46 protein-coding genes and 3 pseudogenes (2 of these 49 running past the window's edge) are annotated in these 57,671 nt (G+C 53.1%); 18 read left to right on the top strand and 31 right to left on the bottom strand.

The features are described from left to right. The 7 genes from JK231_RS02540 to JK231_RS02510 all read left to right on the top strand — a co-directional run. A protein-coding gene (locus JK231_RS02540; RefSeq protein WP_211727919.1) for a 4-oxalomesaconate tautomerase crosses the window boundary here: on the top strand, window positions 1-582 show its 3' portion. It extends 489 nt beyond the left edge of the window; 582 of the gene's 1,071 nt are visible here — the last part of the coding sequence; the start codon falls outside the window, past its left edge; the stop codon is at window positions 580-582. A gap of 973 nt (window positions 583-1,555) precedes the next feature. Further along, window positions 1,556-2,998, top strand: a complete 1,443-nt coding sequence (locus JK231_RS02535) for a cytochrome ubiquinol oxidase subunit I (RefSeq protein WP_211727918.1) — start codon at window positions 1,556-1,558, stop codon at window positions 2,996-2,998. A gap of 15 nt (window positions 2,999-3,013) precedes the next feature. Beyond that, window positions 3,014-4,063, top strand: coding sequence for a cytochrome d ubiquinol oxidase subunit II (locus tag JK231_RS02530; protein ID WP_034823522.1), 1,050 nt, complete (start codon window positions 3,014-3,016; stop codon window positions 4,061-4,063). 6 nt (window positions 4,064-4,069) lie between these two features. Further along, a complete protein-coding gene (gene cydD / locus JK231_RS02525; RefSeq protein ID WP_249221590.1) occupies window positions 4,070-5,830 on the top strand; it encodes a thiol reductant ABC exporter subunit CydD in 1,761 nt (586 codons plus the stop codon). After that, the gene (gene cydC / locus JK231_RS02520) at window positions 5,827-7,473 is read left to right on the top strand and encodes a thiol reductant ABC exporter subunit CydC (protein ID WP_211727917.1); all 1,647 of its coding nucleotides are present in this window, start codon (window positions 5,827-5,829) and stop codon (window positions 7,471-7,473) included. The genes cydD and cydC overlap by 4 nt, the downstream gene beginning before the upstream one ends. A gap of 109 nt (window positions 7,474-7,582) precedes the next feature. After that, window positions 7,583-7,738, top strand: coding sequence for a DUF3950 domain-containing protein (locus JK231_RS02515; RefSeq protein ID WP_211727916.1), 156 nt, complete (start codon window positions 7,583-7,585; stop codon window positions 7,736-7,738). A 774-nt stretch (window positions 7,739-8,512) separates the two neighbouring features. Continuing rightward, on the top strand, window positions 8,513-9,172 hold the full coding sequence (locus JK231_RS02510; RefSeq protein WP_097117142.1) for a DUF1345 domain-containing protein: 660 nt from the start codon (window positions 8,513-8,515) through the stop codon (window positions 9,170-9,172). 3 nt (window positions 9,173-9,175) lie between these two features. Here the strand turns inward: JK231_RS02510 and JK231_RS02505 are convergent, their stop codons facing one another. Further along, window positions 9,176-9,484 (bottom strand): hypothetical protein, encoded by a 309-nt coding sequence (locus JK231_RS02505; protein WP_034823530.1) that lies wholly within the window; start codon window positions 9,482-9,484, stop codon window positions 9,176-9,178. A gap of 109 nt (window positions 9,485-9,593) precedes the next feature. Between JK231_RS02505 and JK231_RS02500 the strand changes: the two genes are divergently transcribed. After that, entirely contained in the window at window positions 9,594-9,869 is a 276-nt protein-coding gene (locus tag JK231_RS02500) for a VF530 family protein (RefSeq protein ID WP_211727915.1), read from the top strand. Window positions 9,870-10,078: 209 nt separating this feature from the next. Next, complete coding sequence (locus JK231_RS02495; RefSeq protein WP_058960550.1) at window positions 10,079-11,509, top strand: cytosine permease; 1,431 nt, start codon at window positions 10,079-10,081, stop codon at window positions 11,507-11,509. 36 nt (window positions 11,510-11,545) lie between these two features. Here JK231_RS02495 and JK231_RS02490 read toward each other — a convergent pair whose 3' ends face one another. Beyond that, window positions 11,546-12,094, bottom strand: a complete 549-nt coding sequence (locus JK231_RS02490) for a YbhB/YbcL family Raf kinase inhibitor-like protein (protein WP_249221607.1) — start codon at window positions 12,092-12,094, stop codon at window positions 11,546-11,548. Between the two features lie 116 nt (window positions 12,095-12,210). On the opposite strand from JK231_RS02490, the gene JK231_RS02485 reads away from it, so the two are divergent. Further along, the gene (locus JK231_RS02485; protein ID WP_211727913.1) at window positions 12,211-16,800 is read left to right on the top strand and encodes an ATP-dependent helicase; all 4,590 of its coding nucleotides are present in this window, start codon (window positions 12,211-12,213) and stop codon (window positions 16,798-16,800) included. On the opposite strand, the gene JK231_RS02480 is transcribed toward JK231_RS02485, so the two are convergent. From JK231_RS02480 to JK231_RS02455, 6 genes are all read right to left on the bottom strand, one after another. Beyond that, the gene (locus JK231_RS02480) at window positions 16,797-18,896 is read right to left on the bottom strand and encodes an FUSC family protein (RefSeq protein ID WP_097117273.1); all 2,100 of its coding nucleotides are present in this window, start codon (window positions 18,894-18,896) and stop codon (window positions 16,797-16,799) included. The two genes, JK231_RS02485 and JK231_RS02480, sit on opposite strands and share 4 nt — an antisense overlap. Before the next feature lie 348 nt (window positions 18,897-19,244). Further along, window positions 19,245-20,360 carry a beta-propeller fold lactonase family protein gene (locus JK231_RS02475; protein ID WP_211727912.1) on the bottom strand — a complete coding sequence of 372 codons (1,116 nt, stop codon included), beginning with the start codon at window positions 20,358-20,360 and terminating at the stop codon, window positions 19,245-19,247. 9 nt (window positions 20,361-20,369) lie between these two features. Further along, window positions 20,370-21,713, bottom strand: a complete 1,344-nt coding sequence (locus JK231_RS02470) for an enolase C-terminal domain-like protein (protein ID WP_097117146.1) — start codon at window positions 21,711-21,713, stop codon at window positions 20,370-20,372. Then, window positions 21,691-23,046, bottom strand: a complete 1,356-nt coding sequence (locus tag JK231_RS02465; RefSeq protein WP_097117147.1) for an MFS transporter — start codon at window positions 23,044-23,046, stop codon at window positions 21,691-21,693. The genes JK231_RS02470 and JK231_RS02465 overlap by 23 nt, the downstream gene beginning before the upstream one ends. 197 nt (window positions 23,047-23,243) lie before the next feature. Beyond that, a complete protein-coding gene (locus tag JK231_RS02460) occupies window positions 23,244-24,476 on the bottom strand; it encodes a type II toxin-antitoxin system HipA family toxin (RefSeq protein ID WP_097117148.1) in 1,233 nt (410 codons plus the stop codon). Further along, the gene (locus JK231_RS02455; RefSeq protein WP_058960556.1) at window positions 24,469-24,720 is read right to left on the bottom strand and encodes a helix-turn-helix transcriptional regulator; all 252 of its coding nucleotides are present in this window, start codon (window positions 24,718-24,720) and stop codon (window positions 24,469-24,471) included. The genes JK231_RS02460 and JK231_RS02455 overlap by 8 nt, the downstream gene beginning before the upstream one ends. 141 nt (window positions 24,721-24,861) lie before the next feature. Here JK231_RS02455 and JK231_RS02450 point away from each other — a divergent pair. Further along, window positions 24,862-25,898: pseudogene (locus JK231_RS02450) on the top strand (NADP-dependent oxidoreductase). 47 nt (window positions 25,899-25,945) lie between these two features. Here the strand turns inward: JK231_RS02450 and JK231_RS02445 are convergent. Beyond that, complete coding sequence (locus tag JK231_RS02445) at window positions 25,946-26,095, bottom strand: hypothetical protein (RefSeq protein ID WP_160832916.1); 150 nt, start codon at window positions 26,093-26,095, stop codon at window positions 25,946-25,948. Window positions 26,096-26,205: 110 nt separating this feature from the next. Further along, window positions 26,206-27,087 (bottom strand): 23S rRNA pseudouridine(2604) synthase RluF, encoded by an 882-nt coding sequence (gene rluF / locus JK231_RS02440; RefSeq protein WP_034823556.1) that lies wholly within the window; start codon window positions 27,085-27,087, stop codon window positions 26,206-26,208. Between the two features lie 189 nt (window positions 27,088-27,276). Here rluF and JK231_RS02435 point away from each other — a divergent pair, with 189 nt between their 5' ends. Continuing rightward, window positions 27,277-28,023, top strand: a complete 747-nt coding sequence (locus JK231_RS02435; RefSeq protein WP_211727982.1) for an HPP family protein — start codon at window positions 27,277-27,279, stop codon at window positions 28,021-28,023. Between the two features lie 35 nt (window positions 28,024-28,058). Here the strand turns inward: JK231_RS02435 and JK231_RS02430 are convergent, their stop codons facing one another. From JK231_RS02430 to JK231_RS02410, 5 genes are read right to left on the bottom strand one after another with little or no spacing between them, the layout of a single operon-like run. Continuing rightward, window positions 28,059-28,970, bottom strand: coding sequence for a metallophosphoesterase (locus JK231_RS02430; RefSeq protein WP_211727911.1), 912 nt, complete (start codon window positions 28,968-28,970; stop codon window positions 28,059-28,061). A gap of 12 nt (window positions 28,971-28,982) precedes the next feature. After that, window positions 28,983-29,801: a carbohydrate ABC transporter permease gene (locus tag JK231_RS02425; RefSeq protein ID WP_058960559.1), complete on the bottom strand. Its 819-nt coding sequence runs from the start codon at window positions 29,799-29,801 to the stop codon at window positions 28,983-28,985. After that, entirely contained in the window at window positions 29,798-30,709 is a 912-nt protein-coding gene (locus JK231_RS02420; protein ID WP_058960560.1) for a sugar ABC transporter permease, read from the bottom strand. Before JK231_RS02420 ends, JK231_RS02425 begins: the two co-directional genes overlap by 4 nt. A gap of 10 nt (window positions 30,710-30,719) precedes the next feature. Then, on the bottom strand, window positions 30,720-31,997 hold the full coding sequence (locus JK231_RS02415; RefSeq protein WP_211727910.1) for an ABC transporter substrate-binding protein: 1,278 nt from the start codon (window positions 31,995-31,997) through the stop codon (window positions 30,720-30,722). A gap of 27 nt (window positions 31,998-32,024) precedes the next feature. Then, window positions 32,025-33,128 (bottom strand): ABC transporter ATP-binding protein, encoded by a 1,104-nt coding sequence (locus JK231_RS02410; RefSeq protein WP_211727909.1) that lies wholly within the window; start codon window positions 33,126-33,128, stop codon window positions 32,025-32,027. A gap of 272 nt (window positions 33,129-33,400) precedes the next feature. Between JK231_RS02410 and JK231_RS02405 the strand changes: the two genes are divergently transcribed. Further along, the gene (locus JK231_RS02405; RefSeq protein WP_211727908.1) at window positions 33,401-34,177 is read left to right on the top strand and encodes a type IV toxin-antitoxin system AbiEi family antitoxin domain-containing protein; all 777 of its coding nucleotides are present in this window, start codon (window positions 33,401-33,403) and stop codon (window positions 34,175-34,177) included. Window positions 34,178-34,327: 150 nt separating this feature from the next. On the opposite strand, the gene JK231_RS02400 is transcribed toward JK231_RS02405, so the two are convergent. From JK231_RS02400 to JK231_RS02375, 6 genes are all read right to left on the bottom strand, one after another. Beyond that, the gene (locus JK231_RS02400; RefSeq protein WP_097117155.1) at window positions 34,328-35,293 is read right to left on the bottom strand and encodes a sugar-binding transcriptional regulator; all 966 of its coding nucleotides are present in this window, start codon (window positions 35,291-35,293) and stop codon (window positions 34,328-34,330) included. A 107-nt stretch (window positions 35,294-35,400) separates the two neighbouring features. Next, on the bottom strand, window positions 35,401-36,258 hold the full coding sequence (locus JK231_RS02395) for a phosphogluconate dehydrogenase C-terminal domain-containing protein (protein WP_211727907.1): 858 nt from the start codon (window positions 36,256-36,258) through the stop codon (window positions 35,401-35,403). Beyond that, window positions 36,255-37,073: a TIM barrel protein gene (locus JK231_RS02390; RefSeq protein ID WP_097117156.1), complete on the bottom strand. Its 819-nt coding sequence runs from the start codon at window positions 37,071-37,073 to the stop codon at window positions 36,255-36,257. The genes JK231_RS02395 and JK231_RS02390 overlap by 4 nt, the downstream gene beginning before the upstream one ends. Beyond that, entirely contained in the window at window positions 37,073-37,846 is a 774-nt protein-coding gene (locus JK231_RS02385) for a triose-phosphate isomerase family protein (protein WP_211727906.1), read from the bottom strand. The genes JK231_RS02390 and JK231_RS02385 overlap by 1 nt, the downstream gene beginning before the upstream one ends. A gap of 2 nt (window positions 37,847-37,848) precedes the next feature. After that, complete coding sequence (locus tag JK231_RS02380; protein ID WP_211727905.1) at window positions 37,849-39,594, bottom strand: dihydroxyacetone kinase family protein; 1,746 nt, start codon at window positions 39,592-39,594, stop codon at window positions 37,849-37,851. A 1-nt stretch (window position 39,595) separates the two neighbouring features. After that, complete coding sequence (locus JK231_RS02375) at window positions 39,596-40,930, bottom strand: MFS transporter (RefSeq protein WP_034823583.1); 1,335 nt, start codon at window positions 40,928-40,930, stop codon at window positions 39,596-39,598. Between the two features lie 444 nt (window positions 40,931-41,374). Here JK231_RS02375 and JK231_RS02370 point away from each other — a divergent pair, with 444 nt between their 5' ends. The 3 genes from JK231_RS02370 (at window position 41,375) to JK231_RS02360 (ending at window position 45,124) form a co-directional block, all read left to right on the top strand. Next, window positions 41,375-41,833 (top strand): RpiB/LacA/LacB family sugar-phosphate isomerase, encoded by a 459-nt coding sequence (locus tag JK231_RS02370; protein ID WP_039328632.1) that lies wholly within the window; start codon window positions 41,375-41,377, stop codon window positions 41,831-41,833. 29 nt (window positions 41,834-41,862) lie between these two features. Further along, window positions 41,863-43,854 carry a transketolase gene (tkt, locus tag JK231_RS02365; protein WP_211727904.1) on the top strand — a complete coding sequence of 664 codons (1,992 nt, stop codon included), beginning with the start codon at window positions 41,863-41,865 and terminating at the stop codon, window positions 43,852-43,854. 253 nt (window positions 43,855-44,107) lie between these two features. After that, window positions 44,108-45,124, top strand: a complete 1,017-nt coding sequence (locus JK231_RS02360; protein ID WP_058959936.1) for a lipoate--protein ligase A — start codon at window positions 44,108-44,110, stop codon at window positions 45,122-45,124. Here JK231_RS02360 and JK231_RS02355 read toward each other — a convergent pair. From JK231_RS02355 to JK231_RS02345, 3 genes are all read right to left on the bottom strand, one after another. After that, window positions 45,117-45,695: a TetR/AcrR family transcriptional regulator gene (locus tag JK231_RS02355; protein WP_097117160.1), complete on the bottom strand. Its 579-nt coding sequence runs from the start codon at window positions 45,693-45,695 to the stop codon at window positions 45,117-45,119. The genes JK231_RS02360 and JK231_RS02355 overlap by 8 nt on opposite strands. Further along, entirely contained in the window at window positions 45,692-46,288 is a 597-nt protein-coding gene (locus tag JK231_RS02350) for an NAD(P)H-dependent oxidoreductase (protein ID WP_211727903.1), read from the bottom strand. Before JK231_RS02350 ends, JK231_RS02355 begins: the two co-directional genes overlap by 4 nt. A 437-nt stretch (window positions 46,289-46,725) precedes the next feature. Beyond that, window positions 46,726-47,406 (bottom strand): pirin family protein, encoded by a 681-nt coding sequence (locus JK231_RS02345; protein WP_211727902.1) that lies wholly within the window; start codon window positions 47,404-47,406, stop codon window positions 46,726-46,728. 222 nt (window positions 47,407-47,628) lie between these two features. Between JK231_RS02345 and JK231_RS02340 the strand changes: the two genes are divergently transcribed. Beyond that, a complete protein-coding gene (locus JK231_RS02340) occupies window positions 47,629-48,192 on the top strand; it encodes a TetR/AcrR family transcriptional regulator (RefSeq protein WP_058959940.1) in 564 nt (187 codons plus the stop codon). 2 nt (window positions 48,193-48,194) lie between these two features. On the opposite strand, the gene JK231_RS02335 is transcribed toward JK231_RS02340, so the two are convergent. From JK231_RS02335 to JK231_RS02310, 6 genes and pseudogenes are all read right to left on the bottom strand, one after another. Next, on the bottom strand, window positions 48,195-48,779 hold the full coding sequence (locus tag JK231_RS02335; protein ID WP_249221589.1) for a TetR/AcrR family transcriptional regulator: 585 nt from the start codon (window positions 48,777-48,779) through the stop codon (window positions 48,195-48,197). 133 nt (window positions 48,780-48,912) lie between these two features. Next, a complete protein-coding gene (locus tag JK231_RS02330; RefSeq protein WP_211727900.1) occupies window positions 48,913-50,337 on the bottom strand; it encodes an efflux transporter outer membrane subunit in 1,425 nt (474 codons plus the stop codon). A 1-nt stretch (window position 50,338) separates the two neighbouring features. After that, complete coding sequence (locus tag JK231_RS02325) at window positions 50,339-53,500, bottom strand: efflux RND transporter permease subunit (RefSeq protein WP_211727899.1); 3,162 nt, start codon at window positions 53,498-53,500, stop codon at window positions 50,339-50,341. A gap of 1 nt (window position 53,501) precedes the next feature. Continuing rightward, entirely contained in the window at window positions 53,502-54,650 is a 1,149-nt protein-coding gene (locus tag JK231_RS02320; protein ID WP_097117165.1) for an efflux RND transporter periplasmic adaptor subunit, read from the bottom strand. 205 nt (window positions 54,651-54,855) lie between these two features. Continuing rightward, window positions 54,856-55,317, bottom strand: a pseudogene (locus JK231_RS02315) (hypothetical protein); the annotation flags it as partial. Next, window positions 55,303-56,007: pseudogene (locus JK231_RS02310) on the bottom strand (TonB-dependent receptor plug domain-containing protein); the annotation flags it as partial. The pseudogenes JK231_RS02315 and JK231_RS02310, both read right to left, overlap by 15 nt. A gap of 468 nt (window positions 56,008-56,475) precedes the next feature. On the opposite strand from JK231_RS02310, the gene JK231_RS25445 reads away from it, so the two are divergent. Beyond that, complete coding sequence (locus JK231_RS25445; protein ID WP_237448744.1) at window positions 56,476-56,991, top strand: DUF6622 family protein; 516 nt, start codon at window positions 56,476-56,478, stop codon at window positions 56,989-56,991. 47 nt (window positions 56,992-57,038) lie between these two features. Here JK231_RS25445 and JK231_RS02300 read toward each other — a convergent pair whose 3' ends face one another. Continuing rightward, window positions 57,039-57,671 carry the 3' portion of a glutamate racemase gene (locus tag JK231_RS02300; RefSeq protein WP_211727898.1) on the bottom strand. The gene runs 9 nt beyond the window's last position, so only the last 633 of its 642 coding nucleotides appear in the window; its start codon lies off the right edge, out of view; it ends in the stop codon at window positions 57,039-57,041.

The following is a 57,671-nucleotide window of genomic DNA, read 5'->3' as shown; positions in this document are numbered from 1 at the left end:
CAATTCGAGGATATTGCAGGCTCCAGCTGCGGATCGCTGTTACCGACCGGAGAGGCGCTTAATCGGTTTGACGGGATTGAGGTGACCTGCATCGATAACGGTATGCCCGTGGTGATCCTGCGTGCTGAGGATGTGGGATGCACTGGACAGGAAACCCGTGAACAGCTGGAGAGTAACGCTGAGTTAAAAGCGCGTCTGGAGTCCATCCGCTTACAAGCGGGTCTGTTGATGAATCTCGGGGATGTGACGAAACGAACCGTGCCGAAAATGACCCTGATCGCGCCGCCCGCTAATGGCGGTGCGCTATCCACGCGAACATTTATTCCCCATCGCTGTCACGCCTCTATAGGCGTACTGGGCGCGGTGAGTGTGGCTACAGCCTGCCTGATCCCCGGTTCCGTGACGCAGGGCATCGCGCAGATTACCGATGCCAGGCAGCAGCGTCTGGCGGTAGAGCATCCCAGCGGCGAGTTTAGCGTGATGCTGACCCGTGATGAGGCAGGGAAGGTGACGCAAAGCGGCCTGATACGTACGGCACGTTTGTTATTCGACGGGCGGGTCGCCATTCCAGGCTCACACTAAAACACGAATTACCCTGCACGCTGACGTTCTCCTGTGCTGACAACCTTATGGGTTGTCGGCATTCTTCATTCGCTCTGCAAAATCTTCGTTTCCACGCGTGACTGCGTGCTCCTACTCACACTGCCTGGCCAGACTCCTTATTTTCCTTAAATAAATGTCGCCTGATTCATTATTAATGTGACAAGTGTGCGCACGGTGTGTCTTTAATGTTACGAGTCAGTATATTTAATAGCGAGGTTTTTAAAGATTTAATGGCGCAGGAATTAAGTGTTCTGAAAGTGATAATTGTTTTTGGTTTGTTAAATTAAATCATTCCGGCTGTTATTAAAATACAATAACTCAATGCTTGTTAAAATTACGTATTATTGATGTTGAGCTTATGTCTACGGTAATTGTAACCCTGCTAAATAATAAGATAATCGCATCATTACGGGCTGCACGCCGATTCTTTCACTCTTCAGTGCATCATAATTAACGCTCAAAACCACGCTAAAACCTTGAATTAGGTTGATTAAAATCAAAAATTCCTCATAAATTAACGCTCTCATTACATTTAATTCACATGAAAATCATTCATTTATACAGCGAATTTTTTCTTTTTGTTACAAGTTACCCCTTTAATTTGGATGCCTTTGTGTAAACGAAAATATAGAATAATTTACAGAAAAATTCTTATTACGAGCCGTGTCGATACCTACGCCTGCAAGTGTTATCGACAGACATTTCGTTAACAATCGTGATTTATTTTCCCCGTTCTTTCTCCGGAACGAACGCCGAAGTGAATATCCTATTTCCCAGACGTCACCTGTCTGGAAAATAAACTGTGGTTGTTGCTCGTGGTTAAGAGAAAGACGACAGTGCGGCACCGATTTCAACTTGTTATGCACGAGCTTGCTTCATCTCACTTCATAACATGTGAAACGGCGCTGGATTGCCGTTAACTCATTCGGTCACTCAAAAAAAGAAGATAGTCATGCTAAGTAACGATCTTACATCGCTGATCACGCGTATTGACTTCGCGCTAATTTCATCCATTCACATCATTTTTCCCCCGCTAACCATTGGACTGGCTGCACTGTTGTTCATCTCTGAACTGATGTGGGTCAGGAAGCAAGATGAGCAGTGGTATCGCCTGTGTCGCTTCTTTGAAAAGTTGTTTATCGTTAACTTCGGTGCTGGCGTGGCAACCGGTGTCACCATGGAAATGGCCTTCGGTATTCTTTATGGTCGCTTCTCGCAGGCTGCCGGGCCGTTCTTTGGTCAGGTGCTCGGCTATGAGACCATCACCGCCTTTATGTACGAAGCCGGCTTTATCGGACTGATGATTTTTGGCTGGGGCAAGATCAGCAAAGGGATGCACCTGTTTGCGACCTTTAACGTGGCGCTCTCTTCTACGCTTTCTGCGATGTGGATCCTGGTGGCTAACTCCTGGATGCAAACGCCAACCGGTGTTGAACTGCATAACGGTATTTTCATCGTAACTGACTGGCTGGCCGCGCTGTTAAATCCTAATGCGCGCAGTGCTTTCCCGCACATGCTGCTGGCAAGCTTCGAGCTCTCGCTCTGCTTCGTGGTGGCGACCTGCGCCTGGTATGTGCTGAAACAGCGTCATGTTGATCTGTTCCTGAAACCCCTGAAGTATTCACTGATGGCGCTGGCCGTGGTCGCCGCCGTTCAGATCTATATGGGTGACGTGCTGGGTGAAGCCACGCTGGAACATAAACCGGCGGCGCTGGCAGCAATGGAAGGGCACTACGATACTTATGATTCTGCGGGTAACGTCAACAGTGCCTGGCACATCCTCGGTTGGCCAAACAAAGAAGGCACCGGCCTCGCATGGTCAATCGATATTCCGCACGGTTTAAGCCTGATTGAAACCAAAACCTGGAACGGTACGGTAACGGGCCTGAACAGCTTCCCGAAAGATCAGCAACCGCCTGTGGTGTTGCCGTTCTACGCTTTCCGCGCCATGTCAGGTGCTGCGGGTGCCATGCTGCTGGTTAGCCTCTGGGGCGTCTGGCTGATTGCACGTCGTCGCATGACCGCTGAGCTGGCTCCGCGCAATAAGCTGTTCCTGGCGCTGGCCGTTATTATGGTGATCCTGCCTTATATCGCAGTGATTGCGGGCTGGTGGACGCGCGAAATTGGCCGTCAGCCGTGGATCGTGTATGGCCTGATGCGCACCGAAGACGGTATGAGTCCAATGACCCTGGGTCTGGCGATCTTCTGGCTGGTGGGCTTCGCTATCTTTGAAACCGCTGTGGTGGCGGGCACCATCTGGTTCCTCGCTAAAGTGGTGCGTATGGGTCCTGATTTGACCAGCAAAATCCCGGGCGAGGGGCATGAGCATTTGGGTCACCTTGAAATGCCTGCCAGTGGTCATGCTGACCATCCTGAATATATCCGTCCGGTTTGATGGGAGATTAAATCCATGGACATGCTTAATTCGACTCAGCACTTCCTGATCATCGCCTGGTGGTTAGCATTTGGTATCAGCGTTCTTTTATATATCGCGCTGGATGGCGCCGACCTGGGGGCGGGGATCTTCTCGCTCTTCGTTCGCGACCATGATGAACGTGGCGCGATCATGTCGGCAATGGCTGGCACCTGGGATGCCAACGAAACCTGGCTGATCGTCGCCGGTGGTATTATGTTCGGCACCTTCCCGTTTGTGTACGGTTCGGCATTTAGCTACCTGATGGTGCCAATGGCGCTGGTGTTGTGGGGCATTATGTCCCGCGCGGTGGCACTGGAGTTTCGTCATCTGGCCTCGCCATTCTGGCAGAAGTTTTCTGACGGCATCTTCGGTGTCGCCAGTCTCGCGGTGACTTTCTTTGGTGGGATGAGCGTTGGTGCGTTGCTGCAAGGTTTCCAGATGGATTCGCCAGCTCAAGGGGTTCCAACCTATGTGGGCGGCGCATTTAACTTTATTTCAGCGTTCTCCATCTGGACCGGCGTGGCTTCCTGCGTGGCAATGACGCTGGCAGGCGTGCTGTTCGTACGTGCTCGCTTCGAGAAAAATGAACCGATTCGTCAGGATGCAGCACGTTGGACGGCGGTGATCTTCTGGTTAGCTATCGCTGCCGTGGTGATTACCTGGGTGTGGAGTGCGGTGATCTTCGACTGGGCACGTGCGAAATGGTTTGGTCCGCATTTCTGGATCTGGGGCCTGTTTGGCTTGATCGCTCTGGTCTGTATTGATCAGGTGCGTCGTGACACCCTGAAGGACAAAGATTTTGCAGCGGTGATGTGGTTCAATGGCGCGGCATTTATTCTGGGCTTCGGTATGTTACTGACCATGTTCCCGTGGATCGTGCCAGGCACCTGGACCATCTGGGCGGGCGCAAGCCCTCAGGTTTCGCTGATTACCTTCACCATGACCATGGGCGGTTTTGTTCCGGTAATGCTGATGTACAACTGGTATCAGATCTGGGTATTCCGCGGCCGTATCTCCAAGCTGGTTGGTCACGGGGGACACTAAGACATCATGTCTGCTAGTTCCCCTCCAAGTGGAATGGCAGCCCGCCTGGCGGAGCGTTGGCTTTCGAGCCTGCGCCGCCAGGCAGGCGGTTTATTTTCACTGTCGATCAGTATGGCGGCGCTCAATGCCATACTGATGATTGCACAGTGTTGGCTGTTAGCCTGGCTAATCAGCAACGCCGTCCTCGGTGGTAAAACCTTCACCGCGCTATTGCCTTATCTCTTATTGCTGCCGGTTGTGATGTTGCTGCGCGCGGGTATCGATATCCTGCGCCAGGGTTTTGCGTTTGAAGCCTCAGCACGTATCCGTCAGGGATTGCGCGGGATGTTGTTAGACCGCATCGCCACACTGGGTCCCGCCTGGAGCCAGCATCAACGTACGGGCAGTATCGCCAGCTCCCTTGGCGAAGGCGTCGAAGCTATCGAAGCCTATTTTTCCGGTTTTCTCCCGCAAAGAATCATCATCGGCATTGTGCCGCTAGCCATTCTGGTGGCGCTTTTTCCTTTTGACTGGGTCTCCGGCTTGATCATGCTGATCACCGCGCCGCTGGTGCCGTTGTTCATGATCGTGGTAGGAAAGGGCGCGGAGAAAATGAGCCTCAAGCAGTGGCACAAACTCAGCCTGATGAGTGCGCACTTCTTTGATGTGATTGCTGGCCTGACAACGTTACGCCAGACCCATGCTGCACGCCGACAAGCGAACATCATCGCAGCGATCTCGGACAGCTATCGTCAGACCACCATGAAGGTGTTGCGGCTGGCATTCCTTTCATCATTGGTGCTGGAATTTTTTGCCACCATCAGCACCGCGATGGTAGCGGTGTATGTTGGATTCCGTCTGTTCTATGGCGAAATGGGCTTCCTGCCGGGGCTGTTTGCCTTGTTGCTGGCACCGGAATTTTTCCGTCCGCTGCGCGATTTGGGCACGCACTATCATGCCCGAATGGATGCAATTGGCGCGACGGAAGGTCTACTGGCGATCCTCAATGCTGAAGCGCCGGAATCGTCACAGGGTAATGACGCGCTCCCGGCGAAACCTCGTGAAATCAACGTCGAAGGCGTGAGCTATCAGTATGAAGAGGGCGGCGGCGTTACCGATGTTTCCTTTACTTTACGCAGCGGGGAAACACTGGCGATCGTCGGCACCAGCGGTGCCGGTAAAACCACCTTATCGCGAATGCTACTGGGCTTTATCGCGCCGAACTCAGGACGCATCGTCATTGATGGCAAGGATCTTTCTTCATTAGATCTTCCTGCATGGCAGCAACAGATTGGTTGGCTCCCGCAGCGACCCACTATGTTTGCCGGTTCGATTGCGGAAAATATTCTGTTGTCGCGTTCGGGTATCAGCCAGGCAGAGGTTGAAGCAGCGGCACAGCTGGCTCAGGCTGACACTTTTATCCATTCGTTGCCGGCGCAATATGATTACCGCCTGGGTGATGGTGGAAAAGGGCTGTCCGGTGGGCAGATTCAGCGTATTGCAATGGCCCGCGCCGTATTGATTTCGCCACCGGTGGTGATACTTGATGAACCTACGGTCGCGCTGGATCGCCAGACGGCACAGCAGATGATTGCCGCCTTGGGTAATGCATTACCGGATAGCGCACGCTTGATCATCACCCACGATACGGAGATTGCCGCCACGGCCGACCGCGTTATCGTGCTGGAGAAAGGGCGTGTGGTTGAAGCAGGGACGCCGCAGGCATTGCGCGATCAGGCTGGCGTCTTCGCTGAACTCGAGCGTCTGCAAACAGGAGACCTCGCATGAAGGATCTTTGCCATCTCTTGCGCCTGGCGCGTCCGTGGCGTTTCCGCATGGCGGTGGGAATATTGCTCTCTGTGATTGTGATTCTCTCCAACGTGGCACTGCTTGCCTTGTCAGGCTGGTTTATTACGTCCATGGCGCTGGCTGGCGTGGGCTCACTGGCACTGGAGTTTTTCACTCCGGCTGCAGCGATTCGTGGGCTCGCGGTATTGCGTACCTTCGCGCGTTATCTGGAAAGATTGGTGACGCACGATGCAACTTTGCGCTTGTTGTCGGTTTTACGTGTCTGGTTCTATCAGCAGTTAGCCCATCTTGCGCCTGCGCGACTGCAGGATTTTCGCGATGGGGATGTGCTGGCGCGTTTTCGCGCTGATATAGATAGCCTCGACAATTTCTATCTGCGTATTCTGACGCCGGCCATTGCAGGGCTGATCTCGTCGCTCATCATTTTGGCAGGAATTTGCTGGTTCTCACCTTCAGTGGCCTTGATTGATGCGGTGGTGCTGATACTTGCGGGCGTGGTCGTGCCGTGGATTGTGGCCTCACTGACGCAAGCCTGTGGCAACCAGATCGCTACCGTGCGCTCATCCGTTCAGGCCGCATCCACCGATTTGGTGCGTGGATTAGCAGAGTTACAGATGGTCGGAGCCGTTAGTCATCAAACCGATCATCTGCGCCAGCTTTCTCAGCAACTGATCAGCGCACAGCGTCGGCAAGCCTGGATCAGCGCCAGCGGCGGGGCGATCTGCGCCTTAATGGGACAGCTCGGGTTATTTTTCGCCTTTATCCTGTTATTTAATACTGACCATGCAACCGGCATTTCTGCCAGTGAAATCGTGATGTTGCTGTTCACCATACTGGCGAGTACTGAAGCGGTGGCTGGGTTGCCCGCTGCCTTTGCCGCCCTTGGCACTACGCGCGCAGCGGCACGCCGTCTGTTCTCCATGACGGAGCTAACACCGGCGATTGTCCTGCCTGAAACCAGCCCGATGCCGGAGAGCAGCGAATTGTCATTTGCGGCCGTGACAATGCGTTACACGCCTGATGCGCCTAATGTACTGGATAAGCTGAGCTTTACCGTGCCGGTCGGCCATTGTCTGGCGATTTTAGGTCCCAGCGGAGCAGGAAAAACCACCGTACTGAATCTGGTGCAAGGATTCTGGGAAACGACAGCAGGGGATGTGTCTATCGGCGGTCGTCCGGTCAGGGCGCTTTCTGAAGATACACTGCGTCAGATGATCTCGGTGGTTGGCCAGAAAACCTATCTCTTCAACGCATCGATTCGAGACAACCTGCGCCTGGTTGCACCGGATGCGGATGACGAGGCTTTATGGGATGCACTGGCGCGCGCCGCTTTAGACGACGAAGTCCGCGCATTTCCGCTGGGGCTCGACACCCTGGTGGGAGAGTTAGGAGGGCGTCTGTCTGGTGGTCAGGCCCGCAGGATTGGGATTGCTCGCGCGTTTCTTTCCCATGCGCCGATCGTGTTGCTGGACGAGCCCACTGAAGGGCTAGACGCAGTAAATACCGAATTAGTACTTAACTGCTTGAAAGAACTCATTAAGGGTAAAACCACGCTGCTGGTGACCCATCAGATCCAGCCACTTTCCCTCGCGGACAGTCGGTTACTGCTCGATAAACAATAACAAGAGCAGGGATCTGTTTTTTGTTTTATTTACATCTGCTTAGGGGCAATCTGAGCAGATGCTTAATCAATACAAAAATAAACTTGTGAGACAACTGACAGGGATCACCATGGATAAAATGACAAACTCCAAAACCCGACGAAAACATATTCGTTTCCCACATCTGCTGATTGATCAAATCGAAGAGAGTATGAAGAGCGAAAACATTCAAAACTTCTCAGCCTGTCGTCTGAAAGCGCGGGAAGCTGGCAACGGAAAGAAGTAATTCATCATTTCCCGTTGGTGGCAGGTCATCATCGCTGACGTGTTGCGGACGGGAAACCTCATCTGATTTGACTCTTCAAATTCTCATTTCAGGCCTGTGGCCGATGCCAGAAACCGTCGCATTAGTGGAACGCTACAGAGCACATCCAGCTCAGCAAAACGCACGCATTTCCCAGGAGGTCACTTTAACTTAGCCAGATAATAAAAGTACGGGTAATGTATATTATGTTAAATAAGATATCGAATTGCGCACGCCAGACTGCACTGGGCTATTTCCTAATGATATTTGATTGCATTGCTGTGAATGGCCAGCGCCCCATGCTGAAGTAAACGACTTCCGTTCCTGACTTGTCATCGACCCCTCCACTCTGCTCAGCCGTTCATATCGTAAATGGCTCAACATGGGGCATGCCGCTTAACTCATGAAAACTGCTCGCTCGTATGAGACAAGTCCACATGAAGGCACCCTGTATGTGGTCTTCAATGTAGAGTTATCTTCACTCTCATCCTGATAGGCGTGGCTAAGTTATCAATACCCCCTTCATTAATCGTTTAAAATGCCGCCAAATTAAGGCGTCGCTACGCCAATCTTTGGCAATAATCCCTCACATAAAATCTCAGAATTCACGTAGCGACGTCAGAGAATGCAGCGTTCAGCCAGTGTCCTAAACCGACAATCATTCAAATCCCGATATGATTCTTAACCGCTATCTCAGGCGTTTTTCCTGCCATCAACTACAGTTAACTTATTCAAACCCCAGCAAAAAAAAACATCATGCCCTTTTCGCTCACCACACATCTGTTCGCGCGACTACGTCTGTTGATATCGATTGTTGCAGGGGTCGTCTGCTATTTCTTACTGCCTGCAAAACTGGGAGAACTGCAGCGCGTGCTGATTGGCTGGAATGTGCTAGCGTGGCTTTATCTGTGGTTTATCTGGTTTCGCATGCTGCGTACCGATGCTGGCGAGATCAAACGTATCGCTCAGATGCAAGATCAGAGCGCTGCGTTAGTTTTGGGTATGGTCATTGTGGCCTGCATGATCAGCATCGTGGCAATCATGAGCGAACTGCCGGCGCTCAAACATCTCACCGGCACGCCACGCGTGTTACATCTGCTGCTGACGGCCATGACATTGATTGTCTCATGGGCATTACTGCCAAGTTCGTTTGGCATGCATTATGCGCATCAACACTATTTGCATCGCAGTCAAAATGTCACGCCCATGATATTCCCGGAAAAACCGGACGAACCGGCATACTGGGATTTTCTCTATTTCTCATTCACCATCGCGGTTGCATCACAGACCGCTGATGTGGCAACGGGCACCACCGAAATGCGCAAACTGGCGCTGCTGCAATCGGTGATCTCATTTATTTTCAATCTGGCCATTCTGGGATTGTCGGTGAATGTGGGCGCCGGATTGCTGAGTTAACGCTTAACGACGCCCTTTATTAATTGAGGCAGACCAGTTGAAGTCACTGACTTCGCTGGCAGATTGCGCTTCAGGTTTCTTGCGGCGCGCAGGTGTTTTCTTTGCTTTGTCCGCTTTGGCTTTTTCTTTGGCTAGCTTGCTGGTCATGACTTGCTGACGCGCATCTGCGGTATATTCTTTCTCTTTTTTCGCATCAGGCTCTTTACCACTGCGCTGGCGATGTTTTTCCATTAACCCTTTGAAGATTTCATCCACTTCACTTCGCTCAGCTTCATTGAACTGGTCGATTGAAATCATTTTCTTATCGCTCATCGCGTTATTTCCTCAGTAAATGGCTAAGCTCAAGTCTACACCATTGCTGCCGGCACGGCTTTCTTGTAATCTTGCCCGCCAATCATCCGCCTGCAAATTAGGACGTAATATGACCCCTCACTCTTCTAAAGATCCCATGCACGGCGTGACGCTGGAAATGATTGTTAATGCGTTAGTGGCGCGTTATGGCTGGGTTGAACTCAGTAAACTCATCAATATCAACTGCTTTAAAAACGATCCCAGCGTAAAATCCAGCCTCAAATTCCTGCGTCGTACTCCATGGGCGCGTGCTGAAGTGGAAGCGCTGTACCTGGATTCTCTGGATGAACCCGACAAACAAGATTCAGCTGACAGCAATTTTAATCCCTGGACCCAGGGCCACTAATAATCACAGCGGCTTACCCTCTCTTCACCCTTTCCTTTTGATGACAACCTTGCCAGCGTCATCACATTTTCCAATGACAGGCTGCCTTGTAACTTCTTTTCTCGCGTGACAATATCGATACATGTATATACATGTATCGCCTATTGCAAACACAACTGATAAACAAAAATAACATAACGCACCGCGTTCATTGTTTCAGCGAGGAAACTATGTCAGCCGAATCACCTGCAGCCGATTATTCAGGCAGAGAAAACCAGCGCCTGTCTGAAACCCGCTCCATCGATTACATTCCGCTCCGCGAACGCCATGGCCACCCTTTCAGCCAGTTCACTCTCTGGTTTGGCGGTAACCTGCAGATCACCGCCATTGTCACCGGAGCGCTCGCCGTGGTGTTGGGCGGCGATGTGGTGTGGTCGCTTGTGGGTCTGTTGGTGGGCCAGATTATTGGTGCCGCCATTATGTCGTTGCATGCCATTCAGGGCCCACGTCTTGGCTTACCGCAGATGATCACCAGTCGCATGCAGTTTGGCGTGTTTGGTGCGGTGATCCCGCTGCTGCTGGTATGCATTATGTATGTTGGATTTTCGGCAAGTGGCACCGTGCTGGCCGGTCAGGCACTGGCAAAGCTGATTAATGTGAGCAACGCGACGGGTATGATCCTGTTCAGCGCCATCATTGTGGTGATTGCGGTGCTCGGTTATCGGGTGATTCACAAGCTGGGTAAAGTGGCGAGTGTGATCGGTGTGCTGGCCTTCGCTTATCTGTTCATCACCCTGCTTTCCACGCATGATTTGTCGGCCGTGTGGCAAAATCAGCACTTCACGATTGCCAACTTCCTGCTGGCCGTTTCACTCTCATCCTCCTGGCAGATAGCCTTTTGCCCGTATGTGTCTGATTACTCACGCTACCTGCCGGCTAACGTCTCGGCGAAAAAGCTGTTCAGTTCGGTGTTTTTCGGCACCGTTTTAGGCACCCAAGCCTCAATGACGTTGGGCGTGATTGTGGCGGCGATTGCCGGAAAAGCGTTTTCCGGTAATGAAGTGGGATATATCGTGGGTCTGGGCAGTAGCGCGACCATGGCAATGGTGATCTACTTTGCTATCTGTTTTGGCAAGATTACCTTCACTACCCTGAATGCTTACGGCAGCTTTATGTCACTCACCACCATCGTGTCAGGCTTCCGGCAGCAAACGTCCCTCAGCCGTGGCGGTCGGGTTCTGTTTGTGGTGTTGATGGTCACGATCGCCTGCATCATCGCCCTGATCAGTGAACCGGCCTTCCTTAAGTCGTTTACCCATTTCCTGTTGTTCCTGCTGGCCTTCTTTGTTCCGTGGAGCGCAATCAGCCTTACCGATTTTTATCTCATCACCAAAGGGCGCGTGGATATTCCGGCACTTTCACAGCCTGATGGTCGTTATGGGCGCTGGAACTGGGCAGGGATTGTGGTCTATTTCCTGGGTGTGATGGTGCAACTGCCGTTTATTGATAATCCGCTGCACCATGGCTCATTGACCTGGATATTTGCAGGCAATGATGTGTCGTGGATTATTGGCTGGTTTGTCACCGCATTGCTGTGGTTAGCCGCACGCCGACTGGATCGTCGGGGCGCGTTGGCAGAGTCTATCTATCCTGTAGAGTGACGTTGTCACGGCCGCCAGTTCAGGCGGCCGTATGACTTACTTATCGTTGGTAAACCGTCCCACAATGGTGGCAGCCCCCAAGGTATGGCCTTTCAATTTGGCGATCAACTCATCATGTGTCAGTCCGCCAGGTAATTGATTTACCGGCAAATCTGTTGCCACCATCACGAAGTTATAATGATGTATGCCACTTCCCACTGGTGGGCATGGACCGTAATAATTTGTGGTGCCCGGCGAATTCTTACCTCCAGTGTATCCTTCGCCTTTACTTAATTCGCCCTGCGCAAACTGCGTGCGATCCGCCGCGATGTTATAGGCCACCATATGTGTCACGCCTAAGCCTTTTCCTCCTACGGGATCGGTCAGCATCAGCGCAAAGCTACGGGTGCCGGCCGGTGCATTTGACCAGCTTAGAGCGGGAGATACATTGTCGCCGGTGCATGACGGGTTACTTTTGTTGTTGCCTGCAAAGGTTTTATCCAGCATGGCACTGTCGTTAAAATCCGATGATTGCAGCGTAAATATCGGGGCAGCCAGCACGGTTCCCGGAAGCAACGCCAATAATAGTGCGCGTTTGAACATCATCATTTCTCACTCCTGTTGATGAAAAAATCAGCCAAAACATCAAGTATATAACCTGCTCACAATCATGCTGCAGGCTACACTGCTGAAAGTCCTCTTTGAAACCCCAGGAGCATCGGATGCCAGCCTCTTCACTCGCGTTGTTTACCGCCGCCACGCAGCAATGGTTTCGCGACACCTTTAAAGCGGCGACGCCCGCACAACATGAAGCCTGGCAGGCCATTTCGAGCGGTAAGAACTGTTTGGTGATTGCGCCCACCGGTTCTGGTAAAACGCTGGCGGCATTTCTCTATGCGATTGATGCCCTGTTTCGTGAACGCAGCGCCGAAGATCTCCCCGAACGAAGTCACAGAACACGCATTCTTTACCTCTCTCCGGTGAAAGCGCTGGCGGCGGATGTTCAGCGCAATCTGCAACGGCCTTTAGCGGGGGTGGCTGAAGAGCGGCGCAAACGCGGTGAAGCCGAGATCACCCTGGAGGTGGGCATGCGATCGGGCGATACGCTCAGCAGCGAGCGGGCAAAATTACAGCGGCGCCCACCGGATATTTTGATCACCACGCCCGAATCTTTATTTCTGATGCTGACATCAAAAGCCCGCGACACGCTGCGTGGCATCTCTACGGTGATTGTTGATGAAGTACATGCCATCGCGGGCAGCAAACGCGGCGCGCATCTGGCGCTCAGCCTTGAACGGCTGGATACGCTGCTAACGCACCCTGCGCAGCGTATCGGCCTCTCAGCCACGGTGAAACCGCCGGAGGCCGTCGCACAGTTTCTAGGGGGGAGTCGCGAAACGCTGATCGTGAATCCTACAGCTCAGCGCCCGTTAGCATTAACTATCCGGGTGCCTGTTGAAGATATGACGGATATTCAGCAACGCCCCGATAGCCGTTCAGTGCAGGATGCCACACCGTCCGCAGGATCCATCTGGCCACACATTGAAGCCGGGATTTTGGATGAGGTGTTACGCCATCGCGCCACTTTGGTGTTTACCAATTCCCGCGGATTGGCTGAAAAACTTACCGCGAGGCTGAATGAGCTCTACACGCGTCGCCTCGGAGAAAAGCCCACTGCGCCAGAAGAGTCCTTTGCCTACGGTTCCTTTACCGGCGGTACAGAGAAACGCACCGTCACACCGAATGACTTATTGGCCCGATCCCACCACGGTTCTGTTTCTAAAGAACAACGGCTGGAAATTGAAAACGCGCTCAAAGCGGGCGAGCTGCGTTGCGTGGTCGCCACATCAAGCCTGGAGCTGGGTATTGATATGGGCGATATCGATCTGGTGATTCAGGTTGGTGCGCCCCCTTCGGTTGCCAGTGCGCTCCAGCGCGTCGGGCGCGCGGGTCATCAGGTCGGCGGTACGCCGAAAGGCATCATCTGGCCGCGCACCCGACGCGATTTGGTGGATGCGGCTGTCATTGTTGAGTCGATGTTGGCGGGTGAACTCGATGCGATTACCCTGCCACACAATCCGCTGGACCTGCTGGCTCAGCACACGGTCGCCGCCGCCTCAATGGACACGCTGGAAATCGACAGCTGGTTTGAGCTGGTACGGCGTGCAGAACCGTTTAAAACGTTACCACGTCACGCATTTGAAGCGGTGCTAAACATGTTAGCCGGGCGCTATCCTTCCGATGAGTTCGCCAACCTGCAACCCCGCCTAATTTGGGACCGACATAATAATACCCTGACTGGACGGCCTGGCGCGCAGCATCTGGCTGTCACCAGCGGCGGCACCATCCCGGATCGCGGGATGTTCAGCGTTATGCTGCCCGAAGGTGAAGAACAGACGGGCGCACGACGCGTCGGGGAACTGGATGAAGAGATGGTTTATGAGTCGCGGATTAACGACATCATTACCCTTGGCGCAACATCATGGCGTATTCAGCAAATCACCCATGACCAGGTTGTGGTGGTGCCTGCGCCGGGCCGTTCAGCGCGTCTGCCATTCTGGCATGGCGACAGTCTCGGCCGTTCAGCGACACTGGGTGAAGCGATTGGTGGTTATTTACGACAGGCCCATAGTGAAACGTCACTGCCCGGCGACAGTCTTGACGCCAATGCCCGACACAATATTAAAAGCCTGATCGCCGAACAAATTCAGGCAACTGGCGAGTTGCCCACCGACCGCAGCTTGTTGATTGAGCGTTGTCGGGATGAAACCGGCGACTGGCGCGTGATCCTGCACTCCCCTTATGGTCAACGCGTGCACGCGCCCTGGGCGCTGGCGGTGGCAGAACGCATTGGCCGCATCATGGGGATCGATCCGGCTGTGGTCGCCAGCGACGACGGTATCGTGGCACGCTTCCCCGATAGTGACGGTCGGGTGCCGGGTGCCGAGCTCTTTTTATTCGAACCTGATGAACTACAACGTATCGTCATGGCATCAGTCGGGCATTCGGCGCTGTTCGCCGCACGTTTTCGCGAATGTGCTGCCCGCGCCCTGCTATTACCACGCCGCAATCCCGGCAAACGTTCTCCTCTCTGGCAACAACGTTTACGCGCGAGCCAGTTGCTGGAAGTGGCGCGTCAGTTTACAGACTTCCCGATCCTGATTGAGACGGCACGCGAATGTTTGCAGGATGTATACGACCTACCCGCGCTGCATCACCTGATGGCGCGATTACATCAGGGTGATGTGCGGTTGACAGAAGTCACCACCGAAACGCCCTCGCCGTTTGCCGCACCGCTGCTGTTTGGCTACGTCGCCGAGTTCATGTATGCCAGTGATGCACCGCAGGCTGAACGACGCGCTTCAATGCTGGCGCTCGACAGCAATCTGCTGAGTGATCTCCTGGGTCAGGCGGAGATGCGTGAGTTACTGGAACCCGCCGTGATTGCACGTGTTGAACAGGAGTTACAGCGCTGCGTGGCTGAGTATCAGGCGCGCACTATTGAGGCTCTGGTGGATATGCTGCGCGAACTGGGTCCGTTATCAACCGAAGAACTTGTTGCACGCTTCAATGGCGATGAGCCCCTTGAGCCCGGCTTACACGCGCTGCAACAGGCGCAGCGGATCGTCAGTGTGAAAATCGCGGGTATCGCACGCTGGGCAGTGGCTGAAGATGCGGTACGTCTGCACGATGCGCTGGGTTGCGTGTTGCCGACAGGCCTCCCGGCTGCACTGCTCGAACCGGTCGTCCGACCATTGCAGGATCTATTGGGGCGCTACGCCCGCACCCACGCCGTGTTTACCAGTTTGCAAGTGGCTCAACGCTTTGGCCTCGGTCGCGCCGTTGTGGATGAAGCTTTGGATCAGCTTCGCCAGCAAAATAAATTACTTAAAGGCGATTTTCTCGCTTCAGGATCTGATGAGTCCACGCAGTGGGCAGCAGAAAGCGTCTTTCGCCGCTTACGTGTGCGATCGTTACAGTCCGCGCGCGACGCCACTCAACCGGTTGCACCAGCCGCCTATGTGACGTTTCTGCTTGAGCGTCAGGGGCTGTTGAGTGATGCAAACGCGCGACAGCCACAAGGCGCTTTCTCCGGTCTGAATGGCGTAATGAGAGTCGTTGAACAACTGGCAGGCGTGGTGCTGCCGGTATCACTGTGGGAATCGCAAATCTTCCCTGCACGCATTCGGGATTATCAGCCAGCCATGCTGGATGAATTGCTCTCATCGGGAGAGGTCATTTGGGTTGGTCATCCCTCATCAAACATGCAGGACGGCTTGGTTTCCCTGCATTTAAGTGAATTCGCCAGCGAAACCTTGCCTGCACTGGATAACAAAGTGACATTGTCACCCATTGAGTCATCTTTACTGGCGTTGATGCAGGATGGCGCGGGTTGGTTCGTCAAACAACTGATCCCGCGCATAACCGAAATCCGGGACAACGGAGAAATAATCGATCCGACGGAGATTTATCAGGCTCTTTGGCAACTAGCCTGGCGCGGCGTCCTCACCATTGATACCTGGTCGGCGTTGCGTAATCTCAGCCAAATGACCATCACACCCAAACCACGCCCTGTTCGTGCACGTCACGGACGGCACAGTCGATCCAGTTTTAGCGCCAGTCGCCCGGTCGAATCACGACTCTTACTTCACGCTATGGCTGGTCGCTGGTCGTTGATTCCTCGCCAGCCGATTGCGGACACCGAACGCGCGCTGTCAATGGCAGAAAATATGCTGGATCGATTTGGTGTCATCACGCGTGGTGCCGCAATCGCCGAACAGATTCCCGGCGGCTTTCCGGCGTTGCAACCGGTGTTGCGCGGGATGGAAGATGCCGGGCGACTGTTGCGTGGGCGTTTTATTGCAGGCATGGGCGCGGCACAGTTTGCCGATAACCCTGCTATCGATCGTCTGCGTCAACTCGACGCTGGCAAGTCAGTGCGACATCCCCCTGTCGTATTATCCGCAGTTGACCCCGCGAACCCCTTCGGTTTAACACTACCATGGCCGCTCAGCCTCACAGGAGCCAAACCCACGCGCCGTGCGGGTGCTTTTACGGTCATCGCCAGTGGTCGTGTCCTGCTTTACCTTCCCCCTGGAGGTAAAGAGCTGATGACCTTTGATGCGCAGGATGGCGACGAAGATCTTCATGCCGCACTGGTTGCGCTGGGCCAGGCGTTAAGCCGCGAAAAGCATCTTAATTTCACGCTGGAACGGGTTAACGATCGACCCGTCGGACAATCCAACCTGCTCGCAGCGTTGAAAGAGGCGGGTTTCTCACGTGTCCCCAAAGGTTACAGTTGGTACGGTTAATAAGCGCGCTGACGATAATCCTGCAGTTGCACTCTTTCCAACTGGCGCGGCGTGGCAATGGGCCACGCTTGCTCAGGAAACAGGTAAAGACGAATGCTAAACAGATGAAACAGCGGTGTGAGTAACCCGTCATCCTGCTTTGCCAGCCGCTCCAGCAGCAGCAACAGCCAGTCGAGTTCGTCCAGCAAATCCTGGTGTGGTCGTGTTTGCAGCGATTTCAGACGCCGTTTCAGAAACAAGGCAAGCTCGTGAAACATCTGTCCACTGTCCAGCTGATGTTTTGCCAGCAGATCTTTGTGTCGCGCGTAGTAATCAAAGCTGTTCACGCCCAGCCACACCTCCGTTAACAACATCCCGGCGGTCGACATATCCGGCTGTGGATCGAGTCGTAAACGTGGTAACACCACGTTGACCTTATCCAGCATCAAACTGATGAAACGCTGTCTGCCCAGCAGCGATGAACCGGTACGTTCAAGTTCCTTGATAAAGCGTAATAGCTCACGTAACCCCTGACGAACCGCACGACGCGCCGTCCATGAAGGCCGTTTATTACGCATCAATACAGTCATAATGACGGCAAATAGCACGCCAGCCAACGAAGCAATCGCGTTGTTAATCAACAACACCAGATCGGGCTTAAGATGATGGCCTAAACCAATAAAGCCGGGAATCTGGATAGCCACGCTGATGCCAATCATATTGGTTGAGGGGCGTGCAATCATCAGGCCGAGTATCAGCAAGCCCGGCACCAGACAAATAATCAACGCTTCAAATGAGGTGGCCTGCGGTAACAGCAACGCCACATAAATCACGCTGATGAAGATGGCCACAATTACACCGCGCACAAACAATTTCATTGAGGTCAGTGGCGTATCCATACTGGCAAAGAGCGAGCTCAGGATGGCAGCCATTACGGGTGCTGAGGCACCGTCGTGCCAACCCGTGCCAATCCACAGTAAACAGGAACCAAAAATCGCGCAGAATGCGGTTAAGGCCGACAGCCTGATCAACCCTTTGTCATAGAAACGATGGGTACGTTTGCCGCGTGCGGGTGTGGTGTCACCCGAGAGATCGCTGACCAACCCGCCGACGCTTTGATAAGCGCCCGCAATGCGGACAAAGTCCGCCATGCGCTCCAGCAAACCGGTAAACAGCAGGCAGTGTTCAATCGGTAGCTCCCCGCTACGCCAGGCCTGGTTGATATCACTCTGACAACGGCTTAATTCCAGCTGGATACCGCTGGTTTCACCCACGGCTTCGCCATCGTTGAGCCAATGCAAAAACAGGCGGAATGCTACCGCGACGTTGTCCGGGAAGGTAATCTGCAATGCCGATAATCGCTGCAGGCGTAGTTCAATCGCAGTGAGCGTGGGGATTAAATAAGAGAGATGTTGATACTGCACGCTGACCAGACGAATCAAACGGCGCGCGGCATCACCCTCGTAAACACAGTGCGTGATCAAAATTTCCACTTGCTGCGGATTGGTCGCCATACGCGTCAGTATTTCATCGCGTTCGGGAGACTTATCCCCCGGAATACCGGACAGCAAATCGTGGCAAAGTTTGCGCGCATTCAAATACCACTGGCTGACACTCTGTTCCAGCAAACTACGCATCGAGACCGGAAACAATAGCGCATGTACCAGGCTGCTACACACAGTGCCAACAGCGATCTCTTCAATGCGGGATAACACGGTATTGGTGATAGACAGCGGCGTCATCACCTCAGGAAATCCCATGATGGCAGCGCTGTAACCTGCCAGCATGAATACATAGCTTTTTGGCGTGCGATCGTGCAGGGAAAGGTACAGGCACACACTCACCCACAGTGAGATAATGAAGCTAAAAAGTAAGGGGTGTTCAACAGTGACGGGAAAAACAAAGAAGATAAACACGCCGCCTAACAAGGTGCCGAGCATGCGAAACAGTGATTTCGAAATGGTGGACGCCGAGTAAAGCTGAGAGGCAATGAAAACCGTGGTAATGGCCCAGGCGGGTTTATCCAGGTTGAGTTCCAGTGAGAAGTACAATGCCAAAAAGGCAGCCAGACAGGTTTTTACAGCAAAAAAAACGGCGTTTTTTGAAAACCACTGCATGACAGTATTGAGACCAGACGGCACTAAGTGCGGCGTATCCTGCCAGAATATTCAATCTACTCACGGCGATAAATATGTCAGGTTGTTACAGCATCAAAATTGGTGATATTGGCAGGCAATCAATATCAGGGTAATTATTAAGGGTTACTAATGGACTAAATGCAAATTCAGCTTCTATTTACAGAATCTCTCTGATTTATAAGCCTATTGCTTCACAACCTGTCATCAGTCGTATAAATGTGTCCTGGATCACACTTTTCTAAACAACCTCAATGATTACAACGGCTCCATAAAAACATTTCGCGCAATCTGGCGCAGAGCATTGCGCCAGATCATCGCAAGGGGGACTCAGTCACTTAGCACCGTTACCCAGTTCGCATCTTTACCAGCAGGCGCTTCACCCACACGCTTTAACGAACCACTTTTGGCATCAATGGCGTAGCTGCCTGTCACTGCGCTTTTTTCACCGCTGGCGATCAGCCATTTGCCGTCCGGTGTTATGGCAATACTGCGCGGCTGCTTCTCTACTGGCCAACTACCTATCAGCGTCAGTTTGCCACTGTGTTGATCAACGCGGTATCCGCTCACTGTGCTGCTGGTGCGTTCGGTCACAAACAGGAAATGACCGTTTGGCGTCAGATGAATATCGGCTGACCAGTTGCGTGGCGTGGTATCGCTGTAACCTGCCGGTCGCTCACGTCCATGCTGCAACTTATACTCTGTGGCTACGGCGTTGGGGGTTTCGCTGACTTTGACCAGTTCGCCACTCGGCTCGCGACGGAACTGGGTGATGATGCCGCCCATCTCACCGACGTTATACAGAAAGCGTTGATCCGGTGATAACACCGAATGACGCGGGCCATTTTCGTCGGCGGTTTTGACATAACCGTTGCCCAGCGCGCTGAGTTCCCCCTCCTCGCTCAGCTTCAACTGCAATACGCGGTCAGTACCGAGATTGCCGACGTAGGCGGTTTTACCGGCATTATCAACAATCACCGAATGTGCCGCATGGCCAGTCTTGTAGCTGCCCACCGGCGGTGCTATCACCTTGCCATCTTTGGCTAGCCGATAGACATGCACCACATCGCCATCGTAGGAGGCGCCCAGCAGGAATCGCCCCTGTTTATCGGTGCTGATATAGGGATAACTGGCCATGGCAGGCACTGCAATCCTCTGATTAAGGTCGCCCGTCGCGCGATCGATGTGCCAGCTCACCAGTTGCAGTGGTTTACTGCGAATGGCCGCGTATAAATGCTGGTGGTCAGCACTCAACGCCAGCGGCATCACTTTTCCGCCTGCCTGAGTGCGCCCCATCAACTGCAATGCGCCGGTTTGTTCGTTCAGCGTGTAGCGGGCGATGGTGCCATCATCCGCTTCTGATACGTAGACAAAAGTTTTTGCCAGCAATGGTGCGCTGAGCGCCATCGCCGTAAGTAATGTGGCTATGTGAAAGGTTTTCTTCATTTAATGTCCTCAGCGAACCAGAGCCGGACGTTTTGCGTCAAAACGCCAGTTATCAATCAAAAACTGCATGCCCAATGCATCGTTGCGGTTCTTATCGGGCAGTGCGTTATAGAGCGCATGCGCCTGCTCGACGCGTTCCATATTCAGTTCAATGCCCAAACCTGGCCCCGGCGGCAGCTCCAGATAACCATCACGAATTTGCGGTGGCTGGTGGCTGAGTGGCTGGCCATCCTGCCATATCCAGTGCGTATCGAAGGCGGTCTGACGATTGCCAGGTGCTGCAGCACCAAGATGGGCCACCATCGCCAGTGAAACATCAAAGTGATTATTGGAGTGGCAACCGGTGGTAAGGCCCCATTCGTTACACAGTTGCGCGACGACGTTGGCGTTGCGCATTGTCCAGAAATGGGGATCGGCGAGCGGGATGTCGATGGCGTTGAGCTGCAGAGCGTGCTGCAGCTGCCGCCAGTCATTGGCGATCATATTAGTGGCCACCGGCACGCCAGTGGCGCGACGGAACTCGGCCAGGGTCTCGCGCCCGGAATATCCCTGCTCTGCGCCACAAGGATCTTCCAGGTATGGCACCTTACCTGCCAGCTGTTTACCAAAGCGAATCGCTTCATCCAGCGACCAACTGGCATTCGGATCCACGGTGACGCGAGATTGTGGAAACCGCGACAGCAAGGCTTCCACGGTTTCGACTTCCTGCTCGCCATGCAAGACGCCGCCTTTTAGCTTGAAGTCCCGAAAACCGTATTGTTCTACTGCGGCTTCTGCGAGCCGTACCACTGCTGCACTGTCCATTGCCGGTTGATGACGTAACCGGAACCAGCCATCCGCTTCGTCATCACCCGAACGGTAGTGCATGTTCGTGCGTTGACGATCGGCGATATAAAACAGATAGCCCAACACCGGAATACGCTCTCGTTGCTTACCGCTGGCGAGCAGATCCGCTACCGGTAAATCGAGGAATTTACCCTGCAAATCGAGCAACGCAGCCTCAATAGCCGCCGCCGCGTTGTAAAACTTCTCTGGATTCATCTGCGGAATATGAATGTCATTGGTGTGCGAGGTGTGTTGCTGCCGCGCGTCGCTGGCGAACAGTTGGCTCAACGTGGCGTTAGCACGCATCAGTGAGCTACCGATAATCAGCGGGCGAAAATGTTCCAGCAGTTGCAAAGTTGAAGCGTGGCACGGCGTTTCCCCCACGCCGCTGTTGCCTGCTGAATCGGTAAGGATCACCAGAATGCGCGTGAAACAGCAGTTATGCGCCCCGCCGATGTTCAGCAGCATGCTGTCGTATCCGGCAACCGGAACGATACGCATCGATTTAATGACTGGTGTGTCGGACATGGTTTCTCTCCGTGTGACCGAATGCAGGGGGAACAGGTTTGCGTCGCAGCAGCAGCCAGACACCGGTGATTACCGACACGCTGGTCAGCGCATACAGCCCGCCGGTGGTGCTGCCGGTATGAAGTTCAAGATAGCCAAACACGGTGGGTGCAAAGAACCCGCCGAGGTTGCCGATGGAGTTGATGAGAGCAATACCAGGCGCGGCGATTGAAGCAGGTAATTCGCTTTGCGGCATTGGCCAGAAGAATGCCGCGCTGACTTTCGAGCCAATGCAAGCGACGATCATCGCGACAAAGCCAAACCAGGGTGTGCCGGTGGTGGCCATAAAGGTGCCGCACGCGGCAATCAGCATCGCAAGCCCCAGCCCTTTATCCAGCTTATCGCGGTAGCGGTCGGTGGTTTTACCCAGCAGGAACAAGGCAACAATGGCACATAACCACGGAACGGCGGTCAGCAAACCTATTTCAAAGCTGTTGTAACCCTGAATACGCTGGATGATTTGCGGCAGCCAGAAGACCAGGGTGTAACCGGTCATGGTCATGGTGAAAAAAATCAGACAATAGAACAGTAAGCTGCGATCGCGCAATAAACCCCAGCGGCCGTGCTCTTTAGCATGTACGTCACGAGCGGCATCCTCTAACGCTAACTGTGCTTGCAACGCACGTTGCTCTGCTGGGTTAAGCCATTTGGCATCCTGCGGTTTAGAGACCAGCACTAGCGCGGCCAGCAAACCAATCACAATCGATCCGCCCCCTTCCAGGAACATCACCCATTTCCACCCGGCTAGCCCGTTCACCTCATGCAGCATCAGAATGGCGCCAGTTAAGGGGCCGGAAAACAGAAAGGCGCTGGCGGTGGCACTCAGCACCATCGCGGTGGCACGACCGCGCCATGCGTTCGGCACCCATTGGCGAAAGTAGAATAAGACGCCAGGGAAAAATCCCGCCTCTGCCACACCCAACAAGAAGCGCAGGACATAGAAATGCAGCGGCGTGCTCACAAAACCGGTTAACACCACCACGATGCCCCAGGTAATCATGATGCGCGTCAGCCACACGCGTGCCCCGAGTTTTTTCAGCATCATATTGCTGGGCACTTCGAACAGCGCATAACCAATAAAGAACAATCCTGCGCCCAGACCAAAGGCTGCGGCACTGATCCCCGCATCCGTCTGTAATTCGGCTTTGACGAATCCAATGTTGGCTCGGTCAATCTGGTTAACAATCAGCATCAGCGCCAGCATCGGGATGATGCGACGGAAAAACTTAGCGATTGCGGAGGCGATATGCGCGTCGTGATCTGCTGCTAAATCATAAGATTGTTGAACCGTCATGCGTCACCTATTGGGTTAATTGCACCGCTATAGGTATACGCAGTCGATTAAAGAGCAGTTATGTGAGAATGCCCGAGACCGTTTGTGCAGATGTTGAAGGGGCTTTTATGTTCAATGCGTTAGCGGTTTTCCCAGCGTAAAGTTTTGTGTGGGTTTGTGCGCTGGCTCACTGGGAAGATAGATACCTCCCAGCGCTATTAGAGCAATGAGTCAGTTTTTCGTTTTTTAGGTCGTTTGACGTCAGTGGTTAAAAATACATTGTTAGTCGCCACGCTGCGAGTCAGAGACTGGGCGATTGATTCCTTAAGCGCAGGGAAATCATCGAAAATCGGGTTGTTATTTATTTGGTCACTTATGATATCTGCGAATTGCTCAATGATATCAGCAGGCTTGATGATTTTAAGCTCACGCGCAAACTTCAGCAGATTATCTCGATTGGGGAATAGTTTGCTTTTATTTAATTTAAGCGCCAACTCTTTATCAGTAGTTGGATAAATGTCTGTATTGACCACGTCATAGAGTGGGGATAACTTGGGTGATCCATTATTTTCACTTGCATACAGTAATGAAAAATTCTTCAAATGCGCGTCACCGTTGCCTACCATGCAGCTAAAAAGAACATAGCGCCAATACAACTCAACCTGGGACTGATCGCGCGTAAATAAACTCACAATTTTCCCACCGGTTTCATAAGAACCACTGTATTTATGGTCTGATGTTTTCCCTGATAGCACACAGAAGTCCTCCATTGCCAGACGTCTATTATGCTGAATATCAAAGCGTTCCATAATAAAAAGTTCTTTATTATCAGAAAGCCAAAAATCGGCAACTGGCAAGCCACAAAGCTTCGCCAGGGACATACAGATAAATTCATTTTCCGCTAATCGTGGGTACTCTTCATCACCCGTTTTCGCTATAAGATTTGGGTACAACACGGTACCACGATTCTCAGTGCTGATCATTACCTTAGGCTGCACACCCGAAATGGAGGTTTGTAGCAGGTATTTATTTAGCAAATATTGAAAAGCGCTTTCTTTATGATCCCAGCGAAGCAAATCATCCAGTTTTTCCGGTGAAGGCCGCGGAAAATCGATCTCACTTTTATACGATAATGCGCCTATTCCAGTGTCCTGCTGTAATGCGAGGAAAAGCATATCACTCACGTTCCCCACATAACGGCGTAAACGTTCAGCGATGTGGTAGCGAACATAGCCTTCAGGTATGTTCATCTCAAAAATATTAAATAATCGACTACCGTTATAACTGATCCGATTTTCCGCCAACATGGTAAGCGATACGGGGCGTGCCATTTCAGAGAAATAACTGAAATTGTAACTCCCCCGTTCATGCAACAATCTTCCGCTGTACTCACCCCCGCTAAACACGTCAATGTAACGCAGTGGCTTTGCCAATTGGTTGAAATCAGTCATCGTTAAACAATTCCTCCAGTTCATCCAGTTGCGGTATGCCCGCAGACTGCACGGAAAGTTTTAGTTCGAGCGTATTGAGATACAACGTCAATACTTTGAGTGACCCAGAATAAAGGCCGTTCTCAATCTGCGAGATCACGGTGCGGTGAACACCCGAATGCAAGGCTGCTTTGGCTTGCGTCCACCTTTTCGCTTTACGTTTTTCCTGGCACTTTCTGCCGATATCTTGCATGCCTGGCAGCATACGCCTCCAAATGTTGTTATATAGCAACATATATGTAAAAAACACCTAATTGTTATTATATAGCAACATTTCAAGATTGCGACAAACTCTTAAATAGGTTTCTACTACACTTGCCTGATTCAAATGAGTAAAGAGGTTTACATGACGCAATCCCCTGACAGCAATCAAGCCTGGCTATTGGCATCGCGCCCCGATGGCGAACCGGTTAAAGAGAATTTCCGGCTTGTTGAACGACCTATTCCCTCCATCAAAACAGGTGAAATGCTGCTCCGCACGGTTTACCTCTCACTGGATCCTTATATGCGCGGGCGCATGGATGACAGTAAATCCTATGCGCCTCCGGCACAACTTGATCAGCCAATGGTCGGCGGTACAGTTTCACAGGTGGTTGAATCGCAGCATCCCGATTATAAAACCGGTGACTGGGTACTGGCAGGCAGCGGATGGCAACGTTATGCCGTCTCGGATGGCACTGGCGTAGCGAAAATCGGCGATCTGCCCCACCCATCCTGGGCGCTGGGCATTCTGGGGATGCCCGGCTTCACCGCTTACATGGGCCTGATGGACATTGGGCAGCCAAAAGCAGGCGAAACCCTGGTGGTCGCCGCCGCGACGGGCCCGGTGGGAGCCACCGTCGGGCAACTGGGTAAGCTCAAAGGCTGTCATGTGGTTGGCGTTGCCGGTGGTGAAGAGAAATGCCGCTACGCGATTAAAAACTCGGGTTCTCAGCCTGTCTCGATCACTATCGCGAGGATTTTGCTGAACAGTTGGCGAACGCCTGCCCGGACGGGATCGATATCTATTTCGAGAACGTTGGTGGCAAAGTGTTTGATGCCGTGTTCCCGCTGTTGAACACCGCCGCTCGCGTACCGGTTTGTGGACTGGTCTCAACCTATAACAGTGGCAAAACCCTACCCGCTGGTCCTGACCGTACGCCACAAATCCTGAGTGGGATATTGAAGCGCCGAATCCGTATGCAGGGGTTTATTATTTTCCAGGATTACGGTGATCGATATCCGGAATTTCTGCAGGCGATGACGCCATTGGTTGAACAGCAGAAAATTCACTATCGTGAACACATGATCGATGGATTAGAAAATGCACCACAGGCGTTCTTCGATATGTTGAAGGGTAATAACTTTGGTAAAACCGTGGTCAAAGTGGCTGAAGAAGAGTGATAAGGGCCGGTTATTCTTAACATTAAATAACCGGCTAAATAGCAGCGTTATCTCTGTTTGGCCTGCGGCAGCAAGAGTTCCGTCAAAATTTTATTACGCTGTTTTTTGGTCAGCCAAAACATGCGTGGAACCCACGCCGGACGCGGCTGCGCGGCATAGAAATGCTGCATTTCATCTAACCAGGTTGCGTTGTTCATTGTTCCCTCCTTTGTTAAAAAAAGTATGAAGGGAAAAAACCGGAACAAATAGTGAGAGGATTATAAAATTTGTTCCGGGTTTAAACAGTCATGGCAAATCCAGGGAAAATTTAACGCCCTTTCTTTTTACGACCAGGTTGAGCAAAGCGCTGACGTCCTGCTGGTTTGGCCGCAGCTTTCTCTGGAATCTTTGCACCGTTCGATGCGACTTTTTTCGCCGCTGCTGCTGGTTTCTTTTTCGCCTGGCTTTGCTGCGTTTTTTTGTCTTCGGATGAAGAATCCTCGATCAAGTTAAACAACTCAATCAATTCGTCATCAGTAAAATCACGCCATTCCCCCAGCGGGATGCCTTTCAGACTGACATTCATGATACGCGTACGTTCAAGCTTGGTGACTTCGAAGCCAAAATGCTTGGTCATTCGGCGAATCTGGCGGTTAAGACCCTGAACCAGGATGATACGAAACACAAAGGTCGACTCTTTCTTCACTTTGCATTTTTTGGTCACAGTACCCAGCATCGGCACACCCGCCGCCATCCCGGCAATAAACTCGTCGGTGATGGGCTTATCTACGGTCACCACGTACTCTTTCTCGTGGTTGTTACCGGCGCGCAGGATCTTATTGACCAGGTCACCGTGGTTGGTGAGGAAAATCAGACCCTGTGAGTCTTTATCCAGACGGCCGATCGGGAACACGCGTTTACTGTGGTTAACAAAATCACCGATGTTATCGCGTTCACCCTCTTCCATAGTGGTAATAATGCCCACCGGCTTGTTGAGCGCAATCAGCACTAAATCTTCTTCGTTACGCGGCTCGATCAACTGCCCATTCACTTTCACTTCATCCCCGGCAAAGACCTGTGCGCCAACGGTCGCGCGCTTGCCGTTAATAAAAACGTTGCCTTGCTCTATGTAACGATCGGCATCACGTCGTGAGCAGATTCCGCTCTCGCTAATGTATTTGTTCAGGCGCGTGGATGAGTTGGGCAGCATGGTTCCTCCGAAAAAAACGGACTATACAACAACCTTAGACGTTGTGTAAGACACGGTTAAACATCATTGTTCTAGCTTGTAACCTCATCACCGTTTGGTAACAGCACACTAACATTGTGGTTGTTCCTCAGGAATCGATCAGCGACAATCGCCATCCATCGCGTTTTCTTATGACAGAGTATGACCTTCATGATACACCTGCGTCGCGCCAGCTGGATAACATCGCTGCGGACTTTCCTTGCCCGTCTTTGGCCGCATCCGTTACCGGTCGCCAAAAAACAGAGAGTGATGGCCAGCATCGGTGCGGGCCTCGGCCTGATGATCACCAGCCTGACCAGCCACTGGCTGCTTGGTGAGGTCAACTTATGGTTTGTGGCACCGATGGGGGCGTCTGCAGTGCTGCTTTTCGGCTTACCGAATAGTCCGTTGGCGCAACCCTGGTCGATTGTTGGCGGGAATCTGGTCGCAGGCGTGATAGGTGTGACAACCGCGATGTATGTGCCCTATCCCGCAGTCGCTTGCGGCATTGCGGCTTGTCTCGCCATTGCCGTGATGTTTCAGCTGCGCTGCTTGCATCCTCCCAGCGGGGCGGTGGCGCTGACAGCGATTCTGGGCGGCAGTGGCGTTCAGCAATTGGGATATCAGTTTATTCTCTCTCCCGTGCTGCTAAATTCCGTGTGTCTCGCTGTACTGGCAATCATTTTTAATAATCTTGCGGGTCGCCGTTACCCGCATCCGCTGGCTGCTAACGAACCTAAAACGAATTCAGTGGCGCTTGAAGTGCCAATTACTCGCGATGATCTGCATCAGGCACTGGAGAACGGTCAGCTTCTCGACATTGACGAGGATGATTTGCAGCAGTTGTTAAAGCGCGCTGAAGAGATTGCCCGTCGTCGGCAACAGTTACCGCCACAGCCCCTGAAGCGCGCCGGTTAAATTGCAGGCGATATGAGCCCCGCCGGCTGATCGCATTAACACAAACCTCGGCTTATCTCCCCGCCGAAACCGTGAATCCTTACACCATTATCATCCACTTCGACCACCGCAAAGGGCACTTCGGCTGGGCCATCGAGCATGCCCTTCATGGTATAAAACCCTGTCTGACCGATGTATGCAGCGTTGCCGCGGTGGTCATGTCCTGAGAAGCAAAAATGTATGTTGTAACTAGATAGGAGATTCACCAGCACACTGGCGTTCATCAGTATATGCGTGGTGTGAGGCGCCAGCGGGTAATGACCAAACACCCCCACTTTTTCCCCCCGTTGCTGAGCTTCAATCAATTGCTGTTCAATCCAGTTCAGCTGCTGCTGACCGACGGCACCGTTCCATGGCTGAGCCTGCGGCTGTCGCTGCGCCTTTAATTCCGCTAACAGGTTCTCAGCCTGGTAATAGTCATCACCATTCAGTGCATTGCAGTACAAACTGACATCGTTACCGTCATAAACAATAAACCGCCACCCCGCTAAGCGAAACGAGTAATAACTTTTGGGGAGTGCCGCACGATTATTCAGATGCTGAGCAAGGGTTTGCGCATCATGATTCCCCAACACTACCGCATGCGGATGCACCAACTGGTCATACAGCGGCAGAATGGCGGCATAGCTTGCCCAATCGCGGTCAACCAAATCCCCCAGCGTGACAACAAAATCCAGCGGTTGCTGATTCAGGGCTTCAATTGCCTGCGGTAACTTATCAAGTGCATGACGGTAGTAGAGGTTATTGGCGATATCAGCTTCGACATCGGCATACTGCGGATCAGCAATCACACCGAAACGCAGCACGTTATCCATCATTGCAGGACGTAAATCAGGTAAAGCATAAAGCTCGGCCACATCGCCGAGGAGTTCGCGCTGCAAGGATGTCAATGGATGCGGATGAGTCACGAAAAACACTCCTTAGCGAATACCAGCACGCATGAACGACTGAATAAACTGGCGCTGGAAAATCAGGAACAGCACCAGCAACGGCAAGGTGGTCATCAAGGTAGCGGCACCAATGAGCGCCCACTGTACACCCTGCTCTGGCGCCGAGAACAATTGCAATCCGACGGTGAGCGGTCTTACGTTGACGGAATCGGTAATCACCAGCGGCCACAGGAAATCATTCCAGTGGAAACTGATCGAGACCAGGGCAAAAGCGATGTAGATCGGTTTCGCCAATGGAATGTAGATTTTGCGCAAGATATAAAACCGACTGGCTCCCTCCACAATCGCCGCCTCTTCCAGCACCAGTGGGATACTTTTGAACGTCTGACGCAGCAGGAAAATGGCAAAAGCAGAGGCGAAATACGGCAATGCTATTCCCGTTAAAGTATCGCGCAGCCCAAACGCACCGATGGTTTTGTAATTGTTCAAAATCAAAACGTCCGGACTAATCATCAACTGCAGCAGGATCAGCGCGAAAATAACTCCTGAGAATTTCATTTTGAAACGCACCAGCGCATAGGCCGCCATGGTCGCCAAAATTAACTGCACCACAACAATCATCAGCACCAGCAAGGTGGTATTGAGGAAGTAGCGGGCAAACGGCGCGGCATGCCAGGCCTTGATGAAATTATCAAAGGTCAGCGGTGAGAACAGCGAAAAACTGGCCTGATCCGATGCAGGATGGATTGCTACCCACAGGGCGACCAGAATCGGCAACAGCCACAGCAGCGCGGCCAGCCAAATGATGAGGTTCAGACACCAGCCACCCAACGCGTTCGTCTTCTTCATTGATAATGGGCTCGCTTGTCCAGCAGCGTAAATTTAATCAGCGCAATCGCCGCCAGAATCACCAGCAATACCACGGTCATCGCCGCGGCAGCAGGCATATCCCAGAAACTGAATGCGGTGCGATAGATATAGAACAGCAGCAGACTACTGCTGTTGTTGGGGCCCCCGTTGGTCATGGCAATCACCTGATCGACAATGCGGAAGGCGTTCATCGAAGCATTGATCAACACAAATAGCGTCGTTGGCATCAACAGCGGCCATTGCACGCGACGGAAAAAGTAACCGCGTGAAGCCCCTTCAATCGCTGCCGCTTCATTGAGGCGGGGATCGATCTGCTGTAAGGCAGCAAGATAGAAGATCATAAAGAAGCCCGCTTCACGCCAGACAGAAACCGCCATCAGACAATAAAGGGACGTGCCCGGCTCACCGAGCCAGTTCACGGCAGGCAGTGAGAACAGCGCCAGCAACTTATTCAACAGCCCCAACTGAGGAGTGTAGAAAAACAGCCATAGGTTGGCGATGGCAATCATTGGGAGCAATGATGGAATAAAAAACGCCGCGCGGACCAGCGAATTTGCCGCCAATCGTCGATTCACAGCCAGCGCCATCATTAACGCCAGCGCGACGGCCAGCGGAATGGTGATCAGTGCATACAACAAGTTGTTCCAGAGCGACTGGATGAAGATATCGTCATCCAGCAAGGCCATGTAATTATCCAGCCCAACAAAGTGGGCCGGATGATTATTACGGGAAGCGCTGAACAGACTCTCCCAGATCGTCGCCACCGCGGGATAATGCGTAAACAGCAGCAAAAAACTCAGTGCTGGCAAAATCAGCAGGTAACCATAAAGCTGCGTCGACCAGAATGCGGGACGACGCTGCGCCGTACTGGCATTTATCGTGCTCATCGCGCTTCCATTACTGGTAGGACTTCAACAGGCGATCCGCTTGCTTCTGCGCACCTTCAAGCGCTTCTGCCGGGGTTTTTGCCTGGGTCACCGCCGCTTCGACAGCATGGTTCAACGCATCCTGAATCTGTACGCTGTTGTAGGTCGAGAGTTCTGGCTGCGCATACTTCAACTGCTCACGCGCGACCAGCGCCTGAGGGACCTCTTTCACGTAGTCTTTCATCACCGTGGTGTCCCATGCTGCTGGAGATGTCGCCACATAGCCTGTCGCGATACTCCAGCGCGCAGCTTGCTCCGGTGAAGTCACCCAGCGGATAAACGCCATCGCGGCTTTTTGCTGCTCGGGTGAGGCATTCTTAAAGACGTAAAGGTTACCGCCGCCGGTTGGGCTGCCACGCTGTGTTTTCTCTGGCAGCATCGCCACACCAAATGGGAATTTGGCGTTATCGCGCACGTTGGTCAGGTTACCGGTGGTGGTGACCATCATGGCGGTTTTACCGCTGATAAAGTCCTGTGGTGTGGTACCCCAGGCGATGGCGCCTTTCGGTGACACTTCTTCTTTTTGCCCGAGGTCGGTCAGCCATTGCAGTGTTTCAACGTTACCAGGGGTGTTGAAATGTACGGCCGTGCCTTTTCCGTTATCCAGACGACCGCCATTGGTGGCAGAGAGTCCCTGGAAGTTCCAGTAACCGTTTGGCGTGGACGGAATCTCGATGCCCCATTGGCTCACGCCGTTAGCATCTTTGATGGTCAGTTTTTTACTGAATTCCACCACCTGCTGCCAGTTGGCCGGCGGTGTGTCGCCATTCAAGCCAGCTTTCTCAAAGGCCTGTTTATTCCAGTACATCACCACGGTTGAACGCTGGAATGGCACGCCCCACACTTTGCCATCAATGTGACGCAGGAACGCTGGATAGAATCCATCGATCCATTTTTTACCTTCATCATCGGTCGCCAGATCGCTGGCGGCGACAATCGCGCCCGCATCAATCAGGGAATAAGCCTCAATGTCACCAATGACCGCCAGCTGCGGAGCATTGCCACCCCGAAACGCGGTCAGCGCTTTGGTGACGGTTGTCGCATAGTCACCGGTATACACCGGCTGAATGCTCACTTCCGGATGCACTTTTTCGAAATCAGCCACCAGCGCGTCAACGGTGTGGCTGACTTTGCCACCGACCGCGATCGGATAGTACATCTGCAATTTAACCGGATCGGCGGCAAAAGCGGAAACCGTAGTACAGAGCAGTAAAGCAGAGGCCAGGCGTGAGTAACGAATCGCAGACATGATTATCCCTTGGGCGAAAAACAACGGTTAAACAGCGTATTTTTTCTGTGAAACAAACATCTGTTGCTCGGCAGACAAACAGCGCTTGCCGGTCGTGGTGGAAAACAGATATTGACGGGTTGCGGACCACTGCAAGCCGACCTGGCTGTCCTCGACAAAATGCTGCATGCCGGGCACTTTTACGGTGATGGCATCGGACAGACCCGCGAGTTGGCACACCAGTAAAGTGTCAGCGCCCATGTATTCGTAGCTGATCACTCTGGCCTTTAAGGCAGCGAGCTCAGGTGAGATCAGTTGAATATCCTCGGCGCGCAAGCCCAGGCTCAGAGCAACTTCATCACATTGCTCAACTACCGGCGCCGGTAAATGGCTAAGATAATGACGGTTTTCTTTGTTGTGCAACGGCAGGATATTCATAGGTGGCGCGCCGATAAACTGCGCGGCAAAAACCGTGGCGGGGTTGTTATAGAGATCGTTCGGTGTGCCTTGCTGCTCGATGTGGCCGTCATTCAGCAGAATAATACTGTCCGCCATGCTCATCGCTTCGGTCTGGTCGTGCGTGACATACAGCATGGTGAGCCCCAGCTTCTTCTGTAAGGCACAAATCTCACGGCGCATGCTTTGGCGAAGTTTGGCATCAAGGTTGGACAGAGGTTCATCCATCAGACACAGGTTGTTATTCGCGATAACCGCCCTTCCCAACGCCACACGTTGCTGTTGGCCCCCCGAGAGCTGAGATGGCAGGCGATCAAGCAACTTATCCAGTTCCATCAGCTTGCTGACGTCATCCAGTCGGCTCGCAAACGTCTGCTTGTCTTCCCCACGCGCTTTTAAGCCAAACAGCAGATTCTCGCGGACATTCAGATGTGGAAACAGCGCATAGGATTGAAAAACCATCGAGAGTTTGCGCTGCGATGGGGGCAAATGAGTGATATCAGCGTGTTTAAAGTGGATTTCACCGCGGTCGGCAGTTTCCAGCCCGGCAATGGTGCGCAGCAGAGTAGATTTTCCACAACCGGAGGGCCCAAGCAGCGCAACAAAGCTCCCTTCTGCGGCATCAAAGGTAATGTCATTGAGGGCAATTTTTTCCCCCCAGGCTTTAGTGATGTGATGTAGCGAAAGGTGGCTCATGCATCCGCAGTCCTGAAAACAGAATGGCGGTAAGCTAGCTCAGGGAAATGAAGAATTTATGTTGCTGGGGTGACGGTTGGGTGACTGGAACTGGCTACCCTGCTGTTATAAGGGAGTGAAAAAACCTGCCGTGCAGTTTATATAAAGTCAAAAGGACGGCGATAATTGCCGTGCAACTCAAACACAACAAACCAAAACTTCCATCTGGTTTGCTTAATTTGAAATTAACGGCGATAATTGCCGTCATATGACCATTATGCAAACCAAAAGCAATGTTGAACGCTGAAAGTCGTCAAAGGCTGAAACAGATACTTCCTGCGGGATTACTCGCCACTAAACCCTGGTTGGTGACACAGGGTTTAAATCCGCACTTCATTGATAACGCGGTCAAAAGCCAAACCCTGCTGACACTGACCCCTGGGGTGTACGTCCGCGAAACATCGCAGGTTAACTGGAAAGGCGTTGTCACCTCATTGCAAAGAATGAGTCTCTTCCCCGTCCATGTCGGCGGATTGAGCGCACTCGATCTGGAAGGACTCGCACATTATCAATCACGTAGCAAACATATCCACATCGAGCTATACGCAGAAACGGCATTGCCTGCATGGCTGAATAAAATTGACAGCAACATTCATTTTGCATGGCACAGCACCCGCCGGTTATGGCCAGCTTCACTGATGCAGGAAATACGCTATCTTCGTGAAGATCACTGGCGAGAGTCACTTCCGCCCTTGCTCTACTCTACACCCGAAAAAGCGATTCTTGAGGCCCTGGCCGGGGTTCCAACAGCAATGAGCTTTGAACATGCAGATCAACTGATGCAGAGCTTGCCTACTCTATCGCCCAAAAAAGTGGATGCGCTTTTGCGTGCCAGCTCCAGCATCAAGAGCAAACGATTATTTTTATGGCTGTCTCAGCAGCATAATCATGCCTGGTTCAAATACCTTAAGCCGGAAGAATATGATTTAGGTGTGGGTAAACGTGAAATAGCACGTGGCGGCAGATTGGATAAAACATGGAATATTACCGTCCCCAGGGAGTCGAATTAATGGACCGCCAAAGTGTTTATTGGTGGAAATTACATAATTTATCGAATATGCAGCCATCTAAACACACTGAGGCGCTGGCGAAACTCAAAGAGGTATTGCTAATAACCACTTAGCTAAGCCATGCAGCATGGCTTAGCCACGGAATAGGATTTACTGCGACATACTCAAAATCGTCCGAATATTTTGCGCCGTGGTCGCTACAATGTCGATCGCCCCGGTACGCAGTGCGCCGAGTAGTGCCATCGCTTTGGTATTCTCGGAGGCAATGGCAATCACGCAGGGAATTTTACGTAATTCCTCGATGCTAAGACCAATCACCCGGTCATTCATCACCGTATCCACATGCTGTCCCTGGGCATTGAAGAAGTCATAACCCGCAACATCCCCGGTGACGCCCTGATTCACATGCGCATCGATGATCTCATGCGGCGTAAACCAGCCGAGTTTCACCATATAGCTGTTTTCATTCATATCACCGATACCCACCAGCGCCACATCGGCCTTACGTGCGCGATCGAGCGTCTCTTTGATGGTGCCATTCTGCATAAAGGCATCGCGTAGTGCGCGGTTCTCGACATAGGCGGGGGCGTACAGGGTTTCACTGGTACCGCCAAATTTCTTGGCGAGTCGACGGCTGATATGATCGGCGTTAATCGCATCACCGGGACGATGAGTCCCACCAATGCCGCTGATAAACAGGCAGTTACGTGTCGGCACCTGGCCGGGGTAATCGGCGACAGCGGCGACGTTGCGCCCTTGCCCGACAGCGACAATCGCATTGTCTTTTAATGATTGTGCCAGATGGGCTGAGACTAACGCCGCTACCTGACGACGCTGTTCTTCATCGTCCGGCGAATCCAGTGCAATGAGCGCGCGTTGTAGTTGGGGGAAACGGCTTTGCAGCTGTTGTTCAAGGCGCGTACTGAACACCGGATGGTAGCGCACATTAATTTCGACGATGCCCTCTTCACGCGCACGTTTGAGCAGTCGGCCAACTTTAATGCGGGATATCCCAAACTTACGCGCAATCTCCTCCTGGGTGATTTCGTCCTGATAATAGGCCACCGCAATTTCTGTCAGCAGCTCGGAGTCCTGAGAAAGCGTGTTTTTTTCCATCCGTTACCTGTCTTGTATCGTGACACCTGATTTAAGGAGGGAGTTATATCATTGATACGACTCGCTTCGCCAGACAGCAGCGAGGCGAGTCGCAGGTTGCATCACGCTTAACGTTTAATGGCGTCGATTTTCAGCATGCGGGCAATCACGATATCCAGCTCTTTCTGATCGAAGATCTGCTTCCAGTCTGGCTTCACAATCTTCTCGCGACCGTATTCCATGGCGATCATACAGGCATCAGAGAACGGGTTGGTGGCGCGGAAGGCCACGGCCAGTGCGATCTGAATATGGCCATACAGCATCGCTTTGGCCGCTTCTTCCGGCACGCCGCTGTGCTTGACGGTCTCATCCAGTGCTTCTTTCATAAAAGCACCCACCATGCAGGCCACGGTTTCCACCAGCGTTGGCTCCAGATAGGCCAGCTGCGTCACCGTTACCCAATGCACTTCCTCTACCGGACCGTACATCACTCTAATGACTTTGCTCAGTTCGGCTTTCTGCGCATCTGAGCCGGTTTCATACGAAGCCGCCACATGCTGTACCGCCGCGATGCCACCGAAGGCATCCGCGTGCTCTTCTTTGGTGTAGCGCTCCAGGAACACGGAAGGATGGCAAGGGTGCGCCACCGCATATTCGATGCCGTCACGATGGGCAATCAGGTTTGCGTAAGCCGCAGCCGGGTCCAGCGTCAGCAGAATCGCACCGGCCTTCATCTGTGGCACCACGCCCTCAGACACTTTGCCCAGAACGATATCCGGTACCGCCAGAATTACCACGTCACTGACCGGCACAACGGAAGCGGCATCAGACAACTCACGGCCTTGCGCCGTGACTTGTTCCTGCGCCTTCGGTGAGTTCTCAACGTAAAACACCTGGTAATCGCTTTTCTGGAAGTTGGCAGAAATGCGCATACCCATTTTGCCGCCTGCGCCAATTACGGTGATGGTTTTCAATGCATTGCTCATTGATATAACTCCTGATCTTGTTTACTACGTAAGAATTCAACGGTGCGGCGCGTCCATTCGGCTTCGCGCTCGCAGGTCAGCACGGCATCGTCCTGCCACGGCAACCAGTGTTCAACGATTTGATTAATTTCTCTTTCTGCCGGACGCACGCTGGCGATCATCCGGTCATAGTCCAGCAGGCCTTCGCCCATCAGGCAGCCAGCATAGGTAAAGCCGACCCAGCCATCACGACGCGTAAAGGCAAAATCTTTAATGTGCAGGTTGCCGACGCGCGCCGCCGTATTGGCGATCACCTGTTCAGGCAATTCCAGTCCTGCTACGCAGTTAGCGGGATCGAGACACACGCATAACCACGGCGAAAGAAACTTATTGATCACCGACATCATCGCGCCGCTGTTGACCTGCTCATACGTCTCCAGGCACAGACGCACCTGCTGACGGGCGAAATCAGGCAACACCGCACCAATCAACTCTGCCGCTTCATCCAGTGACGGACGGTGATCAGCGGTGTAGAACATGGAGCGCACCACATGCGCATCAAGAATGTTCGCCATATGCAGATATCGACGCAGATGCGCAGTGCCTAAGCCACGTGTGCCTAACTCCAGGGTGATGCCCAGCTTGTCGGCCAATTGGCGAAGGTCCTGCAACTGCGCATCAGACCAGCTTTCAATCGCCGGATAATCACAAATCTGGAATACCGAGACATCCATCTCGGCGGTCTGCTGCAGCATCTGCTCCAGCGATAGCGGGTTGGGCACTTTGCTGGACATGCGCCAGAAAAAGGCATAAGTACTGAGTCCGATACGGCTCATTAACGGATCTCCTTCGCCAGCACGCTGGCCTCTTCAATGATTTGCGCCAGTGCATTCGGGTCATGGGCAAAACGGCCCAGGAACAGACCATGAACGCCAGTCCCCAGACGCTGAATCAGCCCCGGCCCGGCGCTGCCGCCATAAATGATTTTTAAGGTGATACCCTCCGGCGTTTTCAACTGTTGCAGGCCCGAACACACTGCGCGGATATAGCTATCCGGTGCAGGTTGTGGTGCACCAATCGCCCACTGCGGCTCATAGGCAAAGAACACCTCGCCTTTTAGACCTTGTTGCACTGCATCAGCCAATGCTTCCGCCAGTTGCTGTTCGCACAGTGCGATAGCCTGATCCGGCCCGGCCTGCTGTTCTTCGCCGATACACAGCACCGGAGTTAATCCGTGTCGCAGCGACATAGCCACTTTGGCAGCAATCTGCGCTTTATCTTCATGAAAGTGGCGACGACGTTCAGCGTGACCGATTTCGGCCAGTGAGCAACCGAGCTCCTGCAACATGCTGGCGCTGACCTCACCGGTCCAGGCGCCGTTCTCAGCCTGGCAAACATCCTGGCCGCCATAGCGCACCGGTGTTTTTGCAAAAATGTCAGCCACAGCGGGAATAGCCGGATAAGCGGGCAGTACAAACAACCCGACATCACCGTTTTTCACCGCCGGCAACTGAGCCAATCCGGCGACTTTGCGGCACCAGTCCAGTGTCTGCTGGTAACCGAAATACATTTTCAGGCTGACGCCGAGCCAGATTTTGGGCTGAGACATCATTACGCTCCTTGCTGAGAGGCTTTATGTTCTTTTAGCAGATCGCCAACGGTATTGACGATCATCGCCAGTGAAATGGCTCCCGCATCTGGCGTACCGACACTTTTTTCGGCTAGCGGACGCGCACGACCCATTTTCGGCACCAGTTGAGCGGTGTCTTGTGCGGCCTTATCGGCTACCTGCGCCGCCGCCAACCAGGCATCGGTCAGTGAAGCACCCTCTGCGACTGCAGCGTTAAGGCTGTCGCTAAACGGCGCCAACACATCGACCATGGTTTTATCGCCCACCTTCGCTTTGCCAAAGTGCATAATGCCCTCTTTGGCTTCGCGTACGCCGGTTGCAACGCGTTGCGCATTGGGTGACTGCTGATCGCCAATGGCCGTCCCCAGCGCAGTTAATGCCACACCCCATAGTGCACCCGATGTGCCGCCAGCTTTATCGGCCCAGGCATCCGCAGCACGGCACAACAGGCTGCCGGCACCTGCACCACGCGCAGCCACTTCACGCGCCTTCTCCACCGCGCCCAGCACGCCACGTTCCATACCGATACCGTGGTCACCGTCACCGGCCACTGCATCGATATCACCTAATTTTTTCGCGTTACGCTGTAACAAATCTGCCACTGATTCCAGGATATGTAACACGCGCTGTGCGCTCTGCTGGGACTCAGCTGAAGCCTGCGGCAATGCTTCTTCCGTGCTCTCTTCACGCTCTTCCGCACTTAGCGGTTCCGCGATCAGCACGCTTCCTTTGCGATAGGCTGGTGCATTTGCCGGCGCACACCACAGTGTCTCCAGCTCATCGTCCAACCACATCAGCGTCAGCGATGCGCCCGCCATGTTGAAGCTGGTAACAAACTCACCGACATCGGGCTGAACCACTTTAAGTCCTGCAGCGTCCAGCAGTTGTGCCACGCGGCGATACACCACGAATAACTCTTCATACTTCACTGAACCCAAACCGTTGAGGATCACCGCCACGCGATGACCTTCAATCTGTTTGACGTCGGCAGGTACTTCGCCTAGCAGACGTTCAACAAACAACTCGGCCAACTCATCGGCACTCGGCACATCAGTCTCACTGATACCCGGCTCACCGTGGATGCCCAGACCGAGCGCCATGCGCCCTTTCTCGACTTCAAATAAAGGATGCGTGGCACCCGGCAAGGTACATCCGCCAAATGCCACACCGAAAGTCCGCGTACGATCGTTAGCGTGTTGTGATTTCTTCAGCACGGTCGCTAAATCGTCGCCCGCTTCTGCCGCTGCACACGCTGCTTTAAACACACACAAATCGCCGGCCACACCACGGCGCTTCACCCGTTCGTCTTTACTGGCGCTGGAAATATCGTCCGTTACCGCCAGAATTTCACAGGCAATACCTTCGGCACGCAGGCGTTCGCAAGCCTGGCCGAAGTGCAGTACATCGCCCGCATAGTTCCCGAACATCAGCAACACGCCCGCGCCGTTATGTGCCGCTCTTGCCACGTTGTAGATCTGCTGAGCAGACGGCGAAGCAAACAGGTTCCCCATGGCTGCGCCGTGTGCCAGACCTTGTCCAACCAACCCGGCGAAGGCCGGATAATGACCGGAACCGCCGCCCACAATCACCGCAACCGTATTGGGTTGGCTGCGCGTGCTGCGCACCACACCACCGGTGACCTGACGAACTTTATCGGCGTTGGCGGCGACAAAGCCTTCAATGAGTTCAGCAGCAAAGGCTGAAGGTTGGTTAAACAGGTACGTCATTTTAGTGCTCCTGTGCGATAGAGGTCGGCTGAGACTGCGGGCGCTGGCGATTCAATAACAGCATAAGGACGGCTGACAGCAGCATGAAGCCACCGACCACGAACATCGGTAACACATAGCTGTTGGTGGCGTCGTGCAGTGCGCCAGTGATGTAGCCCGCGGAGAAGCCCGCCACGTTTCCTAAGGTGTTGATAAGTGCGATAGCCGCTGCGGCTGACGCGCCGGTCAGGAACTGCGTTGGCAGTGTCCAGAAGTTAGGCAAGGCAGCAAAGATGGAACTGGCAGTAATCGCGATCACCATGATGGTGGTGAACGGTGAATCCATATACAGCGCCAATGGCACGCTGATACCACCGGCCAGCGCTGGAATCGCGATGTGCCAGGTTTTGCAACCACGACGGGTGGCATCTTTTGACCAGAAGTACATCACCACGGCAGCAATCAGGTATGGCACGCCGGTGATCAATCCCTTCTGCATCACGTTAAAGGTAGTGCCGAACTGCTGCTGGAAGCCGCCGATAATGGTTGGCAGGAAGAAGGCCAGCGCATACAGGCCATAGATAAAGCCGAAGTAGATCAGGCACAGCGTCCACACACGGCCGTTGCCCATGACGGAGCGCAGGCTATGTTTCTTATGGCCCTGCTTCTGTTGATGCTCCGCTTCCAGCTCGTTGGTCAGCCAGGTCTTCTCATCTGCGGTTAACCATTTCGCCTGACGCGGTGAATCCACCAGCCAGAACAGCGCCACAATACCGATCAGAATCGCTGGGATGGAAACACCCAGGAACATTACGCGCCAGCCATCCAGACCGAACAGACCGTGTTGCTCAATCAAACCTGCCGCCAGGGGCGCACCGAATACGACGGTCAGCGGCTGTGCCAGATAGAACAAGGACAGGATTTTGCTGCGATGACGTCCCGGTACCCACATGCTCAGATAAAGAATCGCACCCGGGAAGAAGCCCGCTTCAGCAATACCCAGCAGCAGGCGCAGCGTATACAGGCCTTCGACACTGCTCACCCAGGTGAACAGCAGCGAGACGATACCCCAGCTGATCATGATGCGTGCCAGCCAGCGACGTGCGCCGAACTTATGCAACGCCAGGTTGCTCGGCACTTCCAGCAAGATATAACCGATAAAGAAGATGCCGGATGCCAGACCAAACTGCACACCTGTCAGACCGAGGTCCTGCGTCATGCCATTTGGGCCAGCAAAAGAAATTGCGGTGCGGTCAAGGAAGTTAATAAAGAACATCAGTGCCACGAAAGGCACCAGACGCCAGGAGATTTTGCTGATAGCGGATTTCTCAACCGCCGTCATGTTTTGCTGACTCATAACGCACCTCCGTGACGTGCGTGGTTAGAACTGTTGTTTGGTGTTGACCAGACGCGAAATGAGCGCTGGCTGCAGGTGTACTGAGAGGTACGGTGTAAATGACACATGTTCGAGTCCTCAAGGGGTCTTCTTGTACATTGGTATCGTTATGCGAACAAATGAACACTACACGTATAAATGTACATCTCTCAACTGCAATGATTGAAAATGTGAGCCTGCTCATGAGATTTGATTTTGGCCCTGAATCGAAAAAATTACGCAGAAATGCGGCGCAATCCGCGCGGTATCAACCCCCTTCGCGCTTTGCATCACAAAATCAGTACGCAAGACACATGAACAACCATTGAACATATGATTGGATTTGTGGCAGGCTATCGATGAACATCTTCTCGCCTGCATAACAAACGTTCAGGCGTCAGAACTAAACCCTGCTGGAGAATGACGATGAAAACTATCGCAATTGGCGCCGATGATGCGGCTATCGAATTGAAAAACATCATTAAAAAACTGCTTGAAGAGAAAGACTTTCAAGTTACGGACTATACCAATGACGCACAAAATGACCGTCCGATGTACCCGGATGTGGCATTTGCGCTGGCAACCGCTATCCAGAAGAATGAATTTGAGCGCGGCATCCTGCTGTGCGGCACCGGTATCGGCGTGGCAATCGTGGCCAACAAAGTGGAAGGCGTGCGTGCGGCACAGTGCCATGACACCTTCTCTGCTGAACGTGCCCGTAAAAGCAACAATGCTCAGATCATGACCATGGGCGCACGCGTTATCGGTCCAGAACTGGCGAAGAACATCGTCAATGCCTGGCTGGCCTCAGAGTTTGAAGGTGGTGGCTCCACCGCCAAAGTCGAGAAGATCGGTTACTACGAACAAGTTTCACATACTAAATAATCACCGACTTCTTACCTCTGGAGAACCTTATGTCAACACGCCGGGAAAGAGCCAACGCCATCCGTGCTTTAAGCATGGATGGCGTACAACAAGCCAAGTCAGGTCATCCGGGTGCCCCTATGGGCATGGCGGACATCGCCGAAGTTTTGTGGCTCGATTTTTTACAGCACAATCCAAACAATCCTAAGTGGGCTAACCGCGACCGCTTCGTCCTGTCGAATGGCCACGGTTCGATGCTGATTTACAGCCTGCTGCACCTGAGCGGTTATGATCTGCCACTCAGCGAACTGAAGAATTTCCGTCAACTGCATTCAAAAACGCCGGGTCATCCGGAATACGGTTATACGCCAGGCGTTGAAACCACCACCGGCCCGCTGGGTCAGGGGATCGCCAATGCCGTCGGCTTCGCGATAGCCGAACGTACGCTGGCGGCGCAGTTTAACCGCCCTGGCCACGACATCGTTGATCACCATACCTATGTGTTTATGGGAGACGGCTGCATGATGGAGGGCATTTCACACGAAGTCTGCTCCATCGCCGGGACGCTGAAGCTGGGGAAACTGGTGGCCTTCTATGATGACAACGGCATCTCTATTGATGGTCACGTTGATGGCTGGTTCACCGACGATACCGCCGCCCGTTTCGAAGCGTACGGCTGGCACGTGGTGCGTGACGTAGACGGTCATGACGGCGACGCGATTAAGAAAGCGGTTGAAGCAGCCAAAGCGGTCTCGGACAAGCCTTCTCTGCTGATGTGCAAAACCGTGATCGGTTTTGGCTCACCGAACAAAGCCGGTACCCACGATGTGCATGGCGCACCACTGGGCGACGACGAAATTGCACAGACTCGTCAACAGCTGGGCTGGCACCACGCGCCGTTCGAAGTCCCTTCAGAACTTTATGCGCAGTGGGATTCGAAAGAGGCCGGCCAGGCGAAAGAGTCCGCGTGGGAGGCAAAAGTCGCGGCTTATGCCGAGGCTTACCCGGAACTGGCGGCGGAGTTTAACCGTCGTATCAAAGATGCGTTGCCGGATAACTGGGAAACTGAGTCGCAACAGTTTATCGAGCAGCTGCAGGCCAATCCGGCGAAAATTGCCAGCCGTAAAGCGTCGCAAAATGCGATTGAAGCCTTCGGCAAGATTCTGCCGGAATACCTTGGGGGTTCTGCTGACCTGGCACCCAGCAACCTGACGATGTGGTCGGGTTCTAAGCCGATCAATGAAGATCCCGCGGGGAATTACATTCATTACGGCGTGCGTGAATTCGGTATGACCGCGATCGCCAACGGTATCGCGCTGCACGGTGGTTTCCTGCCTTACACCGCCACCTTCCTGATGTTTGTCGAGTACGCGCGCAATGCGGCACGTATGGCGGCGTTGATGAAAGTGCGTCAGATCATGGTCTACACCCATGACTCCATCGGCTTAGGCGAAGATGGCCCCACCCACCAGCCGGTCGAGCAGATGGCAAGCCTGCGCGTGACGCCAAACATGAGCTTATGGCGTCCGTGTGATCAGGTTGAGTCTGCGGTGGCATGGAAATACGCGATTGAGCGCGTCAACGGCCCTACTGCCTTAATCTTCTCGCGTCAGAATCTGGCGCAGCAAGATCGTACCGCTGAGCAGTTGGCTAACGTGGTGCGCGGCGGTTATGTGTTGAAAGACAGTGAAGGGGATCCAGAGCTGATCCTCATCGCCACCGGTTCAGAAGTGGAGCTGGCGGTTGCTGCGTATGAGCAATTGACGGGCGAGGGCCGTAAGGTGCGCGTAGTTTCGATGCCTTCAACCGACGCCTTCGACAAGCAGGACGCGGCTTACCGTGAATCTGTGCTCCCTAAAGCGGTGGCCGCGCGTGTGGCGATCGAAGCCGGTATCGCCGATTACTGGTTCAAGTACACCGGTCTGCACGGCGCGATTGTCGGCATGACCACTTTCGGCGAATCCGCGCCAGCGGAGCTGCTGTTCAAAGAGTTTGGTTTCACCGTGGAAAACGTGGTTCAAACGGCGAAATCGATTCTGTAAATGGTCAACGCCAGAAATGGCGTGCGCCTGGCTACATAAGATGTGAGATGCCTCCAGGGGCGGCAAGAATGCCGCCCTTTTTCAGCCATTTCAACACAGCACTGATTTCCCGCTCGACGTGACATCATCAATGGCCTCCTCTGGTTGCAGGATGCGCACCTGACTCAACACGAAAATCACTCCGCTTATCTTTGCATCCGAATCAGCGTATTCTGTCCTCCGCTTGCCCTTTTCTCACGGAACTGGAGGAAACATGTCCACCTTACGTTTGCTGATCTCTGATTCACACGATCCCTGGTTTAACCTCGCGGTGGAAGAGTGCATATTCCGTCAGATGCCTACCACGCAGCGCGTATTGTTCTTATGGCAGAACGCTGAAACGGTGGTGATTGGCCGCGCGCAAAACCCGTGGAAAGAGTGCAACACGCGTCGGATGGCGGAAGATGGCATCAAACTGGCGCGACGCAGCAGCGGCGGCGGTGCGGTGTTTCATGATTTGGGCAACGCCTGTTTCACCTTTATGGCCGGTAAACCGGAGTATGACAAAACCGTCTCGACGGCGATTATTTTGCAGGCGCTTGAGAAGCTGGGTATGCGCGCCGAAGCCTCCGGTCGCAATGACATCGTGGTCAATGTGAATGGCGATATGCGTAAGATTTCCGGTTCCGCCTATCGTGAAACGCCGGATCGCGGTTTTCACCACGGCACTTTCCTGATGAGCGCCGATCTTTCGCGCCTTGCCGATTACCTCAACCCGGACATCAAAAAGCTTCAGGCCAAAGGGATCACCTCGGTGCGTTCCCGCGTGGCGAACATCGCGGATTTTATTCCTGATATCCGGTTTGCAGACATCCGTCGTGAGGTGATTGCGGCTTACTTCGCGCATTACCATGAAACCTGCGAGCCCGAGTTTATTTCACCGGAAGCCCTGCCTGACCTTCCCGGCTTTAAGGCGCAGTTCGCCCGCCAGAGCAGCTGGGAGTGGAATTTTGGTCAGGCGCCTGATTTCTCACATCTGCTGCAGGAACGTTTTGTCTGGGGTGGCGTTGAGATTCACTTTGACGTTGAGCGTGGCACCATTACCCGCAGTCAAATTTTCACCGATAGCCTCAATCCCGCACCGCTTGAAACGCTGGCGATGCAGTTGCACGGTGTGGCGTATCGACCGGAGTCACTGCAGGCTGAAATGCAGAAACTGATTGCGGCGTTTCCGGAACAGCAGAAGGAACTCACCGAACTAACAAACTGGCTGGTGAACAGCATCAGATAAGGTGGCGCTGCACCAGCGCCTCAATGAGTCCCTGCAGTTCCTTTACGCCATCCAGCTGCCGGATATCGCCACACACTACAGCGTTTGAGAGGGCGTCTGCCGCGCCCAGTAAACCCCACAGGCTGGATTGCGGCAGCTTCGCCTCAGCAAACCACAGACGTAACTTCGCCATGAAATCGAGTTGGTATTTGCGCTTCACTTCAGCCAGTTCTGGCGAGCTATTGAGTGCTGACAGCACATCGGGAATTTCGCGCCCTTGTGTCAGTACACAGTTCACGTAACAAGCGGCTACCGTGCTGGCGCGTTCTGCCAGATCGTCTCCCGCTTTTGCCATCGCCGCGTCAATGACAGCGTTTTGCCGCACATCGAAGTCCTCATACAGCGCAGCGAGCAAACCGTGGCGAGTGCCAAAATGCTCATACACCACAGGCTTGCTGACACCCGCTTCAATGGCCACTCGCCCAAGAGTAAGGGCATCGCTACCCTGCTCTCGCACCAGATTCCACGCTGTGTTCATCAGCTGCTCGCGGCGGGCGTCAAAGGTCATACGCTGGCGCGTGGGTGAGTTCATGCAGATTCCTTCACAGTAAAAAGTCGCTGCCCCAGTTGCCGGGCAAGCGCGTAATGCGCATCAGGATAACCCTCATCGGAAGGCAACAACAGTTCGCTGTTGACTACCGGCGCGCCGCAATAACCAAATATTCCCTCATCGATCTGATTGCGCATACTGCTGAAATAGCCGCGACGCAGGTAAGTGCGCGTATTCGCCGCACCCAGTGCCAGCAGATGCACCTGCAGATGACCTAACTTTTTGATGACCTTTTCGCCGGTGTCGTCGTACGCCCAGCCCTGGGTAAACACGCGGTCAATCCACCCTTTTAACTGTGCCGGGAAAGACCACCAGTAAATCGGATACACCAATACCAACGCATCGGCACGATTGAGACGCTGCTGTTCGGCCAATACATCCTGAGGCGAAACGGTTCCCGATTTGAACTGTTCGACATCCGCCTGATTGAAGCGTGGATCAAAGTGCTCAGCCGCTAAATCGGCGATTTCAACACTGTGTTGGCCGCTCGCTGAAATGCCTTTAACCAGCTGTTCAACCACAGCATGGGTGTGTGAGTGATGGTCTGGATGAGCTGTAACGATAAGCGTGTGCATGGGGTTAACCTCCGACAATGATTGACCTACCATTGGTAACTTACTGGTGGTAGGTTGTCAATTGTTCGTTTGCTGTGTGAGTTCAGTGTGTAATACCGTTTGGTGGGAATGGTGGGTGCTCAGGTGATGACGCAATCTGGAGCCACTGTGGGTTTCGTCTAAACGGGCACCATATGAATGGCGGTAGCGCCTCTGATGCTGCAAGGGCTATCCGCAGCGCTGAGGCTTTTACGTTGGGCCAGGAGATCCACGCAGGGATGCGCGGATCAGTTCGGGGCCGACCGGGATGGTCGATCCCCGAACGTTCCGTCGGCACGACGTGGAAGCCGAGGGTACCGCGTCAGCGGCGCGAGGACTGCCCGGCAGCAGCAGAGGTGCTACGGCCCGCACTAGCGCACATAAAAAGCTGCCATTAATTTAACTATGGCAGCCTGCACTCACACAAACGTGACGCCGTCACTCACCAAAAATGCAATCACTGTCGCGTCACGCTCGCCTTGGACTGCAGGCAATGCGCCCTGCTCGCTGATAGAATCCCCCTGCAACAGCCGCTCCTCGCCAACAGTCACAATGCCATCCAGCAAGGTCAGCCATGTTGAGTAACCGGCAAGATGTGGCACCTCAACCTGTGCGCCCCGCTCCACTTTCAGATCATAAATAAACACCTCCTGACCCAACGGCAGCGGTGCGTCGCTAGTTTCGGGTCCAGCCAGCAATGTCCAGGCGTTGAGCGGCACCCCATCAGCGCGAGTAAAATCCAGGGTGCGTGGTGCACCGCCGCTTTTGGCCGGACGGATATAAGCCTGCAACATCTCGGTTTCAACAAAAGGCGCAGACTCTTCATAACGCACGCCACTTCCTGCACTCACCACCATGGCGCGTTTGGCATTCAGCGCGGTTTTGTCGCCATTTTCAGCAAGGTGCTGCGCCGAACCACGCCAGACGTAGCTGAAAATCTCTTCGTCCTGACGGCTGTGCATCGGAATACGCGCATCCATTTTCAACGACATCTGATCAATAATCGTCAGCGGGCCAAAAGCCTCGCCAGGCCGTTGCCGGCGGATGGTAAAGGGACCGTATTCAAACAGTTGGTCACGCTGGGCACGCATTACGTTCATAATTTGCTCCTCAAAATGTGGCTATGCTCATCATGATAGCGACAAGAAAATCCCTGAACAGGTGTGCAATTTGCTCACTTAAGTCAAAATTTTTGAATATTGATAACTAACAGCAATAATAAGAAAAAGAAACAATCTAAAGAACGCAACTATTTAGCATTCAGGATTAGTCAGGCTGCTTGTTTTTGCGTAAAATACGCTTTTCCGTGATGAGTAAATAACATGAATCGCAGCGAACAGATTCTTGATGCAGCTGAACAGTGCATGCGCCTAAAAGGGTTTCATCAAACGTCTATTCAGAATATTGCCAGCCAGGCAAATGTTAGCATTGGTTTAATTTATAAATATTATAAAAACAAAGATGCCATTATCGAAGCGCTGGTGACCAATGTGGTGCAACGCATGATCGCATTATTAAACGCTGATTTTGAACGAATTGCCCATGCGGGAGGCGTCACGCATTCGGTGCAGGACATTGTGCCGCCCGAAGTTGAGCACAGTATTGTCTTGTTGATGGAAGTCTCATCTGAAGCCACACGTAACGAGCGTATTCGTCAGATAATGAATGATGCGTGGTTGGTATTAAAAAACAACTTTATTGCTCAGGAGCAGACACTCAATCCGGCGCTGAAAGCCGACGTCATCAACACCCGACTGCATATCATCTCTCTGGTGATTGATGGGATGATCATTCGCCGTTGCATGAAACAACGTGACGTGCCCGACGGATTTATGCCCTTTTTTGATGCCATCACGCGTGACATCAATCAGCATGATATGGCCTGAAATCAGCCAAACAAATGATGTGTGAGAATGCCATTAATCCTGCCCTGTTCGTGATGATCCAGGTTCTTATCACCAAATGCGCGGCAGGCAACACCGTCTACCAGCATTAACAAAAATTGGATACGCTCATTACGCTGCTGTGGACTCACTTGAGCATACTGGCGGCTAAACGCTTTTTCCAAATCAGCAATCAATAGCTGTTCTTCTTGTGCCAAAACTTCCCGCACAGATTGATTACGCGACGCTTCCGAATACATCTCCAGTAATAAGCAGCGGTCCTGATAGGGCCAGTCCTGCCAAAATGGCGATTCCGCATCAATAATATCGCGGGTGCTGCTTTGCTTCGGCAGATTATCTTGTAAAAAAACACGCCAACTCGTGGCGATACTTTTAATCGTTTCACTGACGATGAATTCTTTGCTCTCGAAATAACGATATATCTGCCCTGCACCCAAACCTGATTCCCGGCTTATATCAGCCATGCTCGTCCCGTGAAAACCGGTGCGACTAAAACATATTTTTGCAGCGGCAATAATTATTTGCTGTCGCTGTCGCACGAAGGCGTCATTCTCTGATTTGCTCAACATAACTCCTAAAAGTGGCCGGCGCGTTATTATTGTTTTTTCCTATCATACGCGAAGGGATTTATAGCCGATATGCTGGCTATAAATCCGGTTACATTTTTTCCCAGGTCGCTAACGCATCGACCCGGGGCGATCATCACAGTTTCAGTTCAGATTCTTTCAACGCAGTACCACCACCCATCACTTTGTAGAAAGTATTGAGGTTCTGGTAGTAAGCCTGCTCAACGCTCACCAGGCTAGTGCGTGCTGTATACAGCGTGCGCTGTGCAGTTAACGCATTCAGATAGGTATCCACACCATTTTGATAGCGCAGATCTGCCAGGTGGTAATAGGTTTGCGAAGCAGCAACATTATTACGCTGACTGGTCAGCTGATCGTTGATAGTGCCGCGTCGTGCCAACGCATCGGCCACTTCTGAGAACGCCGTTTGGACCGCCTTCTCATACACCGCCACGTAATACTCTTTCTGCGCTTTGGTGTAGTTGAGGTAGGAAACGTTGTAGCCGCCTTTGAAAATCGGCAGCGAGATACTTGGGGCAAACGACCAGATTCCCGCACCGTTCTTGAACAGCGAAGACAAATCTGAACTGCCCACCCCACCGCTGGCGGTGAGGGAGATGCTTGGGAAGAAGTTAGCGCGTGCCGCCCCGATATTGGCATTAGCGGCTTTTAAGTTGTGCTCTGCCTGCAACACGTCCGGGCGATTATTCAGTGCATCCGATGACACGCCAGCAGGTACGGCTTTCAATGCATCGCCAATGGACTCAATGCTTTCAGGCAACAAATTATCTGGCACGCTTTTGCCTACCACCAGATCCAGCGCGTTTTTATCCTGCGCCACGCTTGTGGTGTAACTGGCCACATCCGCCTGAGCAGATTGATAAGTGGTCTCTGCTGACGCGACATCCACCATCGAATCCACACCGTTCTGCAGACGCTTGCGCGTCACTTCCAGTGACTGACGCGCACTCTCTGCCGTCTCTTTAGCGATCGCCAGATTGCTGCGATCGGCGGCCAGCTGCAGCCAGTAATCCACGGTGTTATACAGCACCGTCAGGCGCGTACTGCGGGCGCCCTCCAGCGTGCCGAGATAAGTTTCATACTGCTGGCGCGACAGACTCTGGTTCTTGCCAAACAGATCCAATTCAAACGAGCTGACGCTGCCCTCGGCTGAAGTGGTATTGCTGAGCGCAGTTTGATTTCCCTCCCCGGTTAGCGCGCGTGAACGTGTGCCGCTCACGCCAGCGCTCAGGCTGGGGAACAAATCGGCACGCTGCTCACCATACTGAGCATGAGCCGATTTCACACTGGCGACCGCTTCATGCAGATCGCGGCTGCTGTCCAGCGCCATCGTCACCACCTGGCGCAGCTTCGCATCCAGCACATAATCCTGCCAGCTGATATCACGATAGTTAGCCGGTGTGCCTTGTAACGTCCGATAGGCATCGCCGGTGGGCGCGGTGGTATTCACCGCATCCTTTGGCCGATCGTAATGCGGATCGAGAGATACGCAACCCGCAAGGAAACACGGCAAAAACACCATTAAAAGTTTTGCAGACATATTACTCCTCCGCCTTCACAGCAGATTCGGTTGACTGTGCATCGTCATGCGGAATCGCCGGGAAAACGCGACGGACCAGAACAAAGAACAGCGGTACAAAGAAGATGGCCAGCAAGGTCGCGGTCAGGGTGCCGCCGATAATGCCGGTGCCGATAGCGATACGGCTGTTCGCCCCCGCACCGGTGGAAATCGCCAATGGCAGTACCCCAGCGGTAAACGCCAGCGAAGTCATGATGATCGGACGCAAACGCATGGTGGCGGCATGCACCGCGGCTTTCACCAGGTTCTCACCCTTGCGATAGTTCTCCTCAGCGAATTCCACGATCAAAATCGCGTTCTTGGCCGAGAGACCAATGATGGTCAACAACGCTACCTGGAAATAGACGTCGTTTTCCAGACCGCGTAGCGTAATGGCCAGCAAGGAACCGATGACGCCCAACGGCACCACCATCATCACCGAGAACGGCACTGACCAACTTTCATACAGCGCGGCCAGACACAGGAACACCACAATCAGGGAGATGCCATACAACGACATTGCCTGGTTGCCGGAGAGTTTTTCCTGATAAGAGAGGCCGCTCCATGCATAGGTGGTACCGGTTGGCAGTTTGGCCGCCAGTTTTTCCATAGCGGTGATGGCATCGCCGGAACTCTTGCCCGATGCTGAAGATCCTTCAATCTCATAGGAAGCCAGGCCGTTATAACGTGACAGCACATCTGGACCGTAAGCCCATTTTGAGGAGGCGAACGACGAGAACGGCACCATAGTGGTGTTGCTGCTGCTATCCGTTCCGCGCACGTACCATTGATCGATATCTTCAGGCTTACTGCGGAATTGCTGATCGCCCTGCATGTAAACCTTCTTCACGCGACCGCGGTCGGTGAAGTCGTTGACGTAACTGCCGCCAATCGCTGCACTCAAGGTGGTATTGATGTCACTGATGGTCAGGCCCAGTGACTGCGCTTTGGCATCATCAATACTCACATCCAGCTGAGGCAAATCGGGTAACGAGTTGGCACGCACCGCGCTCAACACCGGATCCTGATTGGCTTCAGCGATCAGCTGGTTACGCATCTTCAGCAGTTGGTCACGATCGGTTGAGCCGCGTGCTTGCAGTTCAAAAGTAAAGCCGTTGGACTGGCCCAATCCCGAGACTGAAGGCGGTGACAACACGAAAATCTGTGCATCACGAATACTGGATAGCGCAGCCATGGCGCGTCCTGCTATCGCATCGGCGCTGTTCTCTGAGCCTTTACGCTCACTCCAGTTTTTCAGCGAGATAAAACCAATACCGGCGTTCTGTCCGCTGCCCGCAAAGCTGAAGCCGTTCACCAGCATGCTGACGTTAACGTTATCTTTCTCTTTGGTCGCGAAGTACTGCTGAACCTGCTGACGGACTTCACTGGTGCGGTTTTCCGTGGCACCCGGTGCCAGCTGATACTGCACCATGATATAGCCCTGATCTTCGGTCGGCAGGAAGCCGGTCGGCAGGCGCAGATACAGCACCGCACATCCGATCAACAATACGCCGTACAGCAGCAGATAACGCACTGAACTGTGCACCACATGGCCGACGCCGTTTTGATAGCGCCCCTGTACTTTTTCATAGCTACGGTTAAACCAGCCAAAGAAGCCTTTGGTGCCGCTTTCATGGTTATGTGGTTTCAGCAAGGTGGCACAGAGTGCCGGTGTCAGCGTCAGCGCGACAATCACCGACAGCACCATCGACGACACAATGGTGATCGAAAACTGGCGATAGATCACACCGGTTGAACCACTGAAGAAGGTCATCGGCAGGAACACCGCCGACAGCACTAAGGCAATACCGATCAGCGCCCCTGTGATCTCTTTCATCGATTTTTCGGTGGCCTGACGCGGTGGTAATCCCTCTTCGCGCATCACGCGCTCAACGTTTTCCACGACGACAATCGCATCATCGACCAGCAAGCCGATGGCGAGCACCATACCGAACATGGTTAAGGTGTTAATCGAATAACCAAACAGCGACAGCACACCAAAGGTGCCCAGTAACACGACCGGCACGGCAATCGCCGGGATCAGTGTGGTACGAATGTTCTGCAGGAACACGAACATCACGATGACCACCAGAATCACCGCTTCGATCAGCGTTTTCACCACTTCTTCAATCGAGATTTTTACGAAGTCGGTACTGTCGAGCGGATAAGCGATCTCATAGCCCGCAGGCATACTGCTGCGGAACTCATTGATGGTGGATTTCACCTGTTCGGCGGTGGAAAGCGCATTGGCACCCGACGCCAGCTGAACCGCGATACCCGAAGCGGGATGGCCGTTCGCCAACACGTTGGCACTGTAATTCTCATCACCCATCTCGACGCGCGCCACATCACTCAGGCGCACCACGGAACCGTCAGACTGGCTTTTCAGCACAATATTACGGAACTGTTCTGGCGTTTGCAGACGTGAACGCGAACGCACCGTTGCCACCAGTTGCTGCTCTTTACTGGCAGGCTGCGCACCCAACTGGCCGGAAGAGACCTGGGTGTTTTGGCTCTCCAGCGCGGTGGTGACATCCGACGGCATCAGCGAATAGGAAGCGAGTTTGCTCGGATCTAACCAGATACGCATCGCGTATTCGGCACCAAATACCTGCACGCTCCCGACGCCGCTGACACGCGCCAGCGTATCTTCCATATTACTGACCATATAGTCAGCCACATCGGAAGAACTGCTTTTATTGGTTTTATCGTACACCGCAAGGATCAGCAGGAAGTCGCTCTGCGCTTTTTCCACGGTGACACCCTGTGTGGTCACGGCGGTAGGCAGACGGCTTTCTGCCTGCTGAACCTTGTTTTGTACCTGTACCTGAGCGATATCGGGGTCAGTGCCTTGCTGGAAGGTCACATTGATTTTTACCTGACCGGTCGATGCGGTGCTGGTGGAGTTGAAATAGAGTAAACCATCCAACCCGGTCAACTGCTGCTCAATCACCTGGGTGACACTGCTCTCCAGCGTTTCCGCCGAGGCTCCGGTGTAGGTGGCCTGAATGCTGATCTGTGGCGGCGCCACATCGGGATATTGCGCCACGGGCAGGCTGTTAATACTGAGTAAACCGAACATCATGATGCAGATGGCGATAACCCAGGCAAACACCGGCCGACGAATAAAGAACTGAGCCAACATATCAGTTGCCCTCGCTGGTCGCGGCTATATCGTTTGGCGTCACTTCTACGGCTTTAACGCTCATGCCCGCCTGCACTTTACCGGTACCTTCAACAATCAGTTTGTCGCCGCTGTTGAGACCAGAGGTAATCAGCCACTTATTGCCGATCACGCGATCGGCCACCACTTCACGGCTCTCGACTTTATTCTCTTTATCCACCACCAGCGCGGTGGCATTGCCTTTGGCGTCACGTGTGATGCCCTGTTGCGGTGCGAGGATCGCGTCGGTTTTAACGCCGTTAGTCACATTGGCGCGCACATACATGCCCGGCAACAACTCATGTTGCGGGTTAGGGAAAATCGCGCGCAGCGTCACGGTGCCCGTCGCTTCATCTACCGACACTTCCGTCAGTTCCAGCTTGCCCGGATGGTCATAAGCACTGCCATCTTCCAGTTTCACCGTCACCGGCACGGCATCCGTGCTCTGCTGCAAGGAAGCCTGCTGACGTTTCAGCTTCAGCAGTTGAACGCTGGATTGGGTGAGATCGACATAAATAGGATCGAGCGCGCGAATGGTCGCCAGCGCGGTGGTCTGGCTAGCAGTCACCAGCGCACCTGGCGTCACGGAGGAAATGCCAATGCGTCCACTGATTGGGGCTTTGATCTGCGTGTAATTAAGATTGATGCGAGCGCTTTCAACCGCAGCACGATACTGATCCACGGATGCGACATTTTGCTGGTAAGTGGCTAACGCGTCATCTGCATCCTGACGCGACACGCCGTTCTCTTTCACCAGTGCTGCATAGCGCTCCGCTTTGAGTTTGCTGCTTTTCACCAATGCCTGAGCATTCTTTAATTGTGCCAAAGCCTGATCGTAACTGGCCTGATAGCTGGCCGGATCGATTTGATACAGCACCTGACCGGCTTTCACTTCATCCCCTTCGGTAAACAGGCGCTTCAAAATAATCCCTTCAACCTGGGGGCGCACTTCTGAGGTCATACTGCCCGTCACGCGGCCCGCGAGCTGGCTGTCCAGCGCCACTGACTCGCTTTGCAAGGTTTTAACACCCACTTCGGTGGTCGGAGTGGCGGCTTGTTGACTGCTGTTTTGATCGCAGGCGGCGACTAACATCACCAGCCCGGCGATCACACTGCGCTGAAAATTCTTCATGAATTACCCTGTAGTGAACGTTCATTCTCAGAATGAAGTCTATCAAATTAGCTTTCCTTACACTGTCAGGAAAATGAAAAGAGAGAGGGCGTAGTGGATTTTTACAATGCGGACTTTAGATAAGGTGATGATGAATCTTTGTCGTTATAACACATGCTTTTCCCAAACTTCGTCGCAGCACGAACTCTCGTGCTGCGACGAAGCATTATTCCGCCGATATACGTACAACACTCTCAAGCTTTGCCGCTTTGGTCGCCGCGCCGTCATTTTTCACCGTGACGAACAGGGCGTGATTAGCCTCATCGAGTGCCAGGCTATTGGGGTGCGGAGGCAACGCCAGGGTGTTAATTCGCTGCAGCGATCGGGCATCAAAGATCGTCACCGTGCCCGCGCCCTTTTCGACTCTGACACCGTTGCGGTTGGTGACATAAATGCGCTGCTGCTGTGCATCCAGCAGTAAGCCAATCGGCACCTGATCGGTATCCACCTTGGCCAGAACCTTGCCGCTGTCTGCATCCAGAGCAAACAGCTGATGTCCGCTGCTGCGTCGGGTGTAGGTCTGTCCCAGATAGTTATTTCGCGGCTTGTCACGATCGATCCCCTGATCAACGCCAAGCAGGCGATTCCCCTGCGGGTCATAGACCAGATTGAGCAGCAGTTTGGCGCGCGCATTGGTGGTTTGCACTTCGCGCGGATCGCCCACCGGCGTGTAAGCGGGCAGATCGATGTCACTGCGGCGGCGCTGGCGATCAACGCTGACACGAAACGCCAGCTGTTCATCAATCAGTGGGCCACTGGCCATCGCCGCCAGTTATGAGGCGTGCTGATTGCCAAATCCACCCTTTATAGCGCTCTCCCATTCGAAGCTGGGATCTTTGGTGGTCATCACAATCGCACCGGCGATGGCATTGCGACCCTGAATGTAACTTTGCGGCCCTCGAAACACTTCCACGCGATCTAAATCCCACAGCGATTGCGGTCCATAGGCCTGTTCGTTATAGGTGAGCGCACGGCCATCCAGTGATAATCCTAAACGCGGGCGTGTTCCGCTAAGGAATGCCCCTGCACCCGTCGATGGGCCGGAGCCATGCACCCCGCGCACTGTTGGCAGATCGTTGCCGATCCCGACATCAACGGTATTCGCGGTCATCCGCATTAAGTCTGAAACGGTTTCAGCACCGGGCAGTGAATCAATCCTGCGGCTATCAAAAACTTCAACGCTCGATCCGGTATCAAAAATCGATCGTTCCGTTTTCTCTCCGGTTACCACCAGCTCTTGTTCGTCCTGATAGCTACGCTCCCGGCTGCTGGTAACTTCCTCCGAGTCCTTTTCTGCGGCGACGGCGGAACCCGACATGCCAATACACAGGCCGATAGCGATACTGATGACTTTACGACGCGCATAATAGCCGTGGTGTGTGGTAATAGACTGACGCTTTTCGCGTGTCTCCTTCATCCCAAAGGTTTAAAAAACATTCATGTTTATTGACACAACCCACATTTTATTGAGTGCCATCAGTCTTTATTTTTCTGACTAACGGCAATAGCAAAGCCACCTCTTTTGCAGAGGTTGTTATAAGAAGATGTTCGTGAAGCGTAAAAAAGTGTTGCCAACCATAATCACTAATATCAGGCGATGCAAACAAATATTACACATTCATGAAAGCGTATTGTTATTAGCGGATCTATTAACCTGCCGGATTCAGCGGTTATTAACATGCGATAAATATCTGCACTAAAATAATCTCACAGTGATATGATTTTAAATCACAAGCGGATTCTTAATTTTTTTTGTCAACCTTGTTCAGGTTGCTGGAGATGAAAAATGGGACTGATTGAACTGTTGAGACATACGCCAACATGGGTGTGGATATTACTCGTCTATCTGATTTTTCGCGGCATTAAGGCATTACAGACTCGTGAAGTCGCGGTGCAAAAACTGTTCTACATTCCAGTTTTGTTTTTAGTTTGGGGCTTTTATGGCGTATTTCGGGAAACCACCTGGGTTGCTTATACGCTGTTTTCCATGATTATCGGTTTACTGATTGGGGGTATCATCGGTGCCATGTTGTCTCACGCGACAGGCAAACCCATCTCCAGTGAAAATCACGGCATGATTATTCGCCCAGGTTCGGCGTTGCCATTAATATTTATGTTATTAGCCTTTGCCGCCAAATATACGCTTTCCGTTTCTGTGGCTTTGCACCCTGAATTAATCGCTTCCCTGTCATTTAATCTGATTCACGGTGCAATCAGCGGCGTTACTGCGGGGATATTCTGGGGGAGCATGCTGGTTTATTTCATTCCCTGGTATCGACAGCTAAAGAGGTTATCCCTTTAACGAGCAAAAGAGGGAGGACGCCACCCTCAGGCGTTCCCTTCGCGACATTAACGCTTTGTGATCAACGCGGCTAATGCCAGCTGCGGAATCGTCAACGGACGCTCGCTCTCCGGCAGGCTGTCTGCCGCCGCCGCCATTGAAACCTGCGCCAGTGCTAGGTGTTGTGCGCCCTGCTCGCGTCCCTGTTTTACCGCGTCAGCGATGAGCGCGTGGTAGCGTTGATGATCACCCGCTTTAAATGCGGCCCAGGCGTCAGGAATCAGAGCGACCTGTGGCTGTTTTTCAGATGGCAACGTTGGTGGACAGAACAACAGACGGGTAGCCGCTAAGGTTGACTCAGCCGCGCAGAGTACCAGCGCAGGCCCTGCCATTTGATGCAGGTGATCTGCCAGCATCCGATCTGCGCGATAGACCGGGCAGCCCGATTTTTGCGGTTGGAAGGTGTCGGCCACTGGCCCCAGCGTTGAACAGGTAATGACTATCGCATCAAACCAAGGTCCCATACTGTGCATCAGCTGAGCCAAACGTTGCTGTTGCTCCTGCGTCATACCGCCACTTTGCTCAGCTTCAGCCAGCAGGTGCGGCATCACAATATGGCTCAGTGTGTGGGGAGGTAATTCAAGGGCGTGTGCCGCGTGATCGAACAGCGCGATATTACTGGCGGCGGTGTGCAGGCAAGC

Source organism: Pantoea sp. JGM49 (genome assembly GCF_018257655.1).
In the GTDB taxonomy this organism is placed as follows: Bacteria; Pseudomonadota; Gammaproteobacteria; order Enterobacterales; family Enterobacteriaceae; genus Pantoea; species Pantoea communis.
The sequence above is the reverse complement of the archived record's forward strand: the minus strand, read 5'-3'. Positions and strand labels throughout refer to the sequence as shown.

Excerpts from the sequence above, each read along its gene's own strand:
- JK231_RS25445 (WP_237448744.1), top strand. The coding sequence starts at position 56,476 with ATGGGACTGATTGAACTGTTGAGACATACGCCAACATGGGTGTGGATA.
- JK231_RS02445 (WP_160832916.1), bottom strand. The coding sequence starts at position 26,095 with ATGAACAACGCAACCTGGTTAGATGAAATGCAGCATTTCTATGCCGCG.
- JK231_RS02370 (WP_039328632.1), top strand. The coding sequence starts at position 41,375 with ATGAAAACTATCGCAATTGGCGCCGATGATGCGGCTATCGAATTGAAA.
- JK231_RS02350 (WP_211727903.1), bottom strand. The coding sequence starts at position 46,288 with ATGCACACGCTTATCGTTACAGCTCATCCAGACCATCACTCACACACC.
- JK231_RS02355 (WP_097117160.1), bottom strand. The coding sequence starts at position 45,695 with ATGAACTCACCCACGCGCCAGCGTATGACCTTTGACGCCCGCCGCGAG.
- JK231_RS02420 (WP_058960560.1), bottom strand. The coding sequence starts at position 30,709 with ATGAGCACGATAAATGCCAGTACGGCGCAGCGTCGTCCCGCATTCTGG.
- JK231_RS02465 (WP_097117147.1), bottom strand. The coding sequence starts at position 23,046 with ATGACGGTTCAACAATCTTATGATTTAGCAGCAGATCACGACGCGCAT.
- JK231_RS02400 (WP_097117155.1), bottom strand. The coding sequence starts at position 35,293 with ATGGAAAAAAACACGCTTTCTCAGGACTCCGAGCTGCTGACAGAAATT.
- JK231_RS02410 (WP_211727909.1), bottom strand. The coding sequence starts at position 33,128 with ATGAGCCACCTTTCGCTACATCACATCACTAAAGCCTGGGGGGAAAAA.
- JK231_RS02390 (WP_097117156.1), bottom strand. The coding sequence starts at position 37,073 with ATGAGCCGTATCGGACTCAGTACTTATGCCTTTTTCTGGCGCATGTCC.
- cydC (WP_211727917.1), top strand. The coding sequence starts at position 5,827 with ATGAAGGATCTTTGCCATCTCTTGCGCCTGGCGCGTCCGTGGCGTTTC.
- JK231_RS02455 (WP_058960556.1), bottom strand. The coding sequence starts at position 24,720 with ATGCTGCCAGGCATGCAAGATATCGGCAGAAAGTGCCAGGAAAAACGT.
- JK231_RS02375 (WP_034823583.1), bottom strand. The coding sequence starts at position 40,930 with ATGAGTCAGCAAAACATGACGGCGGTTGAGAAATCCGCTATCAGCAAA.
- JK231_RS02340 (WP_058959940.1), top strand. The coding sequence starts at position 47,629 with ATGAATCGCAGCGAACAGATTCTTGATGCAGCTGAACAGTGCATGCGC.
- JK231_RS02495 (WP_058960550.1), top strand. The coding sequence starts at position 10,079 with ATGTCAGCCGAATCACCTGCAGCCGATTATTCAGGCAGAGAAAACCAG.
- JK231_RS02425 (WP_058960559.1), bottom strand. The coding sequence starts at position 29,801 with ATGAAGAAGACGAACGCGTTGGGTGGCTGGTGTCTGAACCTCATCATT.
- tkt (WP_211727904.1), top strand. The coding sequence starts at position 41,863 with ATGTCAACACGCCGGGAAAGAGCCAACGCCATCCGTGCTTTAAGCATG.
- JK231_RS02335 (WP_249221589.1), bottom strand. The coding sequence starts at position 48,779 with ATGTTGAGCAAATCAGAGAATGACGCCTTCGTGCGACAGCGACAGCAA.
- rluF (WP_034823556.1), bottom strand. The coding sequence starts at position 27,087 with ATGCTGCCCAACTCATCCACGCGCCTGAACAAATACATTAGCGAGAGC.
- JK231_RS02475 (WP_211727912.1), bottom strand. The coding sequence starts at position 20,360 with ATGAAGAAAACCTTTCACATAGCCACATTACTTACGGCGATGGCGCTC.
- JK231_RS02470 (WP_097117146.1), bottom strand. The coding sequence starts at position 21,713 with ATGTCCGACACACCAGTCATTAAATCGATGCGTATCGTTCCGGTTGCC.
- JK231_RS02510 (WP_097117142.1), top strand. The coding sequence starts at position 8,513 with ATGCCCTTTTCGCTCACCACACATCTGTTCGCGCGACTACGTCTGTTG.
- cydD (WP_249221590.1), top strand. The coding sequence starts at position 4,070 with ATGTCTGCTAGTTCCCCTCCAAGTGGAATGGCAGCCCGCCTGGCGGAG.
- JK231_RS02405 (WP_211727908.1), top strand. The coding sequence starts at position 33,401 with ATGTTGAACGCTGAAAGTCGTCAAAGGCTGAAACAGATACTTCCTGCG.
- JK231_RS02330 (WP_211727900.1), bottom strand. The coding sequence starts at position 50,337 with ATGTCTGCAAAACTTTTAATGGTGTTTTTGCCGTGTTTCCTTGCGGGT.
- JK231_RS02535 (WP_211727918.1), top strand. The coding sequence starts at position 1,556 with ATGCTAAGTAACGATCTTACATCGCTGATCACGCGTATTGACTTCGCG.
- JK231_RS02490 (WP_249221607.1), bottom strand. The coding sequence starts at position 12,094 with ATGATGTTCAAACGCGCACTATTATTGGCGTTGCTTCCGGGAACCGTG.
- JK231_RS02385 (WP_211727906.1), bottom strand. The coding sequence starts at position 37,846 with ATGTCTCAGCCCAAAATCTGGCTCGGCGTCAGCCTGAAAATGTATTTC.
- JK231_RS02480 (WP_097117273.1), bottom strand. The coding sequence starts at position 18,896 with ATGCAGTGGTTTTCAAAAAACGCCGTTTTTTTTGCTGTAAAAACCTGT.
- JK231_RS02360 (WP_058959936.1), top strand. The coding sequence starts at position 44,108 with ATGTCCACCTTACGTTTGCTGATCTCTGATTCACACGATCCCTGGTTT.
- JK231_RS02325 (WP_211727899.1), bottom strand. The coding sequence starts at position 53,500 with ATGTTGGCTCAGTTCTTTATTCGTCGGCCGGTGTTTGCCTGGGTTATC.
- JK231_RS02395 (WP_211727907.1), bottom strand. The coding sequence starts at position 36,258 with ATGAGCAATGCATTGAAAACCATCACCGTAATTGGCGCAGGCGGCAAA.
- JK231_RS02505 (WP_034823530.1), bottom strand. The coding sequence starts at position 9,484 with ATGAGCGATAAGAAAATGATTTCAATCGACCAGTTCAATGAAGCTGAG.
- JK231_RS02500 (WP_211727915.1), top strand. The coding sequence starts at position 9,594 with ATGACCCCTCACTCTTCTAAAGATCCCATGCACGGCGTGACGCTGGAA.
- JK231_RS02415 (WP_211727910.1), bottom strand. The coding sequence starts at position 31,997 with ATGTCTGCGATTCGTTACTCACGCCTGGCCTCTGCTTTACTGCTCTGT.
- JK231_RS02345 (WP_211727902.1), bottom strand. The coding sequence starts at position 47,406 with ATGAACGTAATGCGTGCCCAGCGTGACCAACTGTTTGAATACGGTCCC.
- JK231_RS02530 (WP_034823522.1), top strand. The coding sequence starts at position 3,014 with ATGGACATGCTTAATTCGACTCAGCACTTCCTGATCATCGCCTGGTGG.
- JK231_RS02380 (WP_211727905.1), bottom strand. The coding sequence starts at position 39,594 with ATGACGTACCTGTTTAACCAACCTTCAGCCTTTGCTGCTGAACTCATT.
- JK231_RS02460 (WP_097117148.1), bottom strand. The coding sequence starts at position 24,476 with ATGACTGATTTCAACCAATTGGCAAAGCCACTGCGTTACATTGACGTG.
- JK231_RS02435 (WP_211727982.1), top strand. The coding sequence starts at position 27,277 with ATGATACACCTGCGTCGCGCCAGCTGGATAACATCGCTGCGGACTTTC.
- JK231_RS02485 (WP_211727913.1), top strand. The coding sequence starts at position 12,211 with ATGCCAGCCTCTTCACTCGCGTTGTTTACCGCCGCCACGCAGCAATGG.
- JK231_RS02320 (WP_097117165.1), bottom strand. The coding sequence starts at position 54,650 with ATGAAGAATTTTCAGCGCAGTGTGATCGCCGGGCTGGTGATGTTAGTC.
- JK231_RS02515 (WP_211727916.1), top strand. The coding sequence starts at position 7,583 with ATGGATAAAATGACAAACTCCAAAACCCGACGAAAACATATTCGTTTC.